General features: G+C 44.4%; 52 protein-coding genes and 1 pseudogene (2 of these 53 running past the window's edge). 44 read left to right on the forward strand and 9 right to left on the reverse strand.

Translation table 11 applies throughout. From position 1 onward, the window contains the following. On the forward strand, window positions 1–32 hold the final stretch of the coding sequence (locus ACSQ8O_RS07595) for a metallophosphoesterase (RefSeq protein WP_436241072.1). The gene continues 835 nt to the left of window position 1, outside the view; 32 of the gene's 867 nt are visible here — the last part of the coding sequence; the start codon falls outside the window, past its left edge; the stop codon is at window positions 30–32. Between the two features lie 50 nt (window positions 33–82). On the opposite strand, the gene ACSQ8O_RS07600 is transcribed toward ACSQ8O_RS07595, so the two are convergent. Further along, the gene (locus ACSQ8O_RS07600) at window positions 83–373 is read right to left on the reverse strand and encodes a hypothetical protein (protein WP_436241073.1); all 291 of its coding nucleotides are present in this window, start codon (window positions 371–373) and stop codon (window positions 83–85) included. Window positions 374–612: 239 nt separating this feature from the next. Between ACSQ8O_RS07600 and ACSQ8O_RS07605 the strand changes: the two genes are divergently transcribed. Beyond that, window positions 613–1,119 carry a tyrosine-type recombinase/integrase gene (locus ACSQ8O_RS07605; protein WP_236288369.1) on the forward strand — a complete coding sequence of 169 codons (507 nt, stop codon included), beginning with the start codon at window positions 613–615 and terminating at the stop codon, window positions 1,117–1,119. Window positions 1,120–1,150: 31 nt separating this feature from the next. Here the strand turns inward: ACSQ8O_RS07605 and ACSQ8O_RS07610 are convergent, their stop codons facing one another. Next, window positions 1,151–1,519, reverse strand: coding sequence for a helix-turn-helix domain-containing protein (locus ACSQ8O_RS07610; protein ID WP_082595196.1), 369 nt, complete (start codon window positions 1,517–1,519; stop codon window positions 1,151–1,153). 597 nt (window positions 1,520–2,116) lie between these two features. Between ACSQ8O_RS07610 and ACSQ8O_RS07615 the strand changes: the two genes are divergently transcribed. The 15 genes from ACSQ8O_RS07615 (at window position 2,117) to ACSQ8O_RS07685 (ending at window position 14,911) form a co-directional block, all read left to right on the forward strand. Beyond that, the gene (locus tag ACSQ8O_RS07615) at window positions 2,117–3,115 is read left to right on the forward strand and encodes an LCP family protein (protein WP_436241074.1); all 999 of its coding nucleotides are present in this window, start codon (window positions 2,117–2,119) and stop codon (window positions 3,113–3,115) included. A 362-nt stretch (window positions 3,116–3,477) separates the two neighbouring features. Further along, window positions 3,478–3,630 carry a hypothetical protein gene (locus ACSQ8O_RS07620; RefSeq protein ID WP_436241075.1) on the forward strand — a complete coding sequence of 51 codons (153 nt, stop codon included), beginning with the start codon at window positions 3,478–3,480 and terminating at the stop codon, window positions 3,628–3,630. 133 nt (window positions 3,631–3,763) lie between these two features. After that, entirely contained in the window at window positions 3,764–4,204 is a 441-nt protein-coding gene (locus ACSQ8O_RS07625; RefSeq protein ID WP_436241076.1) for a hypothetical protein, read from the forward strand. Then, the gene (locus tag ACSQ8O_RS07630) at window positions 4,198–4,965 is read left to right on the forward strand and encodes a tyrosine-protein phosphatase (protein ID WP_436241077.1); all 768 of its coding nucleotides are present in this window, start codon (window positions 4,198–4,200) and stop codon (window positions 4,963–4,965) included. The genes ACSQ8O_RS07625 and ACSQ8O_RS07630 overlap by 7 nt, the downstream gene beginning before the upstream one ends. Window positions 4,966–4,980: 15 nt before the next feature. Next, window positions 4,981–5,736, forward strand: a complete 756-nt coding sequence (locus ACSQ8O_RS07635; RefSeq protein WP_436241078.1) for a YveK family protein — start codon at window positions 4,981–4,983, stop codon at window positions 5,734–5,736. Further along, entirely contained in the window at window positions 5,717–6,406 is a 690-nt protein-coding gene (locus ACSQ8O_RS07640; protein ID WP_436241079.1) for a CpsD/CapB family tyrosine-protein kinase, read from the forward strand. The genes ACSQ8O_RS07635 and ACSQ8O_RS07640 overlap by 20 nt, the downstream gene beginning before the upstream one ends. Before the next feature lie 110 nt (window positions 6,407–6,516). After that, complete coding sequence (galU, locus tag ACSQ8O_RS07645; protein WP_436241080.1) at window positions 6,517–7,410, forward strand: UTP--glucose-1-phosphate uridylyltransferase GalU; 894 nt, start codon at window positions 6,517–6,519, stop codon at window positions 7,408–7,410. Between the two features lie 11 nt (window positions 7,411–7,421). Further along, window positions 7,422–8,114, forward strand: coding sequence for a sugar transferase (locus ACSQ8O_RS07650; protein ID WP_436241081.1), 693 nt, complete (start codon window positions 7,422–7,424; stop codon window positions 8,112–8,114). 87 nt (window positions 8,115–8,201) lie between these two features. Next, window positions 8,202–8,660 carry a PssD/Cps14F family polysaccharide biosynthesis glycosyltransferase gene (gene pssD, locus ACSQ8O_RS07655; protein ID WP_436241082.1) on the forward strand — a complete coding sequence of 153 codons (459 nt, stop codon included), beginning with the start codon at window positions 8,202–8,204 and terminating at the stop codon, window positions 8,658–8,660. Further along, window positions 8,657–9,139 carry a PssE/Cps14G family polysaccharide biosynthesis glycosyltransferase gene (gene pssE / locus ACSQ8O_RS07660; RefSeq protein ID WP_436241083.1) on the forward strand — a complete coding sequence of 161 codons (483 nt, stop codon included), beginning with the start codon at window positions 8,657–8,659 and terminating at the stop codon, window positions 9,137–9,139. The genes pssD and pssE overlap by 4 nt, the downstream gene beginning before the upstream one ends. A gap of 12 nt (window positions 9,140–9,151) precedes the next feature. Next, complete coding sequence (locus tag ACSQ8O_RS07665) at window positions 9,152–10,210, forward strand: glycosyltransferase family 4 protein (RefSeq protein ID WP_436241084.1); 1,059 nt, start codon at window positions 9,152–9,154, stop codon at window positions 10,208–10,210. Between the two features lie 71 nt (window positions 10,211–10,281). After that, window positions 10,282–11,574 carry a hypothetical protein gene (locus tag ACSQ8O_RS07670; protein ID WP_436241085.1) on the forward strand — a complete coding sequence of 431 codons (1,293 nt, stop codon included), beginning with the start codon at window positions 10,282–10,284 and terminating at the stop codon, window positions 11,572–11,574. Then, complete coding sequence (gene murJ / locus ACSQ8O_RS07675; RefSeq protein ID WP_436241086.1) at window positions 11,555–13,111, forward strand: murein biosynthesis integral membrane protein MurJ; 1,557 nt, start codon at window positions 11,555–11,557, stop codon at window positions 13,109–13,111. The genes ACSQ8O_RS07670 and murJ overlap by 20 nt, the downstream gene beginning before the upstream one ends. Continuing rightward, window positions 13,108–14,316 carry a polysaccharide pyruvyl transferase family protein gene (locus ACSQ8O_RS07680; RefSeq protein WP_436241087.1) on the forward strand — a complete coding sequence of 403 codons (1,209 nt, stop codon included), beginning with the start codon at window positions 13,108–13,110 and terminating at the stop codon, window positions 14,314–14,316. Before murJ ends, ACSQ8O_RS07680 begins: the two co-directional genes overlap by 4 nt. A gap of 112 nt (window positions 14,317–14,428) precedes the next feature. Continuing rightward, window positions 14,429–14,911, forward strand: coding sequence for a serine O-acetyltransferase (locus ACSQ8O_RS07685; RefSeq protein WP_436241088.1), 483 nt, complete (start codon window positions 14,429–14,431; stop codon window positions 14,909–14,911). A 55-nt stretch (window positions 14,912–14,966) separates the two neighbouring features. Here the strand turns inward: ACSQ8O_RS07685 and ACSQ8O_RS07690 are convergent, their stop codons facing one another. Next, window positions 14,967–15,395 carry a DUF2621 domain-containing protein gene (locus ACSQ8O_RS07690; RefSeq protein WP_436241089.1) on the reverse strand — a complete coding sequence of 143 codons (429 nt, stop codon included), beginning with the start codon at window positions 15,393–15,395 and terminating at the stop codon, window positions 14,967–14,969. A 124-nt stretch (window positions 15,396–15,519) separates the two neighbouring features. On the opposite strand from ACSQ8O_RS07690, the gene ACSQ8O_RS07695 reads away from it, so the two are divergent. The 4 genes from ACSQ8O_RS07695 to ACSQ8O_RS07710 all read left to right on the forward strand — a co-directional run bounded on the left by ACSQ8O_RS07695 (window position 15,520) and on the right by ACSQ8O_RS07710 (window position 20,186). Further along, window positions 15,520–16,647 (forward strand): deoxyribonuclease IV, encoded by a 1,128-nt coding sequence (locus ACSQ8O_RS07695; protein ID WP_436241090.1) that lies wholly within the window; start codon window positions 15,520–15,522, stop codon window positions 16,645–16,647. 35 nt (window positions 16,648–16,682) lie between these two features. Then, window positions 16,683–17,582, forward strand: a complete 900-nt coding sequence (gene purU / locus ACSQ8O_RS07700) for a formyltetrahydrofolate deformylase (RefSeq protein ID WP_236288338.1) — start codon at window positions 16,683–16,685, stop codon at window positions 17,580–17,582. A gap of 186 nt (window positions 17,583–17,768) precedes the next feature. Continuing rightward, window positions 17,769–19,790 carry a transketolase gene (gene tkt / locus ACSQ8O_RS07705; RefSeq protein WP_436241091.1) on the forward strand — a complete coding sequence of 674 codons (2,022 nt, stop codon included), beginning with the start codon at window positions 17,769–17,771 and terminating at the stop codon, window positions 19,788–19,790. Between the two features lie 78 nt (window positions 19,791–19,868). Then, a complete protein-coding gene (locus ACSQ8O_RS07710) occupies window positions 19,869–20,186 on the forward strand; it encodes a pyrimidine/purine nucleoside phosphorylase (protein WP_056609015.1) in 318 nt (105 codons plus the stop codon). Window positions 20,187–20,269: 83 nt separating this feature from the next. On the opposite strand, the gene ACSQ8O_RS07715 is transcribed toward ACSQ8O_RS07710, so the two are convergent. The 3 genes from ACSQ8O_RS07715 to ACSQ8O_RS07725 all read right to left on the reverse strand — a co-directional run bounded on the left by ACSQ8O_RS07715 (window position 20,270) and on the right by ACSQ8O_RS07725 (window position 21,752). Continuing rightward, window positions 20,270–20,587 carry a hypothetical protein gene (locus ACSQ8O_RS07715; RefSeq protein WP_436241092.1) on the reverse strand — a complete coding sequence of 106 codons (318 nt, stop codon included), beginning with the start codon at window positions 20,585–20,587 and terminating at the stop codon, window positions 20,270–20,272. Window positions 20,588–20,618: 31 nt separating this feature from the next. After that, window positions 20,619–21,161 (reverse strand): ImmA/IrrE family metallo-endopeptidase, encoded by a 543-nt coding sequence (locus ACSQ8O_RS07720; RefSeq protein WP_436241093.1) that lies wholly within the window; start codon window positions 21,159–21,161, stop codon window positions 20,619–20,621. Window positions 21,162–21,347: 186 nt separating this feature from the next. Continuing rightward, window positions 21,348–21,752, reverse strand: a complete 405-nt coding sequence (locus ACSQ8O_RS07725; RefSeq protein ID WP_436241094.1) for a helix-turn-helix domain-containing protein — start codon at window positions 21,750–21,752, stop codon at window positions 21,348–21,350. A 165-nt stretch (window positions 21,753–21,917) separates the two neighbouring features. On the opposite strand from ACSQ8O_RS07725, the gene ACSQ8O_RS07730 reads away from it, so the two are divergent. The 15 genes and pseudogenes from ACSQ8O_RS07730 (at window position 21,918) to ACSQ8O_RS07800 (ending at window position 48,664) form a co-directional block, all read left to right on the forward strand. Further along, window positions 21,918–22,337, forward strand: a complete 420-nt coding sequence (locus tag ACSQ8O_RS07730) for an ArpU family phage packaging/lysis transcriptional regulator (RefSeq protein WP_436241095.1) — start codon at window positions 21,918–21,920, stop codon at window positions 22,335–22,337. Window positions 22,338–22,538: 201 nt separating this feature from the next. Continuing rightward, a complete protein-coding gene (locus ACSQ8O_RS07735; RefSeq protein ID WP_436241096.1) occupies window positions 22,539–22,937 on the forward strand; it encodes a phage holin family protein in 399 nt (132 codons plus the stop codon). Between the two features lie 424 nt (window positions 22,938–23,361). Next, a pseudogene (locus ACSQ8O_RS07740) lies at window positions 23,362–24,465 on the forward strand (glycoside hydrolase family 28 protein); the annotation flags it as partial. A gap of 297 nt (window positions 24,466–24,762) precedes the next feature. Continuing rightward, the gene (locus ACSQ8O_RS07745) at window positions 24,763–26,307 is read left to right on the forward strand and encodes a glycoside hydrolase family 43 protein (RefSeq protein WP_436241971.1); all 1,545 of its coding nucleotides are present in this window, start codon (window positions 24,763–24,765) and stop codon (window positions 26,305–26,307) included. A gap of 73 nt (window positions 26,308–26,380) precedes the next feature. Then, entirely contained in the window at window positions 26,381–27,514 is a 1,134-nt protein-coding gene (locus ACSQ8O_RS07750) for a glycoside hydrolase family 88/105 protein (protein ID WP_436241097.1), read from the forward strand. A 386-nt stretch (window positions 27,515–27,900) separates the two neighbouring features. After that, a complete protein-coding gene (locus ACSQ8O_RS07755; protein WP_436241098.1) occupies window positions 27,901–30,198 on the forward strand; it encodes a helix-turn-helix domain-containing protein in 2,298 nt (765 codons plus the stop codon). 14 nt (window positions 30,199–30,212) lie between these two features. Then, window positions 30,213–31,706 (forward strand): extracellular solute-binding protein, encoded by a 1,494-nt coding sequence (locus tag ACSQ8O_RS07760; RefSeq protein WP_436241099.1) that lies wholly within the window; start codon window positions 30,213–30,215, stop codon window positions 31,704–31,706. Between the two features lie 268 nt (window positions 31,707–31,974). Further along, entirely contained in the window at window positions 31,975–32,868 is an 894-nt protein-coding gene (locus ACSQ8O_RS07765) for an ABC transporter permease (RefSeq protein ID WP_436241972.1), read from the forward strand. Between the two features lie 34 nt (window positions 32,869–32,902). After that, window positions 32,903–33,775 (forward strand): carbohydrate ABC transporter permease, encoded by an 873-nt coding sequence (locus ACSQ8O_RS07770; RefSeq protein WP_436241100.1) that lies wholly within the window; start codon window positions 32,903–32,905, stop codon window positions 33,773–33,775. Between the two features lie 22 nt (window positions 33,776–33,797). Next, window positions 33,798–35,363 carry a glycoside hydrolase family 43 protein gene (locus ACSQ8O_RS07775; protein ID WP_436241101.1) on the forward strand — a complete coding sequence of 522 codons (1,566 nt, stop codon included), beginning with the start codon at window positions 33,798–33,800 and terminating at the stop codon, window positions 35,361–35,363. A 72-nt stretch (window positions 35,364–35,435) separates the two neighbouring features. After that, a complete protein-coding gene (locus tag ACSQ8O_RS07780; protein WP_436241102.1) occupies window positions 35,436–36,956 on the forward strand; it encodes an extracellular solute-binding protein in 1,521 nt (506 codons plus the stop codon). A gap of 85 nt (window positions 36,957–37,041) precedes the next feature. Next, window positions 37,042–41,781, forward strand: a complete 4,740-nt coding sequence (locus ACSQ8O_RS07785) for a pectinesterase family protein (RefSeq protein ID WP_436241103.1) — start codon at window positions 37,042–37,044, stop codon at window positions 41,779–41,781. Between the two features lie 25 nt (window positions 41,782–41,806). Then, window positions 41,807–44,386, forward strand: coding sequence for an Ig-like domain-containing protein (locus ACSQ8O_RS07790; protein ID WP_436241104.1), 2,580 nt, complete (start codon window positions 41,807–41,809; stop codon window positions 44,384–44,386). Window positions 44,387–44,436: 50 nt separating this feature from the next. Then, window positions 44,437–46,314: an S-layer homology domain-containing protein gene (locus tag ACSQ8O_RS07795; protein WP_436241105.1), complete on the forward strand. Its 1,878-nt coding sequence runs from the start codon at window positions 44,437–44,439 to the stop codon at window positions 46,312–46,314. Between the two features lie 163 nt (window positions 46,315–46,477). After that, window positions 46,478–48,664 (forward strand): glycosyl hydrolase family 28 protein, encoded by a 2,187-nt coding sequence (locus ACSQ8O_RS07800; protein ID WP_436241106.1) that lies wholly within the window; start codon window positions 46,478–46,480, stop codon window positions 48,662–48,664. Window positions 48,665–48,824: 160 nt separating this feature from the next. Here ACSQ8O_RS07800 and ACSQ8O_RS07805 read toward each other — a convergent pair whose 3' ends face one another. Continuing rightward, entirely contained in the window at window positions 48,825–50,108 is a 1,284-nt protein-coding gene (locus tag ACSQ8O_RS07805; protein WP_436241107.1) for an NAD(P)-binding domain-containing protein, read from the reverse strand. A gap of 124 nt (window positions 50,109–50,232) precedes the next feature. On the opposite strand from ACSQ8O_RS07805, the gene ACSQ8O_RS07810 reads away from it, so the two are divergent. From ACSQ8O_RS07810 to ACSQ8O_RS07825, 4 genes are all read left to right on the forward strand, one after another. Beyond that, the gene (locus ACSQ8O_RS07810; protein ID WP_436241108.1) at window positions 50,233–51,588 is read left to right on the forward strand and encodes a glucose-6-phosphate isomerase; all 1,356 of its coding nucleotides are present in this window, start codon (window positions 50,233–50,235) and stop codon (window positions 51,586–51,588) included. Window positions 51,589–51,753: 165 nt separating this feature from the next. Next, on the forward strand, window positions 51,754–52,395 hold the full coding sequence (locus ACSQ8O_RS07815) for a YigZ family protein (protein WP_056609032.1): 642 nt from the start codon (window positions 51,754–51,756) through the stop codon (window positions 52,393–52,395). A gap of 58 nt (window positions 52,396–52,453) precedes the next feature. Then, window positions 52,454–53,110: a TetR/AcrR family transcriptional regulator gene (locus ACSQ8O_RS07820; protein ID WP_436241109.1), complete on the forward strand. Its 657-nt coding sequence runs from the start codon at window positions 52,454–52,456 to the stop codon at window positions 53,108–53,110. 116 nt (window positions 53,111–53,226) lie between these two features. After that, window positions 53,227–53,460: a DUF1128 domain-containing protein gene (locus tag ACSQ8O_RS07825; protein ID WP_420794129.1), complete on the forward strand. Its 234-nt coding sequence runs from the start codon at window positions 53,227–53,229 to the stop codon at window positions 53,458–53,460. Window positions 53,461–54,172: 712 nt separating this feature from the next. Here the strand turns inward: ACSQ8O_RS07825 and ACSQ8O_RS07830 are convergent. After that, window positions 54,173–54,709, reverse strand: a complete 537-nt coding sequence (locus ACSQ8O_RS07830) for a GNAT family N-acetyltransferase (protein ID WP_436241110.1) — start codon at window positions 54,707–54,709, stop codon at window positions 54,173–54,175. 164 nt (window positions 54,710–54,873) lie between these two features. Here ACSQ8O_RS07830 and ACSQ8O_RS07835 point away from each other — a divergent pair, with 164 nt between their 5' ends. The 4 genes from ACSQ8O_RS07835 (at window position 54,874) to ACSQ8O_RS07850 (ending at window position 57,568) form a co-directional block, all read left to right on the forward strand. After that, window positions 54,874–56,421, forward strand: coding sequence for an FAD-dependent oxidoreductase (locus ACSQ8O_RS07835; RefSeq protein WP_436241111.1), 1,548 nt, complete (start codon window positions 54,874–54,876; stop codon window positions 56,419–56,421). Window positions 56,422–56,544: 123 nt separating this feature from the next. Beyond that, the gene (locus tag ACSQ8O_RS07840) at window positions 56,545–56,865 is read left to right on the forward strand and encodes a hypothetical protein (protein ID WP_236288306.1); all 321 of its coding nucleotides are present in this window, start codon (window positions 56,545–56,547) and stop codon (window positions 56,863–56,865) included. Between the two features lie 179 nt (window positions 56,866–57,044). After that, window positions 57,045–57,287, forward strand: coding sequence for a spore germination protein (locus tag ACSQ8O_RS07845; RefSeq protein WP_056609042.1), 243 nt, complete (start codon window positions 57,045–57,047; stop codon window positions 57,285–57,287). Window positions 57,288–57,307: 20 nt separating this feature from the next. Then, on the forward strand, window positions 57,308–57,568 hold the full coding sequence (locus tag ACSQ8O_RS07850) for a hypothetical protein (RefSeq protein WP_436241112.1): 261 nt from the start codon (window positions 57,308–57,310) through the stop codon (window positions 57,566–57,568). 22 nt (window positions 57,569–57,590) lie between these two features. On the opposite strand, the gene ACSQ8O_RS07855 is transcribed toward ACSQ8O_RS07850, so the two are convergent. Continuing rightward, window positions 57,591–57,671, reverse strand: the 3' portion of a protein-coding gene (locus ACSQ8O_RS07855; protein ID WP_063795458.1) for a hypothetical protein. 258 nt of this gene lie beyond the right edge of the window; the window shows 81 of its 339 coding nt (coding positions 259–339); its start codon lies off the right edge, out of view; the stop codon is at window positions 57,591–57,593.

Consider the following 57,671-nt stretch of genomic DNA (forward strand, 5'->3'; position numbering starts at 1 on the left):
CTGTATTCGTCCTGGAGACGAAGCTCATATAAATGTAAAACCTCCGCTGCTATGAGAATGAAGCAACGGAGGTTTTATTTGCCTAATAACAGAACCACTTCTTCCAAATATCCAGCGAACTAATAGCTTCATCCGATTCCCAGTCGACATCATTAAAATCTTGATGATTCCAGCTTGTCATAAAATCATTTAATTCGGCATTCATTTCTGTGGGATTGTTGAAAAAATTTGTGAAAAAGTGATAAAAACTATGAGGGCTGCTTTGCAAATGATTGTCAGAGTTACTTGTACCTGATGATGCTGACGAATAGGCAGGAAACATAATTGCGCTAGAGAGTAAAAGAATAAAGGGTAGTTTTAGAAATTTAAACATTCTCATGGCCTCCCATCTTGATTAGTAACTGAAAATTGTTCTTTATTAAGAATTATACAGCAAATAATAGGTTTTGAGAACGGTGAAAGCATAGATCATTTCTTAAATTTATGATACAATATGTAACATGATAGATGAAAAGGGAGTGGTATGCCAATAAAATGATAGCTCCACATATCAATAGATACATATTGTAACATATCCTATGAAACTAATTAAGGTCATGTGAGGTGCTACTCATGCAAGTTGTTCAACCAATTAGAGAACAAGAGAAAATTGAGCAAATTCAGGAAGTGTTGAAAGAACAATCGGTTCGTGACTGGCTGCTTTTCACAATTGGAATTAATTCAGGACTCCATCTTAGTGATATTCTCTATTTAAAAGTAAAAGATGTAACGGATCGAAATATTGTGAGTGTAAGAGAGGAGAAAACGGGGAAAGTAAAGACATTCCACCTTTCTTCGCAGCTGAAGGCTTATATTAAGGAATATGTCCAATATATGGATGAAGACAATTACTTATTTCCTTCCCAGCGTACGGGTCACCCTATTAAGCGAATTCGTGTTTATCGGATTCTTAATCAGGCTGCAAAGCAGGTAGGCTTAACAGATATAGGTACGCATACCCTTCGTAAGACCTATGGCTATCACTACTACCTCAAAACGAGAAATGTCTCTGTACTTAGAGATTTGTTTAATCAGTCAGCACCATCCGTGACTTTAAAGTATATTGGTGTCAACAACTAATGGAAGGCTGAGCGTTGAGAGCAGCTAGTAATTACTCTAATGAACGCTCAGCCCTAACAAAAGCAATAAATCTTCTTGCTTCCTCGGCAGATAATCGTTTTCCATCCACTGTTAATGAAAACTTCTGTAGTATTCCCTCGTCTGTTAAATCGAGATTTTCGACAAAGTCCCGCACATCTTCGTCCAAGACCGTTTGTTGATGGTTCGTACGGCCTAGCAAATAATCAATAGAAACATTGAAAAAATTTGCAATCTTATTAATAGTTTCATAATCAGGTTCCCGGCGATTGGTCTCATAGTGAGACAGGGATGCTCTGGAAATACCTATTTTGACGGATAAGTCCTCTTGGGTTAGTCCTCTTTTTTCACGTAAGAGTGCAATTCGATCTCCGTATTTCAGCTTGATCAGTCCTCACTGTTCATAATCATTCAATTATTATATCCACTATCATTAACGAAATATACCAGAAGATAATTATAACAAAGCAGAGATTCATTTGACTAGATACAAAATGTATTTGAAATAATTAATAACCTCTTGATAAGTTACGAAATGTATCATATAATGAATATTATATACATATTGTAACAGGTTACGACATTTAGTCATACTTTAAGGGGTGGGAATAGATGATTAATTATGAAAAAGTATTCTGTGTCGAATGCAATGCAATGATGGATAAGTGCTATGCCAAAAAGATTTTTAAGACAGGCTACTACCATACAACAATTCCATTGGCCCATTGTATGAAATGCGAGACTATGCAACCTATTTACTTTCCCAGCTATGTTGAAGGAATGGCTGTTGCGAGTTGGATTTGATCGGATAAGGCGGGAGCAACATGAGAGACATGAAATGGACTTGTGATCACCAATAAGCCACGTTCTCTTAGTTGGATAAGAGACGTGGCTTATTATTTGTTTTCTTTCTTGTATTTCTACAATCTCGATGATACAATACGTATCTAATAAATAGGGAAGTTAAAGGAGTGACTACATGCGTCGTTGGGTAGTGTACACTGCAGGCTGTCTCTTTGTTGGAATCATCGGGGGGGGATTAGGTGTTTATTGGAAATATGAGCCCGTTCATCACTTTGAGCAAGTAGATGTGCCCGTTTTAAGCCGGCCATCGGTTCCTATTAAGGAAGGAGTGACGGTCATTCAGCCTAAAGTTGCTGTAGAGCCAACACCTCAAGTCACGCAGCAAGTACCTGCCAAACCGATAAAATCATTCAATGTGCTTCTTCTTGGGACAGATGCCAGAGGTGATGAGAACTCTAGATCGGATGTTGTAATCGTTATGCACATTATTCCCAGCACGCGTAAAATCAATATGATTTCCATTCCCAGAGACAGTCGTGTCTACATAGAAGGTGTGGGATACACCAAAATAAACCATGCTCATATCCTCGGTGAGATGCGGGGAGGTAACGAGGAGGGTACGAAAGAAGCGCTTCAAACCGTATCTAATTTTCTAGATGTACCGATCAATTATTACATGAAGACGAATTTTAAGGGTTTTGAGGATTTCATCGATACCATTGGCGGCGTAAATGTAGAGGTTAAAAATGATATTTATTTACTTCATTCTGGGGTGACACTACCTCAAGGGAAACAGCATATTGATGGCAAATTGGCGCTGAGCTTAGCAAGAGAACGATATGCTTTTGCGAATGGAGATTTCGACAGGCAGAGCGAGCAAACACAGTTATTAAAAACGGTTGCGACAGAAATATTAAGACCAGAGCATATTGGAGAAATCGCAGGTTTGTTATCAAAGGTCAAGAAAGATATGGTGGATACCAATTTCCAGGATAACGATATCATCAGCTTAGCCTGGCTGTTTAAAGGAATGACAGCAGATGATTTTACAACCAAGCAAGTTCCTGGCCAAAGTGGCTATGAGATGGATCCATTAGTCCATTCACGGTTATATTATTGGATTCCGGATATGGCGAAGGTGAAGGAAATCAGCGCTACGTTATTTAAGGATTAAAGTTATGCAGTCAAAAAAGAACCAACTTTCGCACTTTAGATACGTTTCGTATCTGAATGATTGGAATTATTTTTTTTCAAAATGACATATTACGAGAGCCGCTGATTCTATCAGACTTGGGTGCGCTTACAAGATTTCTTGCTGGAAACTATCCAGGATTCTAATCATATCCAAGGGTTTACGGGCATAACTTTGAAAACAGATGATGTAATTTTCACACGTGCTATACAAGTCTTTGAGGATCTATTGAACTTTCTTATTTTGTGAAATTCTCTTGACAAGATACGAGATGTATCATAAATTGGAAGCAGAATTAAAGGGAATGTCATAAAACATAACATGATCAGGAGTGGTGCTCTTTTATGGAAAAAGATAAACCAGTTACACTTGAGATTAAAGATGTTTTAAGACATTTGGGACTGGATTTGCAACAGTTTCTGTTGTGGAAAGAAGGCCAGTCGAAGAAACCCCTCCAAGTTAATCCCAACAATGCTCCCCTCACTCCCGAGCGATAACACACATCGTATCGTGTCCAAACAATCCCCTATAAACTCATTAACGTACGCCACACTAGTCGCACATGGAAGTCAGCACCTGTTGTAGTCAGGCTCAAGATGATACATATCGTAACATTAAGGAGGGGAATAGATGACTACATCGTTTGCTGAAGGATCCGAAATGGTTTTGAGATACCCTTGTTATGGTTTGATGAATATTAAACAGATTGACGGGCGAATGCTGGAATCCAAGTATACGCCGTTCAAAGTGATCGACATTAGTCCTTCGCAAATGGGCTTCACTTCTTATTTAAGTCTACCCATAAATGAAAATGTGATTTGGTGTTTCCAATTTAAGTTTCATAACGAAGACATCTCGTTATGCGGCGTGCTTCGTGAAAGAAGCCAGTTTGAGAATGGCTATGTCTATGCCGTGGAATGGTTGGAGGAAGAAACCCCGACAGGGGCCATCGTGCTGCAAACTCTCCGTTATTGGGAGCATCAATTTAAGAATGAATTTGAGAAAGCCGTGCGTGGCTATCTCAATGCCATGGAGCTGACCAATAAGACAACAATGGATGTTTCATGCTGATTGATACACATTGTCATATCTTACCTGGTATGGATGATGGCGCTAGAACATGGGATGAAGCAATCGCAATGGCTCAATTTGCTTTAAGTGAAGGTATTCATACAATCGTGGCCACGCCTCACCATGGTGATGGAAGACACGACAATATTGCAGAGAAGGTTGATCTTGCTGTTCAAGAGCTGAATGATGAGCTTGAGACGCGTCGTATTCCCGTTCGTATCCTTCCAGGCCAAGAAGTTAGAGTCTCTAAGGGACTTCTTCTTGACTTGGATGCAGGATGCATTCGAACGCTGAATCATAGCCAGTATATCTTGCTTGAGCTGCCTCCAACAGGTATTCCTAGTTATTTTGACGAGGTCTTGTATGAATTGCACGTACTTGGTTTAACAGTAATCCTCGCACATCCGGAAAGGCAGCTTGATTTTATAGTAAATCCCCGCTTGCTTCACAGCTACGTGGAACAGGGATGCCTGTGCCAGGTTACTTCGCAGTCCTTAATGGGACGATTTGGTCGCAAAATACAAAAGTTCGCCATGTATGTTTGCAAATCGCAATTAGCTCATTTGATCGCCTCGGATGCGCATAATTTGGCCAGTAGGAGGAGTCATTTAGCAGAAGCTTTTTCGTATTTGGAAAAGGTTCAGGGTCGTAAAGCTCTGGAGAGGTATTCCATTAACGCCGCATGTGTCATACGAAATGAAACGATCGTGACGGAGACCTTTCCATATAAACGGAGGTTGTGGTCTCTACCATTACATTAACTATTGGAGGTCACAATGGAAATTGAACTCAGACAATATTTGACCATTGTTCAAAAAAAGATAGGGTTGATTGCAAGCATTGTGCTCCTGGCAAGTGTAGTTACTGGGCTAGTGAGTTACTATTTGATTGCTCCGTTGTATGAAGCGAGTTCTAAAATCATCGTTAATAAATCGACGGACATTCAAGGTAGGGATAATCTCGATTACGATTCCATACGGACGAATGCGTTGTTGATTAAGACCTATAAGGAAATTATTTTAACCCCTGCCATCCTCGATAATGTGGTTGCGAAGTATCCTGAGCTTGGTTTGACAAGCGCTGACCTCATGGACATGATTCTTGTGAGTTCAACGGTGGATACGCAAGTGATGACCATATCGATTAGAAGTTTATCAGCAGAGAATGCAGCTAAGACTGTGAATGCCGTCTCTGAAGTATTCAAGAATACAATACCTTCGATTATGAAGGTAGATAATGTTGTTATTTTGAATGAAGCAAAGCCTGAGGATAATCAAGGTCCTGTTTCACCCCATCTGATCATGAATGTAGCGATCGCATTCGTCTTGTCCCTCATGTTTGCTGTTGGCCTCGTGTTCCTCTTAGATTATTTGGATGATTCCATCCAGTCGGAAGTCGACATTGAACAATATCTTGGCTTACCTACACTTGCAACCATTTCTAGAGTAAAGCCAGAAGACATGCTAAGCAAAGCTCCTTCTAAATCACATAGAAAGGTAGGCGATACGGTCTATGCGAACGCTAATCAATAAGCATCAGCTCATTACGGAATTGCATCCTAAATCTCATGTGTCCGAATCTTATCGAACCTTAAGAACAAACATCCAGTTTTCATCGATTGATCGCATCATGAAGACGATTCTAGTTACATCGGCGCAGCCTGGAGAAGGGAAATCAACAACAGCTGCGAACTTATCCGTCGCCTACGCCCAAGAGGGGAAGAAGGTACTTATTGTTGATGCTGATTTACGTAAGCCGACCATTCATCATTATTTTGGTGTGTCGAATCGGTATGGTTTGACTAGCGCCATTGTGAATCGAACTCAATTTGATGAGTTTATCAGTGAGACGTCGATCGAGAATTTATCTCTGATTACCTCAGGTCCGATTCCGCCAAACCCATCTGAATTGCTAATGTCGCAGAAAATGACCGCTTTCCTGGAGGAAATGGCAACCAGATTTGATGTCATTATTATTGATTCACCACCAACATTGGCTGTGGCCGACGCACAAATTTTAGCAACCAAATGTGATGGTGTTGTTATGGTCATTAGTGATGGGAAAGTCAAACGAGATATGGCTAGAAAGGCTATTCATAACTTAGAAAGAGTTCAGGCGAAGATCCTAGGTGTCGTCCTCAACAACAAACGCCATAGGAAAAGTGACGCTGCTTATTATTACTATTATGGAGATAAGGAATAACTAGTTAAAAGATCGAGTCGTGTTGTTTTCGTCAAGAAGACAGCATGCCTGGTTTTTTTAAAACCAACAAAAGAAGCTAAATAGAGAAGAGATATTAGGAGGAGTATGGGATGGAGAGAACCGTAAGGAAAGCAATTATTCCTGCAGCTGGTTTAGGGACCCGATTTTTACCCGCAACGAAAGCGATGCCGAAAGAAATGCTGCCCATTGTCGATAAGCCGACCATTCAATACATCGTTGAAGAAGCTGTTGAATCAGGAATTGAAGACATCATCATTGTGACGGGGAAAGGAAAGCGTGCCATCGAGGACCATTTCGACAATGCCTTTGAATTAGAATACAGCTTAGCGGAGAAAGGCAAGTTGGAGCTTCTTGAGGAAATTCTGAGGCCGGCCAAAGTAGACATTCATTATATTCGTCAAAAGGAAGCTAAGGGGCTTGGGCATGCCGTTTGGTGTGCGCGTCGCTTTATTGGTAACGAGCCCTTCGCTGTGTTGCTAGGTGATGATATTGTAACGGCGGACGTACCTTGTTTAAAACAATTAATGAATCAATATGAAAGGACGCAATGCTCCGTAATTGGCGTACAGCCTGTTTCTGAGGAAGAAACCAAACGATATGGCATTATAGATCCTGTGAATAGGAATGGGAAATTATATCAAGTTCGCAATCTTGTGGAGAAACCACAACCGGGGACAGCGCCTTCCAAGCTTGCTATTATGGGACGTTACATTCTAACACCAGAAATATTTGAATTTCTTGATCTTCAGGAGCGTGGTGCCGGAGGAGAGATTCAATTGACGGATGCGATTTCCAAACTGAATGACATACAGAATGTATATGCGTACCATTTTAATGGGATTAGGTATGATGTGGGCGAAAAGCTGGGGTTCATCCTTACTTCGTTAGATTTCGCTCTTCGGAACAATGAGCTTAGGGTGCCACTCTTACAGGCACTCAATGAAGTGCTGAAACGTGAAAAGTCACCTCGTGCGATTGGTTAGGAGGGAAGCGAATGTCTAAATTATCCAACGATTCATCAGTGATAGAGGCAAACCAGTACTATCCTAGAACAAGATGGAAAAGCGCAGATAGCTCCATGGTTTACTATTTAATTGCTAAACGAGTATTGGATATTCTAGGTGCATGTTTTGGACTTCTTTGTTGCTTACCCTTGTTCATTGTGCTAGCTATACGTATGAAGTTGGAAGATCCTAAGGGACATATTTTCTTTTATCAGCAGCGAGTAGGTAAAGACGAGAAAGTATTCAACATGTACAAGTTTAGATCGATGGTATCGAATGCAGAAGAGCTTCTTGCGGATTTACTCGACCAAAATGAAGTGGAAGGTCATATGTTTAAAATGAAAGAAGACCCCCGTATTACCAAAGTCGGCAAATTCATGCGAAAAACAAGTATGGATGAACTTCCGCAATTATGGAATGTGTTGAAAGGGGATATGAGCTTAGTAGGGCCTAGACCGCCACTCATTCGTGAGGTTGAGCAGTACAGCTCCTATCATAAGCAACGTTTGCAAGTTACTCCAGGGTGTACGGGGTTATGGCAGGTTAGTGGGAGAAACGATGTTGGATTTGAGGAAATGGTGGAATTGGATTTGACATATATTCGTGAGCGGAAAATCTCATTTGAATTAAAAATCATTCTGAAAACATTTAGCGCCTTGCTCGGTTCTAAAAATGCTTATTAATTGAAGTCTGAATTCGTCCATTTGATTGAGGATAACTGGGGATGTGCCGTGCATTCCCCAGTTATCCCCAAAAAGGAGAGAGCTTAGATGAAGATCTGTTTAGCTAGTTCCACTGGAGGACACTTGGGTGAATTGAAGAAAATCATTCCAGCAGTTGCTGAACATAACTATTTTATTATTACAGAGCAAAGCGAGATGAGTCGGACTCTGAAAGACCAAGAAAGGGTTTATTTCTTAGCGCAGCAGGAAAGAAAAAATCTACTTCTCGTCATCCACCTACTCCTTAATTTGTTTATGTCCCTGTATATCTTAGTTAAAGAGAGGCCAAAAGTCATTATAACTACCGGAGCAGGCGCTGTACTTGGACTCTGCTTGCTAGGGAAAATGTTCGGGTCGAAAATAGTGTACATTGAAAGCTTTGCCAAAGTGTATACATCGAGTGTAACCGGTAGGTTCATTTATAAAATTGCAGATCAATTTTATATTCAATGGGAGCAATTAAGAGAAGTTTATCCGGAAGGGACGTACAGGGGGAGCTTATATTGATTTTGATAACGGTAGGTACGCAAAGATTTCAATTCAATCGCTTATTACGTGCAGTAGATCAATTAGTAGAAGAAGGCGTACTGACAGATTCCGTTATCGCTCAGATTGGATATTCGGATTATAAGCCCAGGCATTATCCGTATTCAGACTTTTACAAACTTGAAGATATAGATCAATTAACGAGAGAGTGCGACGTTTGCATTACGCATGGTGGAATCGGTTCTATTCTCAATGCGCTTAATTGTGGGAAAAAAGTTATTGTTATGCCTAGAAAAAAGATATTAGGCGAACATGTAGATGATCATCAATCCGAAATTTCATCTGCTTTTCAAGAAAAAGGATACATTCAGGTTGCAGAAAACGTGGATCAATTAAGGATTCTTGTTTCGAAGATCGATCATCTGCACTTCAACACATACATACAAGAGGAATCCAACCTCCTTTACGCAATTAAGGCATATATCCAAACCTTAGGATAGGAGGGGAGCCAGATGAAATCCAAGATACTTGTTGTAGGTTCATCGTTAAAGGATATGGGCGGAATCGTTACGGTCATAAGAAATATTGAGCAATCGAATCTCACGGAAAGCTATGAGTTAACTAGAGTGGAAACTTACATTACAGGGAGCGTCATAGCTCGATTACACATTTTCATAGTAGGTCTGTTTCGCTACCTCTATCAGTTGTTATGGCATCGGCCAGATATCGTTCACATTCATATGTCCAATGGAGGGAGCTTTTACAGGAAATCCATGATGGTGATGATTGGTAAAATAGTCAGAGTTCCCATCATCCTGCACATACATGCAGCAAGCTTCGATGATTTTTATAATCACAATTGGGTTCAGAAGAGATATTGTCAGTTCATCCTAAATCGCGTTGATTTATTAGTCGTTTTATCGCAAGAATGGAAAAAATATTTCTCTACCATTGTTCCACATAGGAAAATAGAGATTCTTTATAATGGGGTTTTTAAAATGGAGGAGCAAGTTAGCCGGACGAATTCTACACCCACTTGTCTTTTCCTAGGGAGATTGGGAGAGCGAAAGGGCGTATATGATCTGCTTCTAGCGATTAAAAACTTAAAAGAAAAAGAAGTTAAAAGTAAGTTCCTGTTAGCTGGTGATGGCGAAATTACGGAAGTGAAACAACTACTAAAAGACTATCAAATCGAGGATATGGTTGAAGTGCTAGGTTGGATTAACGTACATGAGAAGGAAGAATTGCTAAGAAAAGCAGATATGCTAGTGCTGCCCTCCTACCATGAAGGGTTGCCAATGGCCATCTTAGAAGCTATGAATTTTTCATTGCCGGTTATTTCAACTTACGTAGGGGGAATACCTGAGCTTATCCAACATGGGGAAAATGGTTATCTCATTGAGCCCGGTGACATCGAGGGACTAACGAAATCACTGGAAATTCTAATTCACGACCAGAACACGATTGTTACAATGGGAGAGAAGAACAGGACATTGATTCATAATCAATTCGATATCAATATGCTGATGAAAGAATTATCACACATGTATCAAAGGCTTATTTTAAAATGACAAATAGCATCTAAAAGGAATGATTCATAGTGAGCTTAACGATGAGAGGTATCTTGTGCTTTTTTTTATTCATGTTAGCTCAAGATCTTATAACCATCCAAATGAACAGCACTTTAGGCAGCTATTTATCTTACATGGACGAATTCTTCATTATAGGAAGCATAGGAATCATCATAGTCAAATCAAATTTTAGAATTAAGAAAAGTACATTGATATTGTCGCTAGTCACGATAGGGGTTTTGTTTTTCGGGCTGCTGTCTAGCGCCATTAATCAAGTGCCAATAAGTACGACGTTAGCAGGTGGATTATTAACGATTAAAGGGTTTTTATTATTTTTTATTTTTAAAAACCTAACGATGAACGGAAATAATATTCGGCAACTGATACGTTTTTTTAAGGTTCTTGGTGGGTTGGCAGCTGTTTTTGCGCTTGTTGATCTCTTATTCCATGAGCAATTTCGAAATTTCTTGCATACGAATAATCTGTTAGATGCGAGATCTAATTTAGTAAGTGTGCAATCATTTTTTATTCATCCAGGTACATATGGCTGGTTTATGGTATTTGTAGGTCTGTACTATTTATCGCATTATCTCGTTCACAAACCCAAAAAATCACTCATCTTTACGATTGTTTTCTTTATCCTTGCTTTTCTTTCGCTGCGATTTAAGGTGTTGCTGGCAATAGCCGTTATCTTAACTTTAGTTGCCATGAAGAAACGCATCTATACGGCAGCACTTGCTTGCGTAGGCATCATCATCTATTTGTTTTTTGGAGACATGATAAACAATCTGACCATGTTAACCATAGACAGATACATTTCCGTAGATTATATGGACTCAGCTCGTAAAGCCTTGTATCACACGGGGTTTACAATTGGGTTTCATGATTTTCCGCTAGGGGAGGGATTTGGGAGATTTGGGAGTTGGATAGCCAGAGTGGACTACAGTCCTGTTTATTATGAATATGGTTTACAAAGCGTATACGGTTTGAGCCCAGATGATCCAAAGTGGGCAACCGATACGTACTGGCCATCGATTATTGGTGAGGTTGGCATTCTGGGAACCATCCTATTTATTTCTTTTTTTATCTATGTCATGAGAGGGATTTATGTGAAATTGCATGATGCAAGAATTAGGAAGAATGGGAAAGTATTTCTCCTCTTTTCTTTATTTATCATCATTCAGAGCTTGGTAGAATCGTTAGGGGAGCAAATATTTAATGGCTCTCCACAGTATATTTTTATTTTTGCAGTCATGGGCATGGCAGCCTCTCAAGTTGAAAAAGGAGATCACTTACTAAGTAGTCAGGCAAGCGTACAACTCTATGCCAAAAGGAAGTATGCCTATGACTCGAGTACTGTTTAAAACGGGGTTAGTCTTATTTTTGATCACAATAGCAAGTAAGTTACTCGGATTTACAAGGGAGATATTGATAGCCAAAAATTACGGGACTTCTTCACTGGCAGATGCGTATTACGTTGCGTTAACGCCAACTATGTTAGCTATCACATTCTCCTTTACGCTTAGCAGCGTGTTTCTTCCCTTATTCGTTAATTTTGCTTCGGATAAAAGAAAATCGAATCTATTTACGAACAATGTGTTATTCCTGTTTTTGGCTATTTTTATTGTGGCTTATACGGTGGTAATCGTATTTACACAACATTTTATTCATCTACTTGCGCCTGGCTTAACAGAGGAAGCGGAAGCCTTAGCCATAACGCTTGTGAGAATATTATTCCCTCTCGTATTTATTGTCATCGCCATTCAGATCTATACCTTAATGTTGAATACATTTCATGATTATATGGCTTCAGCAGCTAGCATCCTCCCCAATAACCTCATTATTATTGCCTATCTTTGGTTATTCGCAGATAAGTACGGGATTGTTGGCGTTGCCGTTACAACGCTGGTCTCCTATGTCCTACAACTTGTCATACTTTACTTACTGATTAAAGGTCATCAATATAAAGTCGTCAGAAATGTGGAGCTTTGGAGTTCAAACTCTAAGAAATTCTTGCTATTGCTCTATCCGATCATGATTAGCTCTGGCTTCACTCAATTTAATTCCGTCGTAGACCGGATATTGGCTTCAGGCATCTCTGAGGGAGCAATTGCTGCTCTGTCCTATGCCTTTAATTTAAGGGGGATAGCGACCGGCATCTGTATTACCCCCGTAATTACACTTACGTTCCCTGAACTATCACGGCTTTCACATAACCAAGATTACGAGAAAGTTAGTACACTAACGCACAATAGTTTGTTTTCACTGTTCATTCTCTTAATGCCTCTAACCGTCATATTCATGTCTTTTAGTCATGTCATCGTCCAAACACTGTTAGAAAGAGGGAGCTTCGATGCGCAAGCCACGGCAATGACTTCTGCTATTTTTTGGGCCTATTCCATAGGGATCATTGCCATTGGGTTTAGAGAGGTCACATTGAGAGCTTTCTATAGTTACGGAGATACGAAAACACCAACCTATATTATGATTTCTGGCACATTGGTGAACATTGTTCTCAGTTTCATTTTAGTGAAAACGATGGGTATTATAGGGCTCGGGTTATCAGCAAGTATGGCATTTATCGTCACAGCTGTTATTACGGCTATCTTACTAAAAAAGAAACAAGATTTCGTATGGTCGAAAGACTTTATCCGAAAAATGATGAAACTTTGCGTGGCCATGGGAGGATGTGGATTAGCCATCTATTTGCTTAAGCTGGTTCATTTGTTCGGAAGCTTATTCGTAATGAATACATTTTACACTGTTATTGGATTGAGCTTATACACGCTGTTAGCCTACTTCACTTTTATTGCTCTATTACTTGTCATGAAAGAAGATGACCTTATCGTCTTCATGAAGAAGCTAATCTTTCGTAGAAAAAAGGAGATGAAGCTAGGATGAATATTTTAATTATTAATGCCCATTCCTCCAAGAATAAAGGAGATGCAGGAATTGTTCTTTCAATGATCGATGCGATAAAAAAACACAATATCGATTGCAGCATTAGAATTCATAGCAGATTCCCGGAAATTGATAATGAATTTTATGAAGAACAGGTTACTTCTTGTGTGGATAATGTTTCTATTGATCCCGATACTTCGAGAATAGAAAAGATTGGATCGGTATTGAGGCTGCTGCCTTATTTGAAGAATCTAAGAAAAATTAAATCAGATGATTATGAATGGGCGGATGTGGTGGTCAGTTGTGGAGGGGGATTTTTACTTTCACACAGATTTAGTGTAGCGCTTATGCAGCATTTGGTTCAAATTAAAACCGCTTTTAACTACGGCAAGCCAGTTGTAATTTATTCGCAATCCATTGGCCCTTTTTATAATACCTATATGCAAAAGTTGGCGAAGGAGATTCTCGATCAGGTAGATCGTATCTTTCTGCGAGAAGCTGTTTCCAAACGATGGCTTGAGAAAATAGGGTGCAGCAATAAGAACGTAGTATTAGTGCCTGATTCCGCATTTTCTATGCAGGAAGTAAGTTCTCCACGGGTAGATCGCATTATGGAGGGGATCAAAGGGGCACACGATGGCCCTATTATTGGGTTCACGGTTAGAGATTGGAATTTTCCGGAGATGAAGGATACGCAATTGTATAGGTCCAAGTATATAGCAAGTATCAGAGATGCGATTACATATATTCATGAGGCTTATCAGGGGAAGGTATTGTTAATGCCTCAAGTGCTTGGGCCCAATGCCTTTAATGATGATAGAATCATCAGCAGAGAAGTGCTAGAAGGAATAGACGCAGGGCATGCGGAGTTATTGGCGTTTGATTTCCACCCCAGGGAATTAAAGTATTTATATTCTAAAATGGATATGTTTGTTGGAACTAGAATGCATTCCAATATTTTTGCTCTCTCCAATCATATCCCCACTGTCGCCATCAATTATGAACATAAAACGAGAGGCATTATGGAAATGCTTGGTTTACATGACTATGTGGTAGATATCTCCGATATTGAACCCGAGTCTTTCATACAGATGATCCATCATTGTTGGCTGAATAGGCAGGAATTAAGGGTTAAACTTGCGAAAGAAATTCCGCTTGTTGTGGAGGAAGCAGAGTTGCCAGCCCAAATTCTTAAAGTGCTATAAATGAGCTTAACCAAATTGATAGATAAAGTGGTGAGATGCCTTGATTGCCTATTTAAGAGCTGACATTCATCGTTATGTAAAAGTAGGAAACCACGTTAGTTTATTATCCAAAATGAAAATGCTAATTCTTCATGAGCCTATGTGGTATCTCATCATCTATCGGGCAGGGAGTTATGTGAAAGATCATGTTAAGATTCCTGTTATTAAACAATTGTTATATATCATCCTGTTTATCCTTCATAAATTCTTTTCAGTCGTGATGGGCATTCAAATTCCGCTTGGAACCAAAATTGGCAAAGGGGTGTATTTACCTCATTATGGCACGATCGTGGTTCATCGGGATACCATCATCGGTGAGAACTGCAATATTGGACAAGGCGTTACGATTGGGATTGCCGGCAGGGGGGAAAAGAAGGGGGTTCCACAAATAGGAAATAAGGTATATATCGCACCTGGAGCCAAGATTATTGGGAAAATCGTGATAGGTAATAATGTAATGATTGGTGCGAATTCGGTCGTAACGAAAGATGTGCCAGATAACGCTGTTGTTGCAGGTGTGCCAGCCAAAATTATTAGTTACAAGGGATGGGAATAGACGCCATCTTATGAATCAAACCACGCCCTCTTGATAAAAAGAGGGCGTGTTTCTACTAACTCAATAAATGCTTGAACGCGCTGTAATCAATCTTTTGCTTTTCGAGAAAGCTGGTCAAGCTCCGATAGTCTCGTTTCGGCGTTGCAAGTATGTAACCTTCGATACAGTGTTCTCGTGTGACCTCATTCGCATTGGCCTCTAAAGCTACTTGTCCGATACGCGCGGCGATAGAATGCTTGGCAATATCACGGAACGCTGTCGGTACAGGTGATACTAATTGGTCGAGAAAAGCTTTGGAATCTGCCGTCCATAGATGTCGGGATGTGTCCACGTAATGATTCTGCCAATCGAGTTTAGACTTACCGTCCTCTTTAGGCAGTACCTTAATAAACTTGCGGAACATGAAGTACCCGCCGATGGACATGAATAAAAGCAACACGCATACCCAGAAAATGATGAACCACATGAAAAAATCATTTGCCATTTATTTGTCACCTCACTAATTGTCTTCAACAAAGATAGTAAGAATTATACCTTATTTCTAGATTTCTTGCGACAATACGAGTAAAATAGGAGGGTAGCAGCTACTAATAAAGGAGTTATGGACTATGCCGAAAATTGGATCACACGTTTCGTTCTCAGATAAAGGCTTATTAAATGCAGCAGAAGAAGCCGTTTCCTACGGATCATCTACGTTTATGATATACACGGGCGCACCGCAAAATACGCGCCGTAAACCGATTGAAGAGCAGTATATTGAAGAAGGCAAAGCCGTGATGGACAAGCATGCGATGAATGAGATCGTCGTTCATGCACCTTACATTATCAACTTGGGTTCCTATAAAGATGATACCTTTGAACTCGCAGTGCGTTTCCTTCAAGAAGAAATCCGCCGGACGGATTACATTGGTGTTCGCAATATCGTACTTCATCCTGGTGCTTACACGGACAAGGATGCAGACTATGGGATTGCAAGAATTGCTGATGGCTTGAATGAAGTGCTTGCTGGGGTTAAAGATACGAACGTTAACATTGCGCTGGAAACGATGGCTGGTAAAGGGACAGAAATTGGCCGCAGCTTCGAGGAAATCGCAGAAATCATGGAGCGCGTGGAGTTCAACAATAAGTTGACTGTATGTATGGATACTTGCCATATTCACGATGCGGGGTATGATATCGTGAATGATTTGGACGGCGTGCTGCACCATTTCGATCGTACGATTGGACTTGAGAAGCTCGGTGTCATTCATTTGAATGACAGTAAGAATCCTCGCGGAGCTAGCAAAGATCGCCATGCACCACTTGGTTCTGGTTGGATTGGTTTTGAAGCGATGAATAATATTGCTAACCATGAGAAGTTGCAGCATTTGCCGATGATTCTAGAGACACCTTGGATTGGAAAAGAAGACAAAACACAACGTCCGATGTATGAAGCGGAAATTGCGTTGCTTTCCGGAAACTTAAGTGGTCGTTTTGGCGGCGAGTTCCTGGACCAAGTGGAGCGAATTGACTTTTTGATGAACAAAAAAGATATTCACTACCGTGACTTCGTTCTTAAAACATGGGAATTGCTCAAAAATGATGCCAAAGCGAAGAAAGCGGATGGACGTGAGCCGCTGGAACGTTTATATGATATTCTTCATGAGGAACGCCTTTTCGCTGATCTAAGTGAAGAACAAATCAATCAACGATTGATTGTTTGGCTTGCTGGAAATGACATCTTGAAGAAGGCTTAAGTTTCACATAGACAGAAATTGCTAGGGGGATACAGATGGAAGCGGGAACCACGAACAGCTCAAATCGCCGGGAGAGCGATTTGGTGAATAGAGCAAGAATGCTAATTTCTTGCCCGGATCAGCCGGGTATAGTAGCAGCAGTATCACAATTTCTATTTGAATATGGTGCGAATATTGTGCAATCGGATCAGTACACGATGGATCCAGAAGGCGGGATGTTCTTCATCCGAATTGAATTCGATTTAACAGAATTGGCGAGTCGCGTAGAGACATTAAGAGCGGATTTCTCCACCGTTGCTGAGAAGTTCTCGATGGACTGGAGCCTTGCCCTGGCAAGTCAGAAGAAGCGGATTGCGATATTCGTTTCGAAGGAAGACCATGCCTTGCTCGAATTATTATGGCATTGGCGTGCAGGGGATCTCAATGCGGATATTGCGATGGTGATCTCTAACCATAACGATATGCGTTCTCTGGTGGAGCCCTTCGGGATTCCATTTCATCACATTCCCGTTACCGCGGCAACCAAAGCAGAGGCGGAACAGCGCCAGCTTGAAGTCATTGGTGATGGCGTCGATGCGATTGTGCTTGCTCGCTATATGCAGATCGTTTCCCCATCATTTATCCAAAATTACGCAAATCGCATCATCAATATTCACCACTCCTTCTTACCTGCTTTTGTAGGCGGTAAGCCTTATGCACAAGCGCATAACCGCGGAGTCAAGATTATTGGTGCGACAGCGCATTATGTGACGGACGAGCTAGACGCCGGTCCGATTATTGAGCAGGATGTGCAGCGAGTGAGTCACCGAGATAATGTTGAGGATTTGAAAAGAATTGGTCGTCACATCGAACGAATCGTTCTTGCACGTGCAGTAGCTTGGCATGTTGAGGATCGCATTATCGTCCACAATAATAAAACGGTTGTTTTTAACTAGTGTAAAGCAGGTTGTACCCAGTTATGGGTGCAGCCTATTTATATATAGGCGAGAAGTATAACGTTTTAACGGGTTATTGTGGCAAAGCCTTAAAGCAAATGGTACAATAATGCAAGCGAGAAAAGACACTTGTATGTACAAGTCGATTATTTATGAAAATACAGAAATCATGGAGGGAATTTTCGAATGACTGCAACTACGAAAACAATTGAACAATTAGCTGTCGACACGATCCGTACACTCGGTATCGATGCAGTTGAGAAAGCTAAATCCGGCCATCCTGGTATGGTTATGGGGGCTGCTCCAATGGCCTACGTGCTATGGAAACAGCATATGAAACACAATCCGTCGAATCCTAAATGGGTCAACCGTGACCGTTTCGTACTATCTGCGGGACATGGTTCCATGCTTCTATACAGCTTGCTTCACCTATGTGGCTATGATTTGCCAATGGAAGAGATCAAGAACTTCCGCCAATGGGGAAGCAAAACCCCTGGTCACCCCGAGTATGGTCACACGGCAGGTGTTGATGCAACGACAGGTCCACTTGGACAAGGCGTTGGTATGGCAGTAGGTATGGCGATGGCTGAAGCTCACTTGAGAGAGACTTACAACAAAGAAAACTTCCCTGTTATCGACCACTACACGTACGCAATTTGCGGCGATGGCGATATGATGGAGGGTGTTTCCTCTGAGGCTGTTTCGCTTGCAGCTCATTTGAAATTGGGTAAATTGATCATGATGTACGATTCCAACGATATTTCGCTTGATGGCGAATTGAATATGGCGTTCTCTGAAAACGTGCAAGCACGTTTCGAAGCTTACGGCTGGCAAGTGATTCGCGTAGAAGAGCAGAATGACCTTGCAGCAATCTCCAAGGCGATTGCTGAAGCGAAAGCTGATACAACTCGTCCTACGTTGATTGAAGTGAAGACGACAATCGGTTTCGGTTCCCCGAACAAAGGTGGTAAAGGCGGTCACGTTGGACCACACGGTTCACCACTTGGCGGCGACGAAGTGAAATTGACGAAACAAGCTTATGGCTGGCCGGAAGAGCCGGACTTCTATGTTCCGGACGAAGTTCGCGCACACTACGCAGAAATTCAAAAAGAAGGTACGGCTGCTGAGCAAGCTTGGACGAACCTGTTGAACGATTACGTTAAAGCTTATCCAGAGCTTGGTAACCAATTCAACGCTGCTGTGAATGGCGAATTGCCAGCTGGTTGGGATGCTGAACTTCCTACGTACACGACAGAAGACAAGCCTATGGCTACACGTGTTGCTTCCGGTAATGCGATCAATGCTGTTGCAGGCAAATTGCCGCAATTGATTGGTGGTTCCGCGGATCTAGCGAGCTCCAACAACACGATGATCAAAGGCGAATCCAACTATAGCGCTAGCAACTATGCGGGACGCAACGTATGGTTCGGTGTTCGTGAGTTCGGTATGGGTACAGCAATGAACGGTATGGCGCTTCATGGCGGTGTTAAAGTATACGGAGCAACATTCTTCGTATTCTCCGACTACCTGCGTGCTTCCATCCGTCTTGCAGCACTTATGCAGCTTCCTGTTATTTATGTTCTAACGCATGATAGTATCGCTGTTGGTGAAGATGGACCGACGCATGAGCCGATCGAACAACTTCCAGCACTTCGCGTTATTCCAGGCATCACAGTCATCCGTCCTGCTGATGGTAACGAAACGTCCGAAGCTTGGCGTTATGCGATTGCAGAAGCGAAAGGTCCAGTTGCGCTTGTCTTGACTCGTCAAAACTTGCCGATCCTTCCAGGTACGGTTGAAGGAGCTAAAGCGAACCTAAGCAAAGGCGGATACGTGGTATCCGACGCTGCAAACGGTCAACCAGATGCACAAATCCTAGCAACAGGTTCCGAAGTACAACTGGCTGTAGCTGCTCAGAAATTGCTGCAAGCCGAAGGCATCAACGTTCGTGTTGTCAGCTTACCGAGCTTGGAACTATTCGAGAAGCAATCCAAAGAATACAAAGATTCCGTTATCTTACCAGGCGTGAAGAAGCGTCTTGCTGTTGAGATGGCGTACCCACTTGGCTGGGAGCGTTATACAGGCGACGAGGGTTCAATCCTAGGAATCTCCACTTTCGGAGCATCCGCACCAGGGGATACCGTTCTTAGAGAATACGGCTTCTCACCAGAGAACGTTGCAGCACGCGTGAAAGCTTTGTTAGGTTAATATAATGGCAGGGGCTCAGCTCGTCTGAGCCTCGGCTTGTACTTATTCATAGTCATTTTAGAGGGGGAACTTTTAACCATGTCCAGCTTTGAAAATGTAACCGTACTAACGAAAGCCAATGTTTATTTCGATGGCAAAGTAACAAGCCGCACTGTGCAATTCGCAGATGGCACGAAGAAAACACTAGGCATCCTGCTTCCAGGTGAATATGAGTTCGGAACAGATGTGAAAGAAATTATGGAAATCCAAGCTGGTGAGCTGAACGTATTGCTTCCAGGCAGCACAGAGTGGATTACAATCAGTGGTCAAGGTGAGTTCACCGTGCCAGCGAACGCGAAATTCAAGCTCGAAGTGAAAACAGTGAGCGACTATATTTGTTCTTATATCGCTGAGTAATCACGCGGCGCGTTGAACGCTTTAAAGACAAAAAAACCATACATCGTAATTGAACATTATGTTCAATGGATGTATGGTTTTTCTCATTTGGAAGACCAGCTATATAGGGATCGGATTTCCATCTGCAGTACTTCTTCGATGTCGGTCATGCGAATCCATAGTTGCTGGATTGAAGGGTGCTCATCGAGTAGGATCGTATGTCGTTGCTTTATTCGTGAGAGGCTGATGCCAATAGAAGCAGGACGTGCAGGATTGACGATGAGGTCTTCAATCAGCACGGTTATTCCGGCTTCTAGCTCGGGGATTTCTTCCATATGAAGCTGCTGAAAAGGAGCGCTTATTGGAATGTAAAGGGTGGATTTACTAAAATCGAGTTCGTTAGGCTGAAAACGCAACGCCATGAGGAATGGCTGTATACGCTCTTCATGAAAGTCATAAAAGACGGCTAATTTGACGATCGGCCATTCCTCCTTTTTGCTTTAATTGCTCCAGTTTGTTCATGATGGTGCGGGTTGCGTCAGACCAATTGGCTGAATCGTATGTCCTCACTTGACTCTGTGAAAATTGCTGATATTCATGATCCAGTATCCCTTGTAGGACGCGCCGCTGGATTTGTTCGATCCGTTCATTGGCAAGTCGATAGGTCACCTGAAATTCTTCAGAAAGAAAGGCGACCATTTCATTCTTTTGTTCAGGCAGCGATAGTTTCTTCAGCATGGACATTGGAATAGCCGCGTAGAGCTGAAACGCAGATGCATCCTGCTCTTGCCAATCGACATAGCGATCAGGCATCACCATCTGGTTGCCAGAATGACGAAGTACATGACAAAGCTCATGCAGAAAGTCTTCCCACTGTTCTTTAACGGATAATCGGCGGTCAACATTGATGCTGAATAGTCCATCTTTTTCAATGGCCATGCTGTTCATATCCATCGTATAAACCCAAATTTGCAGCTTAGCAGCCAAGTTCGTCACGCTGAGCTGAGCTGGTGATACGATGCCAAGTTGACTATATAAAGCCTCTACCCACTGTTCAAGGGAGGTTGTCTGGTAATGAGTGAACAGGTGAAAACACCTCGATTCAAGAATGTATGTTCGCTTATTTGTGGTAAAGAAAAGCCCGTCAGGGCTTAGCTTTACGTTATTAAAAGATTACCTCGATTACTGCTGGCTGTCAGGTGTTCGGTTCTGCTGCTGCTCTTTGATGAAGTTCCAGAAACGGAGCATCTCATCGCGGCGCTCTTTAGGAGCACTTTTGAAGTCTTTAAAAAATAAGCTCACATCAGGGTCATCGACTTCATCAAGACTGTCTCCAGATAGTCCGTCGAGTGACTCCTCTTCCGTTGGAGCAAATCCAGCAAGCAGCAGAAGCTCGTCCTTCTCAGCTATACGAAGTGCATCTGCTAAGGCAATAACCGTTTCCCTTGAGGGGCTAAAGCGGTTATTTTCTATGGAGTTAATAAATGAATAACTAACACCGGACCGTTCACCAAGCTCTCTGAGGGAATAATTGTTCATCTTTCTCAGATCCCGGATTCGGATACCGAATTGCACCATATCTTTCATCGTTTGATCACCTGATTCTATTGTAAATGGTGAGCGGTGCAAAAAACAAGGGGAGATCACCAAAAAGTTTTGAATTTCAAAACTTTTTGTGTTGAAATTTTAAACAAGACAACGTATGATGTGTTTAGAATTTCAAAACGACAAATTTTAGGAGATGATCAAGGGATGGTAGAACGTATTTTGAATATAGAGCAAGAACAGATTGATCGCCGAGCAACACGCAAAAGGGTGGAAAGTGTGCTTGAAGCCGTGCGCATGTATCGAGCGTTGGGGGATTTAAGAAAAGTGAATGAAGCTATTTCGGCTAGGAAGGAATGGTTCAAAGTGGCGGAGCGCACAGCTGCTTACCAGGTGGGATCAGATGAACATTTGCGAGGTATATGTGATGAAGTGGAGCAGGCTATATCTCGGCTAGACGAGCAAGAACAAGGGATTATCCGGGAACGTTATTTAAAAAGAGACAAGACATTCGATTTTCTACTGTTTCATGAGCTTAATTTGAGTGAGCGTACCTATCATCGGATAAAGGCAAGAGCCATTGAAAAGTTAGCGTACATGTTGCGACTGGAAGTGAAGGTGCAATAAGGCTGATCAGGAATTGGCAGTTTTTTGGCAATTCGCTCTGATTATGGCATGGTAAGATCGTTGTGTAGCCAAGCAAGGGAGGCGATGTTGCTAAGCGGATGAACAAGAAACCGTTCCGGCGGAGGCGTAAGGAGTGAAAAAATGTTTTGAAAAGAAAAAAATGTTTTGAATTTCAAAACACCAAAAAGAAAGGAGCAACACATGAACAATTTTGGATTTAACCTGTTTTCAGACACGTTTGGAGCCGTTGTGACTTACACTTTAGGTGAGCGGAGTGAGATTATCAGTCTATTCTTTATGGCGATAACCGTCGAATATGTTACCGGCATTGCCGCCTCGATGAAAGAACAGCAAGGGTCTATCAGTAAATATGGGTTTTGGAGACTTGCACGCAAAGGACTGATGCTGCTTGTCATTATGCTGGCTCATCGCATGGATATTCTCTTGGATACAGACCTCATGATGACAGGCGCGATCTATTTTTACTTGGCGAATGAATTGATATCTATCACTGAAAATTACGGACGTTTGGGTCTGCCACTTCCGCTCATTGTAAAGCAATTCATTCAAATTTTGCGAAGCAAGGGGGAAGGGTTGTGAGTTTATCTGCTGCTTGGACAAGCACGGAGGATGTCGAAGCTAGGGAAGAATTCCACCGTCTAGCGAATGAGCTCCGTAAAGTGTCAGGCCAGATGTGAACCTCCTGAAATGGAAAAAGTTCATTTTGAATTCGGCTGACTGTACATTGATACGAGTCCAGAATGATAAGAAGACTTCTTCTTCCAAAATAGAAGGGGGAGTCTTTTTCATTTTGAGAATAGGACCGAAATCGCCATATGCAGGATATAACCAATGTGCAGGAGACAACTTCTTTCTTTATCTGCGCTGCTGAGGAAACCCGAGAGCCCTTATACAGCAAGCTATTAGAATTCATCTAGCAAATTGGTTGTCTGTAGTGCATAGCTAGGCAAACACTTTTCCTTAATAATAAGATAAACAATATTAGGTAAGGAGAGCGTACATCATGACACAGAAAGTTCAATCCGTGAAAGTACCTGATTTTCCGAATAAACACTTTGTAATTACTGAGTTTGGAGCCGTGGGCGATGGATGCCATTCCAACACGGCAGCGATTAACAAGGCGATTGAGACTTGTGCAGCATCTGGAGGAGGAACGGTTGTCATCCCTCGCGGGATATGGTTAACAGGTCCCATTCGACTGCAAAGCCGAGTTCGGCTGCATACGGATGAAGGGGCATTAGTAACGTTCAGCCGAAAATGGGAGGAGTATCCCCTCATCCTGAGCAACTACGAGGGCTTGAAAGCGGTGAGAGCCATGCCAGCCCTGTATGGGGAGCAGCTGCAACAAGTGGCGATTACAGGGAACGGTATTTTCGACGGTTCAGGAGATGCGTGGCGTCCGGTTAGAAAACATGAAATGACCGAGCAGCGATGGAACGATATTGTTCAAGCTGGTGGCGTAGTCGACGACAATGATGTGTGGTGGCCCACTGAAGAAGCGATGATGGGGAGAAAGCACACAGAAGCGCTTCAAGCTGAAGGAAATTACGAAATTGCTCACTATGAGCCCTATCAAGTTTACTTGCGTCCTGTCCTGCTAGGGTTAACGGCCTGCACAGAGATTCTATTGGATGGACCTACCTTTCAAAATTCAGGCAGCTGGTGTCTGCACCCACGTCTGTGCGAACACGTGACGATTCGCAACGTCAAGGTGCGGAATCCATGGTATTCGGTCAACGGAGACGGGCTGGACTTAGAATCATGCCGATTCGCGAACATTCATGATTGTATGTTTGATGTGGGGGATGACGCGATCTGTCTGAAATCTGGTAAAAACCAACAAGGACGTGAGGCTGCCGCACCTACAGAGTATGTCTCCATCCGCAATTGTACCGTGTACCACGGACATGGTGGATTTACGGTGGGGAGTGAAATGTCGGGTGATATCCGTCATATTGATGTCTCAGATTGTACGTTCATAGGCACAGACAACGGACTTCGCTTCAAGAGCACGAGAGGTCGCGGCGGCATCGTCGAACATATCCAGATTGCGAATATTCAAATGAAAGATATTATCGACAGTGCGATTGTGCTTGATATGTATTATGAAATCAAACAGGATGAGGTGGACTGGGTCGAGGTTACAGATGAAACACCTTGTTTCCGTTATATCTCAATTAAGGATACGGTAAGTGAGGGCTCGTCCAAGGGCATTTTTATCCGAGGACTACCAGAAATGCCAATTCACGATTTGCATGTTGAACGGGTAACCATTGCTGCTGAGACAGGTATCGTCTGTATCGACGCGCAAGATATCCTATTTCAGGATGTAAGTGTTACACCTAAATCAGGAGCCATGTTTACACAAAGGAATAGCCGGAATATCCGTGTCATCAATCACAAAATGAACCCAGCTTGGTTTGCTGATTTAGGGAATGGTCAATTCCGTAACCCGATCCTTTACGCAGATTACTCGGATCCCGATGTTGTGCGTGTCGGAGAAGATTTCTATATGACGGCTTCGAGCTTCAACAGCTCACCTGGCTTACCCATACTACATTCGAAGGATTTGGTGAACTGGACGGTAATCGCTTATGCGATAGATCGTCTTCCCGACAGTTATGAAGCGGTGCGCCATGGAGAAGGTGTGTGGGCTCCGAGTATTCGGTATCACGACGGCAAGTTCTGGATATTCTTCAGCGCGCCGGATGAGGGGATCTATATGACAAATGCCCAGAATGCGGCGGGGCCTTGGTCACCTTTACATATGGTCAAAGAGGTGAAGGGTTGGATTGATCCTTGTCCATTGTGGGATGAAGATGGCAGCGCCTACTTGGTTCATGCTTTTGCTAAGAGTCGTACGGGTATCAAGAGTAAGCTGAAAATTTGCCCAATGCGTCCTGATGGAACTGCACTTCTGGGCGATGGTGAGATGATATTTGACGGTACGGAGCATCACCCAACGATTGAAGGTCCTAAGTTATATAAGCGAAATGGCTATTACTATATCTTTGCCCCTGCAGGCGGCGTGCCGATTGGTTGGCAGACGATTCTGCGCTCCAAACAGATTATGGGCCCTTATGAGGATAAGATTGTCCTACATCAAGGGGATTCTCCAATTAACGGTCCGCATCAGGGCGGTTATGTTGAACTGGATTCAGGTGAAGCTTGGTTTCTTCATTTTCAGGATCGCGAAGCTTACGGAAGAATTGTACATCTGCAGCCAATGAGCTGGGAGAATGACTGGCCCGTCATGGGCATCGATACGAACGGTGATGGCATCGGCGAGCCTGTACTTATTCACGCTAAGCCTAATGTAGGGCGGGAATACCCATTTGCGGTGCCAGAAACCAGCGACGATTTCGATGCTCCATCCTTGGGGTTGCAATGGCAGTGGCAAGCGAACTATCGAAAGGAATGGTATTCACTCACAGCGAATCCAGGCAGTCTGCGCCTTTACGCTCAACAACTTCCTAATCACTCGGCTACGTTATACGAGTCTCCCAATGTGCTCTGTCAGAAGTTTCCAGCGCCTGTATTTACAGCGACAACCAAGCTTTCACTCCAGCATATGGCTGAACAGGATCTAGCGGGATTGACGGTTTTTGGACATGCATACCGATACACAGCGTTGCAAAAAACAGATCTAGGGTCGAAGTTAGTTTTTGTCGAAGGCAGTGGAAATAAAGAATCTTCCAGTGAAGAGATTACGGAAACTGTAGCTGTTCCGTATGGTATTCATGAGATCTATTTGCGCGTGGACATAGAATTAGAGGCATCCTGCATGTTTGCCTATAGTTGGGATGGGGCAAGTTACTCGTCAATTGGCGGGGTCTTCGAAGCTGTACCTGGCGGTTGGGTAGGTGCCAAGCTTGGCTTATTTTGTCTTAACAAGGGTGAAGTTACAAGCCCAGGGTATGTGGATATCGACTGGTTTCAGGTGGATTAACTAGGATTGGTTGAAGGCATAGAGGATACTGCATGCCAGTCTTCAGTAAATAAGAACAAGAGGTTAATAAACAATGACGAAACATCTGGATTGGGCTGTAAAAACAGCAAATAGATTTATGTCTGAAGCTGATGCAGAGGGCTATCATCCGGAACTGGCGAAACGGTGGGCTTACGTTCCTGGTATGATGCTTCTCGCATTTGGGAAGCTGGCGGAGCAAACCGGCGTTGAACGCTATTATGAGTTTATGAAGCGGCATATGGACCTGTTCGTTCAGCAGGACGGAATGGTTCGAACTTACGCTATCGAAGAATATAATCTGGATCAAGTGAACCAAGGGAAAGTACTGTTCCCCTTGTTACGGCGAACGGGTGAGAAATGGTATGAACAGGCTGCACATCTACTCGCTGTTCAACTGAAAGGACACCCAAGAACAAGTGAGGGCGGGTTCTGGCATAAGAAGATTTATCCGTTCCAAATGTGGCTTGACGGGCTGTACATGTCCTCTCCGTTTCTTGCGGAGTATGCGAAGACGTTCGAACGAGAGGAGCTCTTCGATGATGTAGCTAAGCAGCTGCTGCTTGTAGAGAAACACACGCGAGATCCAAAGACAGGGCTGCTCCACCATGGATGGGACGAAAGCAGAGAGCAAGCGTGGTGTGATTCGACTACAGGACAATCTTATCATTTTTGGAGCCGGGGGATGGGGTGGTATGCGATGGCGGTCGTCGATGCGCTGGAGCACTTTCCTGTAGATCACCCCAAGCGGGGAACCATTATCGGGATTTTTGAACGCATGGCGGAAGCGCTGGTTAAGGTACAGGATCCAGAAACGGGCCTTTGGTATCAAGTGCTGGATATGGGGCACAGGGAAGATAATTATGTAGAAGCATCTGGTACGGGCATGTTTGTTTACGCGCTGGCTAAAGGGGTTAATCTCGGTTATTTATCTGGGAAATTCAAGGCCGCAGCGTTAAAAGGGTTTCAAGGAATGATCGATCATTTTGTGGAAACCGATTCAGTCGGGGTACATCTGCATAGGATTTGTCATGGAGCCGGACTTGGCGGAACGCCCTACCGAGATGGCTCTTTCAATTATTACGTGAAAGAGAAGGTAGTCAGTGATGTTATGATGGGCTTGGCTCCATTCATGTTGGCCAGCATGGAGTCAGAAAAGCTGGTGCATGTGGAACCTGATCATGGATAGCAGATTTACGGGAAGGTTGTATAAGCCATTCGATGGCTCCAACCTTCTTTTTTCACCACAATAGAAAGTATAAGTTTTCGGTTCCCGAAATCGTCTTTCTATTTGGCGATAAAACCTACCTCTAAACGCGGTCTCTCATCTTTGAATGGCCTCGATAGAGGTTTTCTCATAGATGTTTATTTTACATTCGTTAATCATTTTCTTATATTTGAAAATCCCCATTCATTCGGTATCCCACTCCTTTAAAGTATTCGCAAGAAAACTTGCGAGAGCGTAATCTTAATTAAATAAGAACCGATAATGTCTATTTCCCATTTTATATATATAATAGAAATAATCAATTTCTAGACAGAAGGCAGCACTGCTTCCGGAGAGGGGAAAGCGTATTGCGCAAATATTTACTTAGATTACTGGGATTTAGCTTTTTATTAGGCGTACTTCCCGCTGTAATTATTGGGATTGTCTCTTATTCGATTGCAACTAGGGATCTTGAGGACAAGGTAAAAGAAGGCAACATGCAATGGTTGACGCAAACCCAGATGCGTGTTGAACAGATGTTGAAATCCATTGAGAAATCGGCGACGCAGTATGCCAACTCTTCCTTGATTAAGAAAGCGATGAACACGACTTATTCGCCTACTGATTTTGAACAGATACGTGATCTTTCCGTGTCACTGTATAACCTTCAATCTAGTGATGTTGTCATCACGGAAGCTTTTTTAATCAATTTGGAGCGAAACTGGTCTATAAACCTGAATTCCATGAAACCATTGGATCAGATTGAAAACAATAAGGAGTTCCGAGATTATGCTGTGCAGCCGAAAAGCATATATTGGAGTGCAGGAACGGCGCCTGCAAACGGGGTTGAGCTTAAAAATCCTTTGGAAATGGTAACTCTTGTTCATAAGATACCGATTCTGCCCCAAACGAATAAGCCGCAAGGGCTTGTTATTGTACGTGTGTCAGCCTCCGATATTCGGGATGCGCTGTTGTCCGAGAACCCTTCAAACCGAAACTATATCTTAGACAACACAGGTTCCGATATTCTTGCGACGGCTGAGGTAAAGGAAGGATATCGGGCAATCAATCAGGCTGTCGCTAAGAGATTTGAGACGGAACCGGAAAATAAACAAGGACTTTTCAATACGCATCTGGGAAATGAAGAGGTAGCGGTGATATACCGTTCCTCAGGCTACAACGGGTGGTCGTATGTGTCGGTTATCTCTCTGGATGAGATCACCAGGGAACCCCAAAAGATTGCGAAACTAACGCTGATTGTTTGCGCCGCTATTCTTTTAATCGTCCTAGCATTTGCTTTGTACGGCAGTCGCCGCATGTATCGTCCGATACAAAATCTATTAGATGTCGCCAAGGGTATTGATCATAACGCACATTCCATTCAGCCAAGAAGCGATGAGCTCGAATTCATTAAAGTAAGCATGCAGTCTTTGGCCGTTTCAAGAAATCATATGGAACAGCAAATGCTCGGTCAAGCGGGGCATTTAAAGGAGTTTTTTGTACTAAAGTTGTTTACAGGACAGTTGTCGGAGAACGACTATTTATTCCGCTCTGCTATGTATGGCTTTCCAACTGGATGGAAACGTCTAGGGGTGCTTACGCTGAAGATTGATAATTTGCAGGAGACCAAGTATCAGGAGCAAGACCGGGAACTTCTACTTTATGCCGTGAATAACATTGCCCAAGAGGTAATGCCTCCCGAGTTTCGGTTTACACCGATCATATTGAATCAGTCGCAGGTGACACTTGTGGCAACAGATGCGGAGGATCCTGCGGAGGTCAATCGTATACTGTATCAAATGGCAGAATCCATTAAAACAAACGCCGAGCATTATTTACAAATACAAGTAAGCATCGGAATCAGTAAACCGTACCTTTCGTTGACAGATACCGTCAAAGCGTATGGAGAAAGCTTGTCTGCCATGAAATCCCGTATAAGCCTGGGGCCGGATATTATTGTTCACTATGAGGATATCGAGAATAATCCCGGAGCAGATAAATATGTCTACACGCACCTTAAGGTAATGGAGGAGCAGCTTGTCTATGCCCTTCGTGAAATGCAGCTGGACAAAGCCACCGAGCTGTTTCAGCAATATTTGAATGCGTTGCTCCATAAGGACGGTTTTTTGTACGAGCATCATATTTTACTGCTGCAGCTTATTTCCCAAATTCTTCAGATTGTACAAAATCAGGGCATTTCAATTAAAAAAGTTCTTGGGGATGAAGGCGCGGTAGAACGATTACTGCATTTGCAAACGCGGGATGAAATTGAGTACTGGTTCGAATCCCGATTGTTTGCTCCAATGATTCAGGTTTTATCAGAGAAATCAGAAACCCAATATGTAAAAATTGCTGATAGGCTTGTAAGGATGATTCAGGAGCAATTCGATCAGGAAATGACATTGGAATCATGTTCGGAGATTCTTAGCTACCATCCGGTGTATCTAAGCCGTATTTTCAAAAAGGAAATCGGCACGACGTTTAGTGATTATTTATCTGATTATCGGATGAAGATGGCGAAAGTCATGCTGGAGACTACGGATATGAAAATTTCGGAAATCGGTGAAAGGCTCCAATATAAAAATATAAGCGCATTCATTCGGAGCTTTCGGAAAATGTTCGACGTAACACCAGGGCAGTATCGTGAGAAGATGGGTCAAAAGTAGAAGGGGAGTACAGAATGAAACGATATTCCGTCTGCATTGTAAGTCTACTTATATCCTCAATTTTGCTGATAGCATGCAGCCAGAGTAATAAGCAGGAAAGGGAAAGTGTTGCTAGACCCTTCGCTATTTCGCTCGTGGTCAACCAAATTGGGGAAATTCCTGCCAAGAGCAACGAGATCGAAAAGGCTATTGAAGCGTACACGAACACGGATTTGCAAATCCAATGGATTCCCTATTCGGCCTACGATGAGAAGGTGAAGGTGATGATCGCTTCCGGAGAGCTCCCGAAGCTGATCAAGCTCACCTATACGCCGACGATTATCGCTACGCTGAAGGCAGGGCAGTTTTGGGAAATTGGTTCCTACTTAAAGGACTATAAAAATTTATATGATCAAAATAAGCAGTATTACGATAACATCGCTGTCGGCGGGAAAATATACGGTGTACCATTGTACCGCCCCCTTGGCCGTGCAGTTATCCATTACCGTAAAGATTGGTATGATAGCTTGAATTTAAAGCGGCCAAAGACGTTGGGTGATTGGTATGAGGTCATCAAAGCGCTTACGCTGGGTGACCCTGATAAGAATGGGAAGAATGATACGTACGGGATGATCTTGGAGAAAAAATACAATCAGGACGTAAGCTCCACATTGACACGGTTTTCCGTATCGCAGGGGGGACCGAACAAATGGAAGGTGGAGAACGGCCGCTTCACCCCTGAATTTATGACGGAGCCGTTCTACGAAACGATGAAGTTGTTTAAACAGCTTTATCAAGATAAGCTGATCAATCAGGATTTTGCCATCGTGGATGTTTCAGAAACATCGAAGTTGTATGACTTGGGACGGGCGGGCATTCAAGTTGTTGGAGGAAGCGCTCAAAGCTGGCAAGATAAGCTGGTGAAAACAGTGCCATCAGCGGTTGTGGAAGTGGCTCCTTTAGAGGGTCCTGGAGGAATCCGGCTCCCTGGCGAACCAGGCAATGTCGGTTTCCTGGCCATTCCCAAGGATACGGTGAAAACGGAAGCGGAATTGAGAGGGATTCTAGCCTTTCTCGATAAGCTGTTGGAGCCCGCCTTGCAAACCGTCCTCAACAGAGGAATTCAAAATAGACATTGGATCGATAAAGGTGATTATGCAGAGGTTCTCGATCGCGAGCTGGATCTGAAGGAGGTTAAGCCTTACAGAGATTCTCTCCCGTATCTTGACAGCAATCCTGTTCTGAAGCCTATCCATCAACCTGACCTGTATCGTAAAAACCAACAGATCGTCAAGGAGAATGAATTATATATCGTTCCTAACCCCGCGCTGACACTGGAATCGGAAACCTATAACGAGCGAGGCAAGGAGCTCGAGGTTCTGATTACTGATGCGCAGACCAAGTTTATTATGGGCAAAATAGATGAATCGGACTGGAAGGCCGAGATTGACAAATGGAAAAAAGCCGGAGGCGACAAGATGATCAGGGAATTTGAAGAGGCGTATACGAAGAAGGATAAGGTTAAATAAGAACGCCAATACTGGAAGTTGCCGTAGAACCCTTGATAAATCAAGGGTTTTTTCGTTTGTGCACATATAGTTGTCTAGAAGCTATTGCACTGTAAAAGGGCAGAAAAGCGAAAGAGGTTATGCCGCAGGTATAGCCTGCCACGAGGATACTGTCCAATAATAAAGGCATCAACAAAGAGATGTGGAGGAGCTTAAGATGAAAGCAGACTTGACTTTGCAGTCGGGACGATCGGACGGACAGGTTCGAAAATCGAAATTCAGTTTACTGATGAAGGAATTCATTAGGGACAAATGGTTATACATGATGCTGTTTCCGGGTGTGGCGTACTTTCTTATTTTCAAATACGTCCCGATGTACGGATTGATCATGGCATTCCAAGATTATAAGCCCCATCTTGGTTTTATTGAAAGCCCTTGGGTTGGGTTGAAGCATTTTGAACGGTTCTTTAGCGAGCCGCAATTCGCCATGCTGTTTAGAAATACAATCATTATTGCGCTTTATAATATGGTCTTTTTCTTCCCGCTGCCGATCATTCTTTCGTTAATGATGAATGAGCTTCGCAGGGAAAGATTCAAACGATTCGTACAAACGCTTGTCTATATTCCGCACTTTGTTTCATGGGTCGTTGTCGTCGGTATATTTTATATGCTGCTAACGACGGAGAACGGGATTTTAAATGAACTGATCTATACGATCAGTGGGAAGAAAATCGCCTTCCTGCTCGAACCGGGATGGTTTCGTACCATGATTATTTCGCAATCCATATGGAAGGAAGTCGGTTGGGGTACAATTATTTTCCTTGCGGCTTTGTCCGGTGTTGATATGCAGCTATATGAAGCAGTACGCATAGACGGAGCCGGAAGGTGGAGACAGCTCTGGCATATTACTCTCCCTGCGATTCGCAGCACGATCATTATTCTGATGATTCTGCGTCTCGGAAATTTTCTGGATTCCGGCTTCGAGCATATCTTCTTGATGATTACGCCAACCAATCGAGAGGTAGGGGAAGTATTCGATACCTATGTATATACGAAAGGATTAACACAGGCCCAATACAGCTACAGTGCAGCGGTAGGGTTATTTAAATCGGCAATAGGTCTATTCTTGGTCCTTGGCTCGAACTGGCTTGCCAAACGATTCGGACAGGAAGGCGTGTATTAGTAGCAAATTGTTTCAAAAAGAGGAGGACATCGCAATGTCATACGATAAAACCCTAGGCAATCGCCTATTTGATATTTTTAACTACAGCTTCTTATTCATCTTCTCAATTGCTTGTTTCTTACCGTTTCTGTATGTCCTAGCGGTTTCTTTCACCAGTCCGGCGGAGGTAGCGAGAGGGGGAATCATTTTATTTCCCAAGGAATGGTCCCTTGCATCGTACCGTTACATTTTCTCAACAGATACATTGATCAGAAGCTTAATGGTTTCTATTTACATTACGGTTGTAGGCACATTCATTAATCTGCTGTTTACGTCTTTGATGGCCTATCCGCTATCGAAGACACATATCCGGGGCAGACAATTCATACTGCTCGCCGTATTGTTTACGATGCTGTTCAGTGGCGGGTTGATCCCTACCTATTTCGTAGTGAAAGCGCTGGGTTTAACCAATACGCTATGGGCATTGATGATTCCAAGTGCAATTAGTGCTTTCAATCTCATCGTGCTTAAAAACTTCTTTCAACAAATACCGGACGGCTTGGAGGATTCGGCGAAAATCGACGGATGCAGCGATCTGGGTGTTTTATTCCGTATCGTCCTCCCTTTATCGATGCCAGCCATGGCGACATTCGCGCTTTTCTACGCGGTATCCCACTGGAATCAATTTTTCAATGCTGTGATGTATATCAACGATAATAGCAAGTGGCCGATTCAGGTGCTCCTGCGGGAGATTGTTATTTTAGCGCAAAGCCGGATCGGGGATGCAAGTATCGATGATACGGAGATACAGCCGTTAACCATTCGTATGGCCGTTATTGTATTTGCAACCGTTCCGATTCTATTTGTATATCCGTTCTTGCAGAAGCATTTTACGAAGGGTGTACTCTTGGGTTCAGTGAAGGGATAGAGAGAAAAGAAGGGAGAATTGTATGAAAACGTTCCGTAATCCGATACTTGCCGGGTTTTATCCCGATCCTTCCGTCTGCAGGGTGGGGGAGGATTATTACATGGTCACATCGACCTTCGAGTATTTCCCGGGTGTACCAATGTTCCACAGTAAGGACTTAGTTCATTGGCGCCAGATCGGACATGTGCTTGATCGGCCGTCGCAGCTCAATCTGGATGGTATTCCAGCTTCTCGGGGGATCTATGCTCCCACGCTAAGATATCATGAAGGCGTTTTCTATATGATTACAACGTTAGTGGAGAGGAAGCCTGGGGCACGTGAAAATTTCTTCGTTACCGCCACAGACCCTGCCGGGCCATGGTCGGATCCTTATTGGCTGGATGATGCTCCCGGGATTGACCCCTCCTTGTTCTTCGATGATGACGGCAAGGTTTACTATACAGGAAACCGGGTTCCGCCGAGCGGACAGCAGTATCCGAAGCATATGGAGATTTGGCTTCAGGAGCTGGATTTGGAGACGAAGCAGTTGGTCGGTCCGAAGTACAGTCTTTGGGACGGTGCCCTAAAGCAAGCTCATGCACAAGAAGCCTCGCATCTTTACAAAGTGGGTGGGTACTATTATTTGCTGATTGCTGAAGGAGGAACGGGCTTTACGCATGCAGTCACCATTGCGCGGAGTGAATCGCTTACCGGATCTTACGAGGGATGCAAGCGCAACCCGATCTTGACGCATCGGCATCTTGGCAAACAGCACGGTATTGCCAATGTTGGCCATGCGGATCTTGTTCAAACGCAGACCGGGGAGTGGTGGATGGTATGTTTGGCTTCCCGGCCGTATGGGGGGCATTACCGAAATATGGGGCGTGAGACATTCCTCGTTTCCATGGATTGGGAGGACGATTGGCCATTAGTGAATCCGGGCAAAGGAATCATTGAATGTGAGATGCCAAAGCCGAATTTGACCGAAGCAAGGTGGCCTGCTTTACCTGCTTGCGATCATTTTGATGCTCCGGCATTGGAGCTCCGATGGAATTTCATCAGGACTCCGCGAGGAGAGTTTTGGAGCTTAAGTGAGCGTCCAGGTTTTCTCAGGCTGAGGCTTAAACCAGAATCGATTTCCGAGGTCTCCAATCCAAGCTTTGTGGGCCGTCGGCAGCAGGATATTTCCTATGCCGTACGGACAAAGCTAGCATTCACGCCAAATGCCATAAAGGAATCGGCGGGTTTGGTGCTGCTGCAAAACCAAGATTATCAATACCGCCTGGAATGCGGATTGAATGCTGACTCTCAGCAGGAAGTGCGATTAGTAAGCAGGGTCGCTGGCGAGGAAAAGGTCCTCTGTAGTCAAAACATAATTGCGAACAATATTTATTTAAGAGTGGAAGCGACAGGACAGTCCCTTCGTTTCGATTATGGGGTGGAGGCTGAGCAGTGGCAGCCTTTGGCGAGTGAGATAGACGGTACCATTCTCAGCACAGATACGGCGGGGGGCTTTACCGGAGCTTACATCGGTCTCTTCGCTAGCAGCAACGGTGAAACCAGCGGAAATCATGCGGATTTCGATTATTTCGAATACATCGGTTTATAACTTATTTTTCTTAGGATGACTAGGAGGATAGGTATTAAATAATAACAATCCAAACAATGAAGGGGTAGAACAATGAGGAAAAAACATGTAGCACTTATGTTAGGTACAGTAATGTTGACTACTTCGGTGCTTGCGGCATGCGGTGAGACTAAGCCGGATGAAGGAAAGAAAGAATCCACTAAGGTAGAAGATACCAAACCGTTTCCAATTAAGCTCGTGATTAACCAGGTAGGCGAAATTCCTCCGAAGGACAATGAGATTGAGAAGCAAATTAAGGCTTATACGAACACGGATCTGGAGATTCAATGGCTCCCAACATCGACTTATGATGAAAAAGTCAATGTGATGGTGGCGGCGAGCGAGCTTCCGACCGTAATCAAATTGGGGTATAACGCTACGTCTATCGGTCAGATGAAATCCGACTTATTTTGGGAGATCGGTCCTTATTTGAAGGATTACAAAAATCTTGCGGCTCAAAATCAGGTGTACTACGATAATTTATCCGTTGAAGGCAAGCTTTACGGGGTTCCTCTTTTTCGCGATTTAGGACGTGCTATTATTCACTATCGTAAGGATTGGTTTGATGCGATGGGTCTTAAGCCGCCAAAGACGCTTGACGATTGGTACAATATTGCCAAAGTATTGACCCTGAACGACCCGGATAAGAACGGGAAGAACGACACGTATGGATTGCTTCTGGAGAAAAAATACAACCAAGACGTGAGCTCTACACTTACGCGGATTGCCGTATCGCAAGGTGCTCCGAACAAATGGAAGGTTGAAAGCAACGGCAATTTTACGCCGGAATTTACAACCGAGCCGTTCCTCCAAACGATGAAGCTGTTTAAGCGTCTCTTTGAAGAGAAACTGATTAATCAGGATTTTGCGGCAGTGGACGGCACAGAAACGGCTAAGATCTACGAATCGGGGCGCGGAGGCATTCAGCTCTCAGGCGGAAATGCGCAGTCACTTCAAGACAAGGTCGTTAAGGTCGTCCCGACCGCTATTATGGATGCAGCACCGGTTGAAGGTCCTACCGGCAGAAGGCTGCCTGGCGAGCCGGGTAACGCAGGGTTATGGGCGATCCCGAAAGCAACAGTAAAGACGGAAGCGGAGATGAAGAAGGTACTTGCCTTTATTGATAAACTCATGGATCCGAAGATGGCAACGCTTCTAGTGAAAGGTGTGGAAGGTACGCACTGGGCGGATAAAGGCGAATTTACAGAGGTTCTTAACCGTGATGCCGACGCGAAGGAAGTAAAGCCTTATCGCGATACGTTCCCTAATCGCAACGAAAACTATAACATCGCCAAAAAGGCGAAACAGCCGGACCTGTTCCGTAAGAATTCGCAAATTGGGGCAGAGAACGAGCAATATATTGTGCCTAACCCAGCACATAATCTTCTTTCGAGCACGTATTCCGAACGGGGCAAGGAGCTAGAGCAGATGATTACCGATGCGGAAACGAAGTTTATTATGGGTAAGATCGACGAAGCGGGCTGGCAGGCAGAGGTAGAGAAATGGAAAAAGGCCGGCGGCGAGAAGTTGATGCAGGAGTATAAGGAAGCTTACGAGAAAAGCAAGAAAAAGTAATCCGTAAAGATAGGAATGTTCCTTGAACCTTGAATAGGGTATTAGGGACATTCCTGATCTTATTCATCGACAAGGAGAGAATGAAATGTACATACGAATACAAAGCATTATAAGTAAAATAATTGTACTCATCATGCTGACAACTACGATTCTTGGCGTCGGCAGTGTCAATGTAATGGCTGGCGATACAACTAACAGCAGAAGCATTGACGTTTGGGATTTCGGCGGAGTTCAGGCTTCAGGCGAGGGATATACGAATCATATTTCAGTGGATACGCTTAACGGATTGACTGAATATATTTCATCAGGATGGTTTTCCAAAAATACTCCTTTCGGCGATCTAACCGTAGTGACACCAGGCAATCATCACAGACTTTACTATTTTCAAGCTGATGGGGTTACGAAAGGCACATTATCGTACGGCAACCCCACAAAAAAGACCTTTAGTGATGGATATGCTTCAACAGGTTCTATTTACTCTGCCGGTAATGGGGATGCTTCAAGCAAGTATATCAAGATGGATAATGTTATCGCCGGAGATATTATTACATTTTATGGATTCGTCACGAATGGTTCTGGCACGACAAATGTTAATTTTGATTTGACCAGCGCGACGGGTACAACAACGAGAAAAAGTACAGACAAGGTGGACCAGAATGGTACTAAGGTTACGTATTTAGCTCGAGATTCCGGAACCTTAAACATGTACTTTACAGATTCTACAGCCAGTATAAAACCGAATATCGCCAGAATCGCCAGAACTCCAGGCGTTAAAGCAAGCGGGATGTTAAACCTGAATGGGTATGCGCTTACAGGACATTCGCTCGTTTTCCAGAATTCGACAACTGGAGATATACTCAAAGCAACACTTAACGGTGACGGTACATACGATACCATCCTTAATGCCGGATATACGTATACCGCAGTTCTTCAAGGCGCCAGCTCGGATTATTCGATTTCCGACGCAACGAAGACCATAACGACAGCAGCTTCAGATATTTCGAATGGAATCAGTAATAAAACCTTGGAGGTTACAAAGACCTCTATGGCGACAGTAAGTGGAACCATTACTGGATTTGATGGCGGTTACATTTTAAATAATTTCAAAGTCACGCTTAACCCGCCAGCGGGAAGCCTTGCTCCGGTTGTTGAGGCTATGGTGAATAAGACGGACATGACATACACTGTGGACGTTAGAATGGACGTGGCATACACCGTGGCGCTTTCTGGTGTAAACGATTACGAGCTTACAGGCGGAGGCAGCGTAAATATCAGCACGAACACAACGCAGCATATTACAGTTGCCCCCAAAGCGGCTTATACGGCAACTGGTACGTTTGTGGGATTACCGTCTACCGTAACTGTTTCAAGCATTGCATTTACGAACGTGAATGACAGTTATAGTTATACCGGTACGGTTACCGGCGCGGGAACCGGAGCTGATGGAGGATATGCAGTCAACCTCCGAGACGGTGCCTATGCCATCACGGCAGTTAGCTCGGACACCGCGTATGCAACGATAGGACATGTAGTTGTGAGCGGAAGCAACACGAATAAAGATGTGAAATTCTCAACCACAACCGTTCCTTCCGCACTCCCATGGGCTGCTGATTTATATGTAGGCGACAGTAACAAACCAAATAATTTCGCAACCGTGAAGGAAGCGCTTGCTGTTGCCGCCAGAATGAAGCCAACCAGTGAAGAACAACGGATTACTATCCATATTGCGCCAGGCATTTACCGGGAACAATTGAAGGTAACCACCCCGTATATCAGCTTTGTAAACTCGGATCCGACGAAGGAAGTAAAGATCACTTGGTACTATGGTGTCGGCTATGATTATTACAGTGCCGGTCCGGATGGTCTCTACAACGAGGATCGCGCATTTGACAAGTATGCCAAGGGTTTCCCGGGTAATACCAGATGGGGGGCAACTGTTCTTCTGACCAACACTGCTACTGGGTTTAGAGCGGAAAGCATTGTGTTTGAAAATTCATTCAACAAGTACATGACCCAAGAAGAGCTGGATGATGGCGTCGAAGTCACGAAGACGAGTACTCCATCCAATCTTACCGTAAGGACAGCCAGCCTTGACGTTACTTCAAAAGCTGCTACGGAAAGAGCTGCGGCCATTGCTGTTGAGGCTGATAATGTAGAATTCTACAAATCTAGCTTTATTTCAAGTCAGGATACGTTATTTACTGGTAACACGAATCAATACTATAAAGATTGTTTTATCGAGGGGAATACAGACTATATTTTTGGCGATGGAAATGTGGTATTCGACAATTGCATTTTGAATTTCGCGGGGTATAGCGAGCAGGCCTCAGGGGGTTATATTACAGCAACGAAACCTTCTGCAGCAAGCAATCCGCAATTTTTCGGATATCTATTCATCGATAGTACAATAACGGGGACTAGCAGCAAGCTTCAATCCCCTGGTCATTTTGGAAGACCTTGGGGACAAGAGGCGACGGTTAAATTTTTGGACACGAAGCTTCAAACCAGCACGATAATTTCTCCTCAAGGCTGGGCGCCGATGAGCAGCTCTGTTCCTGAAAATGCAAGTTTTTACGAATATAATACCACCTATAACGGTGTTCCGGTGGATACATCGTCAAGAAGAGGGATGGTACTAACTGGGGAGACAGCTGTTACAAATGTGACGAATTATTTTGGAAGCGATTGGACGCCAAAGTATTACACACCTGGCACGGTGACTGCACCTGTTGATTTGCAAGCAAGCTCGATCACTTCAAACCAGGCAGATCTTAGCTGGCAACAATCAACAAGCACCAAGGGCTCGGTCATATATGCCGTATACAAGGATGGGCAGAAGCTTGGCACGACAACAGAGGCTAATTACAGCGCTCAAGGACTGGCCCCGTCCACGAATTACGTCTTTAAGGTGACGGCAACAAGCACAGCTGGAACAACTTCAGCGAGTAATGATTTACAAGTAACTACAGAGGCAGGGTCCTCTGGGGTAATCGCTGCACCGGCGATCACTGCGAATCCAGAGAATGGAAAGGCAACTATCACATGGGATACGGTGACAGGTGCCACACACTACACGGTGAAAGGCAAGCTAGAGAGCAATACGGTGTATGACATGGTATACAAGGTGAACAGCCCAAGCGTAACCTCCTACACGTACTCAGGCTTGAACAACGGGACAGTCTATCAATTTATCGTGACAGCAAGCAATGCTGATGGTGAGAGTGCTGCTTCCAATGTAGTAACCGTAACTCCTGTGAACCCGGAAACTCCTGGACAAAATGCAAAAATGAAGCCGGAAGATTTCATTGGAGCGGATGTTGGAAGTCCGGCAAAAACTGGTTCTTCAAGCTTTGATGATGATACCAATACATTCACCCTCACGGGGGCGGGAACAGGGATTAGTAAAAACGCACCCGGACCGGACCAGTTCTACGTAAAGGCCGTCAAGATGAAGGGCGATTATACAATCAGCGCAAAGGTTATTTATCCAGATTATACGTCTAACATTAAAGGACATATGGGCTTAACTGTCAGGGAGAGCTTGGATAACAACAGCTATCATTTTACACAATTTGCGCAATACCCCGGCACTGCAAACGGGAGAAAAATGTACAGATACAAAGATACTTCGAATGGTTCCAATAATGCTATCCTGCTGAAAGGTACGGCATATATAAAATTAACCAAAATTGGCGATAAAATAACTTCGATTATCAGTTCTTCACCAATCCCTGACAATCCGATAGTATCGGATATTCTGGCTGTCAATACTACTACTGCTACAAATTTGGGATTGGATGCAAATGGAAACCCGAAAGAGCTGTATGTAGGTATGATGGTTACTTCAGCGGATGCATCTAAGACCGTTACAGCAAACTTTGAAGATGTAAAAATTGTTATGGAGGACGGTACAGTCGTTTTTGATGCCAATGAAGGGAAACCGATTGCACCCAAAAATGTTGTCTCTAAGTCCTATGATAAGAGTGTAAGTATCACCTGGGATGCTCTTTCCACAGCGACATCCTATACGGTAAAACAGAGCGCAAGCAAGGAAGGCCCATTCACAGAAGTGAAAACCGTTACTGGTTCTGTGTATCAAGCTCAGATAGATGGTCTGGAAAACGACAAGACCTACTATTTCGTCGTAACGGCAAGCAACGCTAGCGGGGAAGGTGTTCCTTCTAAAATTGTAAGTGTTATTCCTTCGGCCTACGCTTCGGTACCGCCGGTCATTACAATGACTTCGGCAGATCCGGCTAGCCAAGTCTTCAGCGCCTTATTGCCTGTTAGCGGAACAGTAGATAAACAGAGCACATTAACCATCACCAATAATGGTATTCCTGTAAAACTGGACGGAACGAATACAACCCTCACCTTAAGCAAGAACGGAGCCTTCCGTACATCACTCATCTTGATGCCGGGCGTGAATAACATCGAAATCAAAGTTGTGGATACGTACGGTTTAGAGGCGACAAAGAAATATAACGTTACTTATACGTATAAAGCAGCGAATATTAACTTCTATGATTCGATCGGCAACGTGGTTTCCACATTAGCGGCAGGCAAGGATGTCGTAGTCAAAGCTCAGGTAGAAAACTACATCGCTGCAACGAAGGATGCTGTTATGGTTGCAGGTCTCTACGACGAGCATAACAACCTGATTAAATTTATCTACACCTCGGAGACGTTATCGAACGGAGAAACAGAAGTATTTTACGCTAAACTTACACTGCCGGATGATGTTAGCGGATATACGTTAAGAGCTTACATTTGGGATAGCATGACCAATATGCAGCCTATATCCGATGTCATCGCGCTGAAGTAAGGCTAAATTAGGAGGATTCATTACCATGAGAAAGAAAATTATATCGGCTGTGGCGAGTGTGCTATTAACTTCATCAGTAGTTTCTGCTGTTCCGGTTCATGCTGAAGGGGCGCCGTCAACCATCCCGGCGTTTCCAGGTGCCGAAGGCGGAGGCATGTATGCCAGCGGCGGTCGTGGCCATGATGTTTATGAAGTGACTAATCTGAATGACTCTGGTCCGGGATCATTAAGAGATGCCATCAGTGCAGACAACAGAATGGTTGTATTTCGTGTCTCGGGAACGATTAATCTAGCAAGCTCATTAAGTTTTTCAAATAGAAACAACATCACCGTTGCCGGTCAAACCGCGCCGGGAGACGGCATAACGATCGCTGGTTTTAATACGGATATAAGCCAAGCCAATAACATCATCATTCGATACCTGCGGTTTAGACCGGGTTCGGCGAATATTGATAAAGAACCGGATTCTCTTGGAGGCAGAGGAAGCAAATATTTGATGGTTGATCATGTATCTGCCAGCTGGTCCACAGACGAAACGCTGTCCTTTTATGAAAACGACTATACGACGATCCAATGGAGCTTGATTAGTGAAAGCTTGACCTTATCCGGCCACATAAAAGGCAAGCATGGCTATGGCGGAATTTGGGGAGGAAATGCAACAACCTTCCATCATAATCTGTTTTCCACTCATACTAGCCGGATGCCGAGGTTTGGAAACGGTACGACGCCGGGAATTATCACTCAGGCGAACAATGTCATCTACAATTGGGGCTTTAACAACACTTATGGCGGAACAGCCGGACTTAAATCCAATGTAGTGAATAACTACTATAAGCCCGGCCCGTCAACGTTCAACTCTGTGAAAGGCAGGCTTGTTAATCCCGGCGATGGAGACTTTTATGTAAACGGTAATTTCATGTTCGGAAATCCTGCGACAAGCGCAGACAACAGCAAAGGTATTCAAGACAAAAGCGCAAACACTACGATTTCCAACACTCCTTTTAAAGACTATGGCTATAATTTGTTGAATTTGGAAGACCCTCAGGCGGCCTATACAAAAATTTTAAGTCAGGCTGGCGCCATTCTGCCTAGAAGAGATGCGGTAGATGCCCGAGTTGTCCAAGATGTAAGGAACAGCACAGGAAGAATTATCAACAGAGAGTATGAAGTAGGCGGTTACCCGGAATTAAAGACAGGCATCGTTCCCGATGATACGGATCATGACGGGATGCCGGATGTTTGGGAAGATGCAAATGGATGGAATAAAAATGATGCGGGTGATGGAAAAGGAATCACGGCCAGCGGCTACAGCAATTTGGAAGTGTATTTAAACGCTTTAGTAGACCCGTTGTATGCACCGGATAATCCGGTGGTGAAGGTAACAACCCCAACCTATAATTCTCTGTTTGCTGAAGGCGGTGTAATGAAAATTGATGTAGACGCCACAGATAAAGACGGAATTGAAAAGGTAGAATTTTATAAGGCTGCCGACAAGGTTGGAGAAGACTCAGAAGCTCCTTATAGCTTTACGCTTGATCATGTGGAGGCAGGTACTTATTTCATCTCAGCTAGAGCGTACGATAAACAGGGGAATGCGACGCAATCCACCTCTATGCCGGTACATGTAAATGGTCCGGAGGCAGGGGCACCATGGACTTCCGTCGATATTGGAAGTACGTCAGTAAAAGGTAGCGGAAACTTGGACAGCTCCGGTACGTTGACTGTAAAAGGAGCAGGGAAAATTACAGGAACGTCGGACAGCTTCCACTATGTATATCAACCTATCAGCGGCAATGCATCATTAACAGCAAGATTGGATTCGATTGCTCTCTTGGACAATAATACAATTTCAGGATTAATGATCCGGGACAGCTTGGAACCTGATGCAGCCGAGGCGATCATCGGTACATCCATCGTGAAAGCTGACCGGGATGAGAATGGAAACACCAAAGATGACACTTACTATGCAACGTATTTTTCATCGAGAATGGATAAGGGCCGAGTGGTTCAAGCATTAGATGAAGCCCCTTATCCGCAAGATTATTTGCCGGCTTTAACCGATCATACCATGCCGATTTGGCTGAAAATAGAGAGAGTAGACAATACGATTGTTGCCTATACCTCGAATGACGGCAATGCATGGAAGGAGATTGAAAAGAAGGCCTTTACGATGGGGAAAGAAGCCTATATCGGATTTGCTGTCGATGCATCCCAGCCGCAAATATCCGATGTTTATTACAACACGGCAAAGTTCTCCAATATTGAGTTCGCAAATTCGTTTACCCTCGAAGAGGTAAAGATTACTGATATTTTTGGTAATCCATTACCAGGTATTGCGCCTGGATTGAGTGCGGTGGCTGCAGTTACGGTCAATAAAAATTCGACTGCCATTGCAAATGCTGTCATCGCCATTCAAATTTGTGACGCTAACGATGTTGTATTGGGCACTTCCTATGTAGAGTCCGAGTTTAATGTCGGCCAAACCAAGACGGTAAAAGCCGGGTTCAGTATTCCGGCGAATTTGGAGGGACTCAAAATTAAAGCTTTCGTTGTCAATAACATCGCTGATGGAACGAAAATATCGAATGAACTTTCTGCGCATTAATCTGACCGATACATGGAGCTTGATATGGAATCTAAGTTAGGAGCGAAGGTATGAATAAGTATAGTTTACGAAGTATACGGATGTTTGCAGCATTGTTAGTATTGGTTGCGATGATCATCAATGCAAACTCTGCAAAAGTATTCGCAGCTTTAACTTTAACCGTTAGTCAGTCTGTAGAAAATAATAGAGCTACATTTAAAGTAAGCGATGCTTCGGCAATAAGTAAATCCGTATCCATATTAGTTATGCAAAAGCTGACAAATTCTGTGGTGTATATGGATCAGGCGGTACTTAACAACGGGGAGTTTACGTTTATTACCTTATTGCCCAAGGGAGAATATACTGGATTTGTGAGCTCCTCTGGCAGTGATAAGGCGATTCTTCAGGATTTCAGCGTCGAGAACGAAGAGAAAATTGTGAGACTCAAACAATTGAAATCTATTACTGTTGCAAAAGGTGCAAATGTCGTATTGCCAAGCTCAGTCATTGCTGTTTTTGATGATGGAGCCAATAGAGAAGTCGGTGTTCAATGGGCGGACATACCGAACACCGATACATCTGGTCAATTCACAATCACTGGTAAAGTCAATGGGAGCAGCGAAACAGTGAGTCTGGTAGTAAACGTCGGTGGCGTAACACCAACGCCAACACCAACGCCAACACCAACGCCAACGCCAACGCCAACACCAACACCAACACCAACACCAGCACCAACACCAACACCAACGCCAACGCCAACGCCAGCACCGGTGAACGGTTCTGATATAACTGTAGCTCCAAAGCTTGACAGTTCAACAGCTACAGCAAAAGCAGAAGTCACAGCAGCAACTATCAACACTGCATTTGCTAATGCAGTAGCCGATAGTAAGGGTGTTAAAACAGTAGAAATTACCCTTAATGAAGTTAACGGTGCCAAAGCTTATGAGCCGACAATACCGGCAAGTGTGCTGGTGCAGGGGGATAAAAAGCAGGTTATCGTAGTAAATACCCCGGTAGGAAGCATTGAAATGCCCGGTAATATGGTCAAATCATCTTTGGCAGCAGATAGCTCAACCATTTCCGTTCACCTTGAACGGGTTGACAAATCCACGATCCCTGACTCGAAGTTGAGAGAAGCTATTGGGGACAGACCGATCGTAGAATTAAATCTGAAAGTGGACGGTAAGCTGATAAGCTGGGAAAATAAAGAAGCGCCTGTTAAAGTAACCATCAAGTATACACCCAAACCCGAGGAACTAAAAAATAACGATCATATTGTGATTTGGTATGTCGATGGGGCAGGGAAAGCAGTCAAAGTACCGAATGCAAAATACAATGCTGCTACACAAACGGTAACTTTTTCTACAACTCACTTTAGTAAATATGCCGTATCCTATGAATATAAAACCTTTGACGATGCGGGTGTATACCCTTGGGCGCAGGTTTCAATTGATGTATTGGCTTCCAAAGGAATCATCAACGGTGTTTCAGAATCTACGTTCTCTCCTTCGGAGAAGATCACAAGGGCAGACTTCCTGGTTCTTTTGGTGAAAACCTTGGGAATTACTGCGGACTTTAGTGACAACTTCAGTGATGTCAAACAATCCGACTACTACTACGAGGCATTGGGGATTACGAAAAAGCTGGGTATCACGAATGGAGCGGGCAATAACATCTTCAATCCCAAGGAGTATATCACTCGTCAGGATTTGATGGTTCTCAGCGCAAGAACACTAAAGATTGCTGAAGTGATAACAGATCAGGGCAGAACAGAGGATATACAGAAGTTCAGTGATAAATCAGCTGTAGCTTCATATGCAGTGGAAGGCATCGCTGCCATGGTGAAGGAAGGCATTGTTACCGGTAATGGAGATTTACTCAACCCACAAGTCAATGCTACCAGAGCCGAAACCGCCGTCATCATGTACAGAATCTTTAATAAGCTGTAAGGAATAGGTCATGGGGGAAATACTATCAAAGCGAAGCCGCGCAGGATAGTATTTCCCCCTTTGATTTACTAGGCTTATTTTGTGCAAGGTTGTAGATAGAATCGTATCGCAAATCGGCTCCACAGCGGGCCGTTCACTGAATCTTATAAACAAGGAGCGTACCATGATGAAACCGATTCGCTTATTTATTGCAGGAGATTCCACCGCAGCCTCTTATCCGCAGGAACGGTCGCCGATGGCGGGTTGGGGACAGATGATCGGACGTTACTTCAACGATTCCGTCGTTGTTGTCAATGAAGCCCGTAATGGACGAAGTTCCAAAAGCTTTATCAACGAAGGACATTTGAAGCGAATCACGGATGCGATGCGTGTTGGCGACTATCTGCTCATACAGTTCGGGCATAACGATCAGAAGCCGGAGCCGGAGCGCCGGACGGAGCCTTTTGAGACCTATCAAAAGACCTTGCAAACGTATATTAATGCTGCTAGGTCCGTGGGGGCTACCCCGGTTCTTCTTACACCCGTACAGCGGCGTGAATTCGACGAAAAGGGGGCTTACGTTCAATCTCATGGTGATTACCCGGAGGCCGTTCGGCAGTTGGCCCAGCGGGAAGGTGTCACCTGCATCGATTTATGCACATTAAGCGAGGAGAAACTCATTTCGCTCGGTCCTGACGGATCCAAATCGCTATTCGTCTGGCTACGTTCTGGTGAGCATCTGAACTACCCCAACGGCTGCGAGGACAATACGCACTTTAACGAACGCGGGGCGTGTGAAATGGCGCTACTTGTGCGTGAAGGGCTTATCCGCACCGGCCTGCCGATCAGCACTTATTTTACACAGGAGAACGGTATCCCGCATTGGGTCATGCCGGAAGTGCTGCAGCCGGACATTCCGGATCGAACGTTCCGGTTGACCGATTTCGGAGCGATAGGTGACGGACTGACGAACAATACCGACGCTTTCCACCGAGCGATCCAAGCATGTGCGGAAGTAGGAGGCGGAAAGCTGATCATTCCAGCCGGACTTTGGCTGACAGGGCCGCTGAAGCTGGTGAGCCGACTGGAGCTTCATGCCGAGGAAGGTGCAGTTGTTCGATTCAGTCAAACGTTCGCCGACTATCCGCTCATTCTGTCTAATTATGAAGGTCTGGGCGCTGTTCGCTGCCAATCTCCGTTGGATGCGGAAGGACAAGAACATATTGCCGTAACAGGGAAAGGTGTGTTTGACGGTGGGGGCGAAGCGTGGAGGCCAGTAAAGAAGTGGAAAATAGCGGGGCTTCAATGGGAACAGCTGCTCCAGAGCGGAGGTGTTACGAATGAAGCTGGCGATATGTGGTGGCCGTCGGAGGCCGCCATGCAAGGGGCCGTATGGGTCGATCAGCTTAGTCGGGAAGGTGTTACGGATGTGGGAGCTTATATACCAGCTCGAGATTATTTGCGGCCGAACCTGCTGAGTTTTAGGAGGTGCCGACATATCCTGCTGGACGGACCGACATTTCAAAATTCAGCATCGTGGTGCTTACATCCGTGGGCTTCCGAGCATGTGACGATTCGAAACGTAACTGTACGTAATCCGTGGTATAGCCAGAACGGTGACGGCCTTGATCTGGAATCGTGCCGGTATGCGGTTGTGGAGCATTGTACGTTTGACGTTGGTGATGACGCAATTTGCCTGAAATCCGGTAAAGACGAAACGGGTCGTAAACTAGGTCTTCCATGCGAGTACGTCTCAATCAGGAACTGTGTTGTCTACCATGGACACGGCGGGTTTACGATCGGAAGCGAAATGTCAGGAGGTGTGAGATATGTATCCTTGTCAGACTGCACATTTATCGGAACCGATATCGGCCTTCGCTTCAAAAGTGCTCGCGGGCGGAGCGGCATTGTGGAGCATATTTCCATTCATCGAATTCGGATGATTGACATAGTTAGGGAAGCGATTTCCTTCAATTTCTTCTACGAAGGAAAGGAAGGCTCAGGTACTGCTCAAGATGAGATCGAGCCGGTGAACGAGGGGACGCCGATTTTTCGCAGTATCGAAATCAACGATGTTGTTTGCACGGGTGCGCAGACGGTACTGCTTATCAACGGCCTTCCGGAAATGCCACTGGAACAGCTGTACGTTCATAAGGTTACGGCTGCTGCTGACCGGGGGTGCGTCTGTCATCATACGAAGCAGCTTGTATTAGAGCAGATGGACTTACATGTCAAAGACGGTTCACTCATTACTTTGCATCAATGCGAACAGGTGGAGCTGATCCGTCTACAGGAAGCTGGGGCTGTGGCTGACAAGCGAAACGTGCACATTACGGGAGTTCGTTCTGCTACAGCCGATGCTATTCCTTAAAAAATTTTAAACCCCAGAAGGGGATTCGCCGGCCAATAATGAAAATGATACCTACACCAGACAAAGTGGTCCAAGAATTCAAAGACTCTTATACAAAATCGGAAAGAAATAACGATTGCAAAAGAGAGCTGTCCAAAGGACAGCTCTCTTCATGGATGTTCTATACCGCACTAGCAATATGATCCTCAATATACTGCTCCAACTTAATCCGCACATACGGCGGTAAGCCTGACAGCATACAACCATAGCGGAAGCTGCTTCCTTCGGTCACGATACGAATGACGCGACCCGTGATCGGAGGTAATCCAGCTTCCTGAGGGAAGTGGATGACGACGAACATATCCGGCGCAAGCAGCACATTGGTTGTGATCTGAAGCCCGCTTTCGGATAAATCGAAAAGGGTTCCGTCAATATTTTGACCGGAGAAAGAACCTTCTTGCTCCCATTGGTAAATGGACAGCTTCAAGTTAATATCCAGCTGCACCCGTGTATTCTTACGACGTTCGCGACCAGACAGAGGCGAAGCCGGTTTCGACACTTCCGCAACAGGCTCACTAGGCTTAACAACCTCTTGTCCCATCCATTCCTCGTAGCACTTAATGACAGCGCTAAGATCTTCTTCGCCTAAGCCTTTGCTTAGTCCGATCTGGAACAGATTGGTGGCGGACTGCAGCATTGGCGTTGGTAATTGAAACTTACCCGTTATTTCTTGCGCGAGCAGCAAGTCTTTCAGCATCAGCTTCAAGGAGAATTGATTGCTGAAATCGCGATCGAGAATTTTATCGCCTTTGAGCTCGACTTGCTTACTATTGGCTCCGCCAGAGCGGACGATTTCTAAGAATTGGCTAGGGTGAATCCCAGCTTTCGTTGCAATAGACAGGCCTTCGGCAAGTCCTGCAAGATTAATCCCGACCATCGTATTGTGAGCGAGCTTGGCATAGGAACCAGAACCGCTCGGCCCTAGGTAAAGAGCTTTGCTGCCAAGTACGTGGAACAATTCTTGCTGCTCCTCGAATACTTCTCGGCTGCCGCCAACCATGAACGTAAGCGTACCTGCTTCAGCAGCGGGCTTCGTACCTGTAACAGGCGCGTCGAGGAAGTCGACGAAATGCGCTGCGAGCTCTTCCGCGAGCTTTTGACTTGTTTGGGGAGATACGGTACTGGTGTCAATAATCGTGAGTGCAGGGTGTATACCGCTCAGAATACCTTGCTCACTGTAAAATGTTTCGAGAAGCGCAGCATCATTGCTGAGCATCGTAAATAGAACATCTGAGCTGCGAGCGACTTCCGCAGGTGTGAGGCCAACCTCAGCCCCCATTTGCCCAAGCTCGTCCGCTTTTCCAGCAGTACGATTATACACAGTTACCATAAACCCTTTTTGAATAAGGTTAGCAGCCATGGGCCTACCCATTGTGCCAAGTCCAATAAAGCCGATACGTTTCATGTCCTCACCTCTGACTTCATTTTAGCATGGGAATTAATACCTGTGAATTCCTTTCTCGCTTGCTTTTAGACAAGCAAATAAGTATGCTAGGAAAAGGTAAAAAATAGAGATGGAGGCGAACCTATTGAGTAAAAAACTACAATTTGATTACAGCAAGGCATTATCCTTTTTATCCCAGCATGAGGTCGATTACTTGTCGGCTCAAGTGGAGCTAGCCCATGACCAACTGCATAACAAAACAGGAGCAGGCTCTGATTATTTAGGGTGGGTAGATCTTCCTGAGAACTACAATCGTGAAGAGTTTGCCCGCATTCAAGCATCTGCGAAACAAATTCAATCGGATTCCGACGTGCTTGTCGTGATCGGTATTGGTGGCTCCTATCTAGGTGCACGTGCTGCACTAGAAATGTTGTCTCATTCTTTTTATAACATTTTGCCAAAAGATAAGCGTAAAACACCTGAAATTTATTTCGTAGGAAATAACATTTCCTCCACATATGTAACACATTTGCTTCAATTACTTGAAGGCAAAGATTTCTCCGTGAACGTGATTTCCAAATCCGGTACGACAACTGAGCCAGCGATTGCTTTCCGTATTTTCCGCGAACTATTGGAGAAGAAGTACGGTAAGGAAGCCGCTCGCAAACGGATCTACGCAACAACGGATCAAGAGAAAGGCGCTCTCAAAACTTTGGCAACAGCAGAAGGCTACGAAACTTTCGTTATTCCGGATGATGTTGGTGGACGTTATTCCGTGCTAACAGCGGTTGGCTTACTGCCAATTGCGACTGCGGGCATTGACGTTGAAGCGATCATGAAAGGTGCGGCAGATGCGCAACTAGAGTTCTCCAATCCGAAGCTGAGCGAGAACCAAGCTTACCAATACGCAGCTGTTCGTAACTCCTTGTATCGTAAAGGGAAAACGATCGAAATCCTCGTCAATTATGAGCCATCCTTGCACTTCGTTTCGGAGTGGTGGAAGCAATTGTTCGGTGAGAGCGAAGGGAAGGACTACAAAGGGATTTATCCTGCTTCCGTAGACTTCTCGACGGATCTTCACTCCATGGGACAATTCGTTCAAGATGGTAATCGCATTTTGTTCGAAACGGTTATCCAAGTTGACCAAGTGGCTGATCATATCACAATCGGTACAGATGCAGATGATCTGGATGGTCTGAATTTCCTTAGCGGCAAAACGATGGATTTCGTGAACAAGAAGGCATTCCAAGGCACGATGCTTGCGCACACAGACGGTCAAGTACCGAACCTGATCGTAACATTGCCGGATATGACGCCTTACTCTTTCGGATACATGGTCTATTTCTTTGAAAAAGCATGCGGCATCAGCGGTTATTTGATGGGTGTGAATCCGTTCGATCAACCAGGTGTTGAAGCATACAAAAAGAACATGTTTGCTCTCTTAGGCAAGCCTGGCTATGAGAAAGAAAAAGCGGAACTTGAAGCTCGTTTGCAGCAGTAATTAACAACTCACAATAAAAACGATCAATCCTATCGGATAGGTCGTTTTTTTGCACCTTTTTTTCCATTATTTATGTGGTAAATTTTCTTTCTATATTGTCGAAGTCTTATGTTGTGTGTAGAATATAGTGAAACAGTTGTTTCCTTCTACCGAGAAAGGTTGGCTATGCTAGCACATTATCGCACAATCCATTCGTATGGTTCGTCTGAGATTATCATCAAGAAGTCACGTTTCATCGGTCATGCTAAACCCGTAGAGTCAGAAGAAGAAGCAATCCAGTTTATTGAAGCGATCAAGAAAGAACACAGAGCGGCTACGCATAATTGCAGTGCGTATATCATTGGGGAGCGGGATCAAATCCAGAAGCAATCCGATGATGGAGAACCCAGCGGAACCGCAGGGAAGCCGATTCTGGAAGTGATGAAGCATCAAGGGCTCAAGAATACCGTTGTCGTAGTTACTCGTTATTTTGGTGGCATCATGTTAGGTGCTGGCGGACTTATTCGCGCTTATACGGATGGGGCTGTGGCAGGCATAGAAGCAGGAAAGCCGATTTATAAAGTAAATCATCAGCTCGTGCTGATTGAAGTCGATTATACATGGTATGGCAAGCTGGAAAACGAACTGAGAAATCAAGGGATGCTGCTAGGGGATATTGGGTTTACGGACAAAGTAACCGTTCCTTGTTATCCTTTAGCTGCTGAAGCGGAAGCATTCATGAATTGGGCAACTGATGTTACACAAGGTCAAAGCTTGATCGTCGCGGGTGAGAACGAATACATCGTTCACGAGAGCTTGCCTGAATAGGCAGGCTCCCAGAAGACCCAACAAATTTCATATGAGCTGAGGATGCGGAGGGATAGGAATGGCTAGGAAAGCAGTCGCGCAAGAGCTTAGCAGAGAACGAATTCTTACAGAGGCGCGGGAATTATTCGCTACTTTCGGCTATCGCGCTTTAACGATGCGAAGCATTGCTAAAGCAATGGGGTACAGTCATGGTGCGTTATATTACCATTTTAATGAAAAAGCAGAATTATTTTATGCACTAATTAAAGACGATTTTGCCTTACTGCTGCAGCGTCAGCGGGAAATGATTGTTCGTGAGCATGGGTTTAGCGTGAATTTGCTTCAAAAGTTAATGATGGAATTCGTCTGGTTTGGTTTAAGTAATCCGAATCACTACGAAATGATGTTTATGATTAACGAGCCAGAACTACAGCAGTACTCGCGTACCGAACAAGCGCAGTGCTTGGACATGTTTGCCATTGTGATTCGTGAAGTGATGGCAGATCAGCCAGGAGCTGAGAGCCGGAAGTTTACACTTCCTTGGAATTTGTTCATGTCTTTACATGGCTTTATTTCCTATTGTATTCAGTTTAAGCTATCATACGAGGATGCACGTAAATTGGCTGACGAGCATATTCGCCTTATCTGCGTTAGCCTGGATGTCGATTCAGCTGAATTGCAACGTCCGCTAGTCAAAATGGTTGGGTCGAATGTACTTAAATCTATCGTGATATAGAAGAAATAAGGAAGCGGGACGATCTGTCTTTGCTTCTTTTTTTGCATAAGGAGACAAACTGTATTTTACATTACCCTGTATGTGCTTTAAAATGATGAAAAGACAGCGATGGAAGGATGATTACATTGGATTTGAATATATGGTCGGAAGCAAACGTTGAATTTATGTTTGAAGGTATTACGAGAAAGCTGCGCATGGCAACAGGAGGATCCATTAAAGCCTCCAACGTGAAAGAAGAAAAATACGAGGATTTGAAGGATCTTTATGATATGGTCACGAGCAAGGATCGTTTCAGCATTAGCGAGATTGATGCGATTACAACCGAGCTTGGGAAAATTCGCAAAGCCTAGTAGATAAAAACTCACCCCATAAGCCTGCCGCTGTTTCTGACCTTGTGTTGGAGGAGCGGTTTTTTGTTGGGATTTCGCCCCAAGCCCCAACTTGGAACTACGGGGGGAGCAGTGCGGGGGTTGGATTGATCACTCTCGCTCATCGCTTCTCTTTCTCAAAAATGCAAAAATACAACCTTTATCACTAATTTATGGTTGAAATTGGTAAACGGGTGCAAAAAGGCAACCTTTTTAACGTGTTTAAGGATAATCTCCTGAAATCGCTCCAAATTGATGCCTATTTGCATCAATTTCCAATTACGGTGGGGAAACCTACTCTAAAAGTGCTCTTTTGCATTTTTGACAGGGTTAGAGGACTTGAAGACTTGAGAGTTCTCCTGTCTCGTCCCCCCCCTTGTCGGTCGCCAGTCATCCTTGATTAACTGGATTCTCTACATCTATTTCAAGCCAAATCTCCGATTTTTGGAAAATAACTGGATTTTCTCCCGTAAATATCAGCAAATTTTATCGAACTGATCATACCTAGCAAAATTAGCAGTAGGAAATCCAGTTAAACTCCAGCAATGCTAGATATCCCCGAAATTAGTTGTAGAAAATCCAGTTAATCGATCCAAGTAACCCCAGCATGATCCCACGAGTTCCAACTGAGGTCGACTTCTATTTTCAGCGATGTTAGTGACTGCCAAATGCTAAATATAGTAGCTGAATCCCATCAATCGGCACTCGGGGATTCAGCGAGCTCCAACCGCCAATCGTTACATTGCATGAAATGCCCTGGTGGATACTCGAATTCACATTCGCTCATCAGCCTAAAGTTAAGCTTGCGACACACCGCATTCGATGCTGGATTGTGAATCGAGGGGAAAGCATGCATCCACGGAAATTTAGCCTCGGAACTCGCATGGGAAATAGCTGCCTGTAAGGCGCTACTGGCTAGTCCTCGTCCTTGAAATCCGGGAAGCACACTCCAACCGACTTCGTAAACATGTTCCCCTTGCCAATGGCTGTCCCAGTAGCCAATACTACCCACGGCTTCACGATCAGGCAGCAGTACAATGCTAAACATGTGGCCCTTGCCTTTGCCGCTGATTTCCAGATAGCGTTTGTGGCGAATTGCCAGCTGCTCCTCTGTTTCCGGACCTCCAAGGTGCTCCATCATCTCAGGAGCATTAATCAGCCGCAGAAGTTCCAGATCCGATTCGGACCAAGGCACGATGGTAACCTGTGAAGCGCTCACTTTCTCTGACATTTTCTCACTCCTAATATAATTAGTATTCTCGCAATGAGCTCTAGCTGTTTCTATTATCTTATCGGAACGTATGTTCCGTGACAAGTCATCATCTATTTTCGATACATACAATTCCCCCGCTAAGGACAAAATAGGTAGAAATTGGTACATAAGGAGACGTAACATTGACGCATCATGGAGAGGCTTCCGCCGCTGCTTTACCGCAATTCCCCAAGTCATTCTGGCTCGATTCTGTCGACAAGCTCCCCCAGTTTCCCGCCCTGACTGCTGATTTGAAGACCGATGTAGTCGTCATTGGCGCAGGTATTACTGGAATCACAACGGCGTATTTACTCGCAAAGCGAGGCGTTAAGGTTGTTGTTCTGAATGCCGGTCCAATCCTAGAAGGAACGACGGGACATACGACCGCCAAAATTACAACGCAACATGGACTTATATATCATGAGTTTCTTTCCCATTTTGGAGAGGAGAAGACTCGTCTATATTATGAGGCGAATCAAGAAGCGCTGATACTGATTAAACAAACGATTACTGAGCTAGACATCGACTGTCAGCTTACTGATGAAGACGCTTATCTCTATACGAGTGATGATGATTATTTAAACCAACTACAGGACGAATACATGGCCTATGGGCAACTGCAAATCGGTGGTGATTATCTGGAATCAACGCCTCTGCCTTTCGCGACGAAAGCAGCCATTCGACTAAAGGGGCAAGCTAGGTTCAATCCTGTGCCTTACCTGATCAGACTCCTTCAGGAGATTACGAAGCTGGGTGGTCAGATTTATGAGGGAACAACCGTCGTAGGTGCGACCCATGAGCAGCCATCCATTGTCAAAACAAAGCAAGGGCATCAAGTTACTTGCAATTATGTGGTCACAGCCTCCCATTATCCGTTTAACGACATCAAGGGAGCGTATTTCACTCGCCTGCATGCGGAGAAATCGTATGTGATTGCAGCGCGCACGGAGAAAGCTTACCCTGGGGGGATGTACATCAACGTGGAGCAACCAAGTCGCTCACTTCGTGCTGTCACCATCCATGGGGAACCTGCGGTTCTTATCGGCGGTGAGGGTCATAAGACAGGGCAAGGTCTATGTACGCATCAGTATTATGAAAATCTTCAGAAGTTCGGCGAGGACAAGTTCGGTCTCCAGGAGATTTTGTATCGGTGGTCGGCTCAAGATGTGTTCACATTGGATAAAATGCCTTATATTGGACAGCAATTTTCCGATGCTCCTCACCTCCTCATGGCGACTGGCTTTCGCAAATGGGGAATGACGACCAGCATGGTAGCGGCGCTGCTAAATACGAAGATTGTTCTAGGGGAGAAGAGTCCCTACGAAGAAGTATTTACACCGCATCGTTTCCATGCCGATCCGAGTATTAAAACATTTGTCATGCAGAATGCCAACGTCGCCAAAGAGTTTGTTGCTGGTAAGTTTGATTTGCTGCACAAGCAACCTGAAGAACTGTCACCTGATGAAGGGGCTGTCGTCAGCGTGAAGGGGAAGAGAGCTGGTGCGTACAGAGAACCGAATGGAGAACTGCACGTGGTCGATACGACTTGTACCCATTTGGGGTGTGAAGTCGATTGGAATGAAGCGGAGCGAACATGGGATTGCCCATGTCACGGCTCTAGATATTCCTTTCAAGGTGATGTGATTGAAGGACCTGCCAAAAAGGCGCTTACCAAACTGACCGTAGAGTAACTAGCCCCCTCAGGACATGAGCGTATTTTTGTAAAAAATGGACAGCTATCCATGCGATGTTACCCCATAAGCCATACACTGTAGAGCAATGTATCTCTGCTCACGTGAAGGAGGTGGACGTTCGTGGCATCCAGAATTCGTAAAGATGAAGTGCGTAAATTGATCGGGAAAGAAATTGTGGCTGTTAAGAAAGATGGTACACAGGTAACTGGCAAATTGGTGCGGATCAGCGGTAACACGTTGATGGTTTCTCCACAAAGTGGAAAAAAAGTGCAAGTAAAAGCGATTATTCCATTGGTTTTATTTGACCTATTAGCAATCGGTACAGCACCTTACGCGTATGGTGGGTTTGGCGGTGGCTTTGGTTATGGTGGCGGCTTTGGTGGTGGCTTTGGCCCTGGCTTTGGCTTTGGCGGTTTCGGTGGTCCTGGACTCTGGTTCTGATCATCGCGCTCGAAGAAGACTCTTTCCTTCTGGGAAGAGTCTTTTCTCATTGGTAGAAGCATCTACGCAAGGCCGCACCATTTCCCTGCTCACTGAATAGGCTAAGATACAGGTTTACGGCAAGATCCCGTGCATGAGGGAGTGGCCCTAGAACCAATCGCGGACAGGGAGTGAGCAGCATGCCGAGTTCCATCGTGTTTAACATGATCAATATTAATAATCAGAATACGAATGCAACGATCGGGATTGGTGAGAATGCACAATCCAGCTGGGATTCCCATAGTAAAAACAATTACGGCACCGGTGAATTCATCGGTAATTCGATCGCCTGCAACTTCGTCAATACCATCTTTGATAATGACTTTATTGATGCACCTATTAATGATCAAGACTTTAAACCAGCCATAACGAATCAAGTTTAAATGAAGGGTGGTTGTAAGCGATGCTGAATCTACCCGGACCGTTAGACCCGCCATTGATTCAATTTGATTCGATTCATGTTAATTCGATTGCTGATGCTTCTGGCATATTCATTGGTACGAACGCACAAGTGAATTGGTCAACGAGCAGTAAAAGCAATGGTGGTCTTGGTGAAGTGAGTGGTGAACATAACATGGTGTGGAACAATATAAACACCGTGTACGATAACGATATTATTGATGCACCATATACCAAGGGTGATTTGATTATTGGCCGTGTTTGAAAATAAAGCTCCGCGGGCAGCCTTACTCGGCCGTTTGCGGAGCTTTCGTCGTTTCATCTGTTGGAGGTGGAGAGGCAGCTGCTGTGGTGTAGCCCGACGCTTG

Source organism: Paenibacillus sp. LjRoot56, assembly GCF_964253335.1.
GTDB lineage: Bacteria > Bacillota > Bacilli > Paenibacillales > NBRC-103111 > Paenibacillus_E > Paenibacillus_E allorhizoplanae.

What these genes read in the sequence shown, in the direction of transcription:
- ACSQ8O_RS07820 (WP_436241109.1), top strand. Translation starts at nt 52,454, where the DNA reads ATGGCTAGGAAAGCAGTCGCGCAAGAGCTTAGCAGAGAACGAATTCTT.
- ACSQ8O_RS07690 (WP_436241089.1), bottom strand. Translation starts at nt 15,395, where the DNA reads ATGGCAAATGATTTTTTCATGTGGTTCATCATTTTCTGGGTATGCGTG.
- ACSQ8O_RS07715 (WP_436241092.1), bottom strand. Translation starts at nt 20,587, where the DNA reads ATGGCGTTGCGTTTTCAGCCTAACGAACTCGATTTTAGTAAATCCACC.
- ACSQ8O_RS07680 (WP_436241087.1), top strand. Translation starts at nt 13,108, where the DNA reads ATGAATATTTTAATTATTAATGCCCATTCCTCCAAGAATAAAGGAGAT.
- murJ (WP_436241086.1), top strand. Translation starts at nt 11,555, where the DNA reads ATGACTCGAGTACTGTTTAAAACGGGGTTAGTCTTATTTTTGATCACA.
- ACSQ8O_RS07600 (WP_436241073.1), bottom strand. Translation starts at nt 373, where the DNA reads ATGTTTAAATTTCTAAAACTACCCTTTATTCTTTTACTCTCTAGCGCA.
- ACSQ8O_RS07780 (WP_436241102.1), top strand. Translation starts at nt 35,436, where the DNA reads ATGAGGAAAAAACATGTAGCACTTATGTTAGGTACAGTAATGTTGACT.
- ACSQ8O_RS07785 (WP_436241103.1), top strand. Translation starts at nt 37,042, where the DNA reads ATGTACATACGAATACAAAGCATTATAAGTAAAATAATTGTACTCATC.
- ACSQ8O_RS07615 (WP_436241074.1), top strand. Translation starts at nt 2,117, where the DNA reads ATGCGTCGTTGGGTAGTGTACACTGCAGGCTGTCTCTTTGTTGGAATC.
- ACSQ8O_RS07665 (WP_436241084.1), top strand. Translation starts at nt 9,152, where the DNA reads ATGAAATCCAAGATACTTGTTGTAGGTTCATCGTTAAAGGATATGGGC.
- ACSQ8O_RS07750 (WP_436241097.1), top strand. Translation starts at nt 26,381, where the DNA reads ATGACGAAACATCTGGATTGGGCTGTAAAAACAGCAAATAGATTTATG.
- ACSQ8O_RS07745 (WP_436241971.1), top strand. Translation starts at nt 24,763, where the DNA reads ATGAACCCAGCTTGGTTTGCTGATTTAGGGAATGGTCAATTCCGTAAC.
- ACSQ8O_RS07850 (WP_436241112.1), top strand. Translation starts at nt 57,308, where the DNA reads ATGCTGAATCTACCCGGACCGTTAGACCCGCCATTGATTCAATTTGAT.
- ACSQ8O_RS07735 (WP_436241096.1), top strand. Translation starts at nt 22,539, where the DNA reads ATGAACAATTTTGGATTTAACCTGTTTTCAGACACGTTTGGAGCCGTT.
- ACSQ8O_RS07670 (WP_436241085.1), top strand. Translation starts at nt 10,282, where the DNA reads ATGTTAGCTCAAGATCTTATAACCATCCAAATGAACAGCACTTTAGGC.
- purU (WP_236288338.1), top strand. Translation starts at nt 16,683, where the DNA reads ATGGAAGCGGGAACCACGAACAGCTCAAATCGCCGGGAGAGCGATTTG.
- ACSQ8O_RS07790 (WP_436241104.1), top strand. Translation starts at nt 41,807, where the DNA reads ATGAGAAAGAAAATTATATCGGCTGTGGCGAGTGTGCTATTAACTTCA.
- ACSQ8O_RS07605 (WP_236288369.1), top strand. Translation starts at nt 613, where the DNA reads ATGCAAGTTGTTCAACCAATTAGAGAACAAGAGAAAATTGAGCAAATT.
- ACSQ8O_RS07725 (WP_436241094.1), bottom strand. Translation starts at nt 21,752, where the DNA reads ATGAAAGATATGGTGCAATTCGGTATCCGAATCCGGGATCTGAGAAAG.
- ACSQ8O_RS07770 (WP_436241100.1), top strand. Translation starts at nt 32,903, where the DNA reads ATGTCATACGATAAAACCCTAGGCAATCGCCTATTTGATATTTTTAAC.
- ACSQ8O_RS07805 (WP_436241107.1), bottom strand. Translation starts at nt 50,108, where the DNA reads ATGAAACGTATCGGCTTTATTGGACTTGGCACAATGGGTAGGCCCATG.
- galU (WP_436241080.1), top strand. Translation starts at nt 6,517, where the DNA reads ATGGAGAGAACCGTAAGGAAAGCAATTATTCCTGCAGCTGGTTTAGGG.
- ACSQ8O_RS07760 (WP_436241099.1), top strand. Translation starts at nt 30,213, where the DNA reads ATGAAACGATATTCCGTCTGCATTGTAAGTCTACTTATATCCTCAATT.
- ACSQ8O_RS07830 (WP_436241110.1), bottom strand. Translation starts at nt 54,709, where the DNA reads ATGTCAGAGAAAGTGAGCGCTTCACAGGTTACCATCGTGCCTTGGTCC.
- ACSQ8O_RS07710 (WP_056609015.1), top strand. Translation starts at nt 19,869, where the DNA reads ATGTCCAGCTTTGAAAATGTAACCGTACTAACGAAAGCCAATGTTTAT.
- ACSQ8O_RS07765 (WP_436241972.1), top strand. Translation starts at nt 31,975, where the DNA reads ATGAAGGAATTCATTAGGGACAAATGGTTATACATGATGCTGTTTCCG.
- ACSQ8O_RS07825 (WP_420794129.1), top strand. Translation starts at nt 53,227, where the DNA reads ATGATTACATTGGATTTGAATATATGGTCGGAAGCAAACGTTGAATTT.
- ACSQ8O_RS07650 (WP_436241081.1), top strand. Translation starts at nt 7,422, where the DNA reads ATGTCTAAATTATCCAACGATTCATCAGTGATAGAGGCAAACCAGTAC.
- ACSQ8O_RS07695 (WP_436241090.1), top strand. Translation starts at nt 15,520, where the DNA reads ATGCCGAAAATTGGATCACACGTTTCGTTCTCAGATAAAGGCTTATTA.
- pssD (WP_436241082.1), top strand. Translation starts at nt 8,202, where the DNA reads ATGAAGATCTGTTTAGCTAGTTCCACTGGAGGACACTTGGGTGAATTG.
- ACSQ8O_RS07795 (WP_436241105.1), top strand. Translation starts at nt 44,437, where the DNA reads ATGAATAAGTATAGTTTACGAAGTATACGGATGTTTGCAGCATTGTTA.
- ACSQ8O_RS07630 (WP_436241077.1), top strand. Translation starts at nt 4,198, where the DNA reads ATGCTGATTGATACACATTGTCATATCTTACCTGGTATGGATGATGGC.
- ACSQ8O_RS07730 (WP_436241095.1), top strand. Translation starts at nt 21,918, where the DNA reads ATGGTAGAACGTATTTTGAATATAGAGCAAGAACAGATTGATCGCCGA.
- ACSQ8O_RS07635 (WP_436241078.1), top strand. Translation starts at nt 4,981, where the DNA reads ATGGAAATTGAACTCAGACAATATTTGACCATTGTTCAAAAAAAGATA.
- ACSQ8O_RS07685 (WP_436241088.1), top strand. Translation starts at nt 14,429, where the DNA reads ATGAAAATGCTAATTCTTCATGAGCCTATGTGGTATCTCATCATCTAT.
- tkt (WP_436241091.1), top strand. Translation starts at nt 17,769, where the DNA reads ATGACTGCAACTACGAAAACAATTGAACAATTAGCTGTCGACACGATC.
- ACSQ8O_RS07640 (WP_436241079.1), top strand. Translation starts at nt 5,717, where the DNA reads ATGCGAACGCTAATCAATAAGCATCAGCTCATTACGGAATTGCATCCT.
- ACSQ8O_RS07625 (WP_436241076.1), top strand. Translation starts at nt 3,764, where the DNA reads ATGACTACATCGTTTGCTGAAGGATCCGAAATGGTTTTGAGATACCCT.
- ACSQ8O_RS07815 (WP_056609032.1), top strand. Translation starts at nt 51,754, where the DNA reads ATGCTAGCACATTATCGCACAATCCATTCGTATGGTTCGTCTGAGATT.
- ACSQ8O_RS07620 (WP_436241075.1), top strand. Translation starts at nt 3,478, where the DNA reads ATGGAAAAAGATAAACCAGTTACACTTGAGATTAAAGATGTTTTAAGA.
- ACSQ8O_RS07845 (WP_056609042.1), top strand. Translation starts at nt 57,045, where the DNA reads ATGCCGAGTTCCATCGTGTTTAACATGATCAATATTAATAATCAGAAT.
- ACSQ8O_RS07775 (WP_436241101.1), top strand. Translation starts at nt 33,798, where the DNA reads ATGAAAACGTTCCGTAATCCGATACTTGCCGGGTTTTATCCCGATCCT.
- ACSQ8O_RS07800 (WP_436241106.1), top strand. Translation starts at nt 46,478, where the DNA reads ATGATGAAACCGATTCGCTTATTTATTGCAGGAGATTCCACCGCAGCC.